55 protein-coding genes (1 of these 55 only partly in view) are annotated in these 57,671 nt (G+C 34.0%); 36 read left to right on the top strand and 19 right to left on the bottom strand.

Going from position 1 to position 57,671, the window contains the following annotated elements; translation table 11 throughout:
- The 15 genes from ABEG63_RS08595 to ABEG63_RS08525 form a co-directional block, all read left to right on the top strand.
- Positions 1 to 1,209, top strand: the 3' portion of a protein-coding gene (locus tag ABEG63_RS08595) for an amidohydrolase family protein (RefSeq protein ID WP_346584163.1). 168 nt of this gene lie to the left of the window's left edge; only the last 1,209 of its 1,377 coding nucleotides appear in the window; its start codon lies beyond the left edge, outside the window; its stop codon occupies positions 1,207 to 1,209.
- Between the two features lie 3 nt (positions 1,210 to 1,212).
- Positions 1,213 to 2,319 (top strand): L-dopachrome tautomerase-related protein, encoded by a 1,107-nt coding sequence (locus ABEG63_RS08590; protein WP_346584162.1) that lies wholly within the window; start codon positions 1,213 to 1,215, stop codon positions 2,317 to 2,319.
- A gap of 23 nt (positions 2,320 to 2,342) precedes the next feature.
- A complete protein-coding gene (locus tag ABEG63_RS08585; protein WP_346584161.1) occupies positions 2,343 to 3,329 on the top strand; it encodes an aldo/keto reductase in 987 nt (328 codons plus the stop codon).
- Positions 3,330 to 3,767: 438 nt separating this feature from the next.
- A complete protein-coding gene (locus ABEG63_RS08580) occupies positions 3,768 to 4,058 on the top strand; it encodes a DUF3861 domain-containing protein (RefSeq protein ID WP_312390104.1) in 291 nt (96 codons plus the stop codon).
- Between the two features lie 197 nt (positions 4,059 to 4,255).
- Positions 4,256 to 4,657 carry an aldo/keto reductase gene (locus tag ABEG63_RS08575; protein ID WP_346584160.1) on the top strand — a complete coding sequence of 134 codons (402 nt, stop codon included), beginning with the start codon at positions 4,256 to 4,258 and terminating at the stop codon, positions 4,655 to 4,657.
- A gap of 211 nt (positions 4,658 to 4,868) precedes the next feature.
- The gene (locus tag ABEG63_RS08570) at positions 4,869 to 5,714 is read left to right on the top strand and encodes an NAD(P)-dependent oxidoreductase (RefSeq protein ID WP_346584159.1); all 846 of its coding nucleotides are present in this window, start codon (positions 4,869 to 4,871) and stop codon (positions 5,712 to 5,714) included.
- Positions 5,715 to 5,962: 248 nt separating this feature from the next.
- On the top strand, positions 5,963 to 6,541 hold the full coding sequence (locus ABEG63_RS08565) for a Crp/Fnr family transcriptional regulator (RefSeq protein ID WP_346584158.1): 579 nt from the start codon (positions 5,963 to 5,965) through the stop codon (positions 6,539 to 6,541).
- An 88-nt stretch (positions 6,542 to 6,629) separates the two neighbouring features.
- Positions 6,630 to 7,703 carry an SDR family oxidoreductase gene (locus ABEG63_RS08560; protein WP_346584157.1) on the top strand — a complete coding sequence of 358 codons (1,074 nt, stop codon included), beginning with the start codon at positions 6,630 to 6,632 and terminating at the stop codon, positions 7,701 to 7,703.
- An 87-nt stretch (positions 7,704 to 7,790) separates the two neighbouring features.
- Positions 7,791 to 8,381, top strand: coding sequence for a TetR/AcrR family transcriptional regulator (locus tag ABEG63_RS08555; RefSeq protein ID WP_267403031.1), 591 nt, complete (start codon positions 7,791 to 7,793; stop codon positions 8,379 to 8,381).
- 69 nt (positions 8,382 to 8,450) lie between these two features.
- Complete coding sequence (locus tag ABEG63_RS08550; RefSeq protein ID WP_346584156.1) at positions 8,451 to 8,909, top strand: hypothetical protein; 459 nt, start codon at positions 8,451 to 8,453, stop codon at positions 8,907 to 8,909.
- A 2-nt stretch (positions 8,910 to 8,911) separates the two neighbouring features.
- The gene (locus ABEG63_RS08545; protein ID WP_267403028.1) at positions 8,912 to 9,214 is read left to right on the top strand and encodes a DUF3817 domain-containing protein; all 303 of its coding nucleotides are present in this window, start codon (positions 8,912 to 8,914) and stop codon (positions 9,212 to 9,214) included.
- Positions 9,211 to 9,567 carry a rhodanese-like domain-containing protein gene (locus tag ABEG63_RS08540; RefSeq protein ID WP_346584155.1) on the top strand — a complete coding sequence of 119 codons (357 nt, stop codon included), beginning with the start codon at positions 9,211 to 9,213 and terminating at the stop codon, positions 9,565 to 9,567. Before ABEG63_RS08545 ends, ABEG63_RS08540 begins: the two co-directional genes overlap by 4 nt.
- Before the next feature lie 94 nt (positions 9,568 to 9,661).
- Positions 9,662 to 10,672 carry a ligase-associated DNA damage response exonuclease gene (locus ABEG63_RS08535; protein WP_346584154.1) on the top strand — a complete coding sequence of 337 codons (1,011 nt, stop codon included), beginning with the start codon at positions 9,662 to 9,664 and terminating at the stop codon, positions 10,670 to 10,672.
- A gap of 220 nt (positions 10,673 to 10,892) precedes the next feature.
- Positions 10,893 to 12,473 (top strand): ATP-dependent DNA ligase, encoded by a 1,581-nt coding sequence (locus ABEG63_RS08530; RefSeq protein ID WP_346584153.1) that lies wholly within the window; start codon positions 10,893 to 10,895, stop codon positions 12,471 to 12,473.
- A 241-nt stretch (positions 12,474 to 12,714) separates the two neighbouring features.
- The gene (locus ABEG63_RS08525; protein WP_346584354.1) at positions 12,715 to 15,114 is read left to right on the top strand and encodes a ligase-associated DNA damage response DEXH box helicase; all 2,400 of its coding nucleotides are present in this window, start codon (positions 12,715 to 12,717) and stop codon (positions 15,112 to 15,114) included.
- 112 nt (positions 15,115 to 15,226) lie between these two features.
- Here the strand turns inward: ABEG63_RS08525 and ABEG63_RS08520 are convergent, their stop codons facing one another.
- Positions 15,227 to 16,297 (bottom strand): branched-chain amino acid aminotransferase, encoded by a 1,071-nt coding sequence (locus ABEG63_RS08520; protein WP_346584152.1) that lies wholly within the window; start codon positions 16,295 to 16,297, stop codon positions 15,227 to 15,229.
- 84 nt (positions 16,298 to 16,381) lie between these two features.
- Between ABEG63_RS08520 and mnmD the strand changes: the two genes are divergently transcribed.
- Positions 16,382 to 17,056 (top strand): tRNA (5-methylaminomethyl-2-thiouridine)(34)-methyltransferase MnmD, encoded by a 675-nt coding sequence (gene mnmD / locus ABEG63_RS08515; protein WP_346584151.1) that lies wholly within the window; start codon positions 16,382 to 16,384, stop codon positions 17,054 to 17,056.
- 111 nt (positions 17,057 to 17,167) lie between these two features.
- Positions 17,168 to 17,584 (top strand): NUDIX domain-containing protein, encoded by a 417-nt coding sequence (locus ABEG63_RS08510; RefSeq protein WP_312390130.1) that lies wholly within the window; start codon positions 17,168 to 17,170, stop codon positions 17,582 to 17,584.
- 35 nt (positions 17,585 to 17,619) lie between these two features.
- Here the strand turns inward: ABEG63_RS08510 and ABEG63_RS08505 are convergent, their stop codons facing one another.
- On the bottom strand, positions 17,620 to 18,324 hold the full coding sequence (locus ABEG63_RS08505) for a DUF4294 domain-containing protein (RefSeq protein ID WP_267403021.1): 705 nt from the start codon (positions 18,322 to 18,324) through the stop codon (positions 17,620 to 17,622).
- Between the two features lie 51 nt (positions 18,325 to 18,375).
- Between ABEG63_RS08505 and ABEG63_RS08500 the strand changes: the two genes are divergently transcribed.
- Together ABEG63_RS08500 and rpe are read left to right on the top strand one after the other, a co-directional pair.
- Positions 18,376 to 19,449 (top strand): M42 family peptidase, encoded by a 1,074-nt coding sequence (locus ABEG63_RS08500; protein ID WP_346584150.1) that lies wholly within the window; start codon positions 18,376 to 18,378, stop codon positions 19,447 to 19,449.
- A gap of 40 nt (positions 19,450 to 19,489) precedes the next feature.
- Complete coding sequence (gene rpe / locus ABEG63_RS08495; protein WP_346584149.1) at positions 19,490 to 20,140, top strand: ribulose-phosphate 3-epimerase; 651 nt, start codon at positions 19,490 to 19,492, stop codon at positions 20,138 to 20,140.
- 145 nt (positions 20,141 to 20,285) lie between these two features.
- On the opposite strand, the gene ABEG63_RS08490 is transcribed toward rpe, so the two are convergent.
- A complete protein-coding gene (locus ABEG63_RS08490) occupies positions 20,286 to 21,884 on the bottom strand; it encodes a 2-oxo acid dehydrogenase subunit E2 (protein ID WP_346584148.1) in 1,599 nt (532 codons plus the stop codon).
- A gap of 95 nt (positions 21,885 to 21,979) precedes the next feature.
- On the bottom strand, positions 21,980 to 22,984 hold the full coding sequence (gene pdhA, locus ABEG63_RS08485; RefSeq protein ID WP_346584147.1) for a pyruvate dehydrogenase (acetyl-transferring) E1 component subunit alpha: 1,005 nt from the start codon (positions 22,982 to 22,984) through the stop codon (positions 21,980 to 21,982).
- A 127-nt stretch (positions 22,985 to 23,111) separates the two neighbouring features.
- Between pdhA and ABEG63_RS08480 the strand changes: the two genes are divergently transcribed.
- Complete coding sequence (locus ABEG63_RS08480; protein WP_346584146.1) at positions 23,112 to 23,714, top strand: ABC transporter permease; 603 nt, start codon at positions 23,112 to 23,114, stop codon at positions 23,712 to 23,714.
- Positions 23,715 to 23,723: 9 nt separating this feature from the next.
- Entirely contained in the window at positions 23,724 to 24,212 is a 489-nt protein-coding gene (locus tag ABEG63_RS08475; protein ID WP_346584145.1) for a BlaI/MecI/CopY family transcriptional regulator, read from the top strand.
- Between the two features lie 40 nt (positions 24,213 to 24,252).
- Here ABEG63_RS08475 and ABEG63_RS08470 read toward each other — a convergent pair whose 3' ends face one another.
- A complete protein-coding gene (locus tag ABEG63_RS08470) occupies positions 24,253 to 25,011 on the bottom strand; it encodes a bulb-type lectin domain-containing protein (RefSeq protein ID WP_346584144.1) in 759 nt (252 codons plus the stop codon).
- 195 nt (positions 25,012 to 25,206) lie between these two features.
- Positions 25,207 to 25,578, bottom strand: a complete 372-nt coding sequence (locus ABEG63_RS08465) for an RNA-binding protein (RefSeq protein ID WP_346584143.1) — start codon at positions 25,576 to 25,578, stop codon at positions 25,207 to 25,209.
- Positions 25,579 to 26,011: 433 nt separating this feature from the next.
- Between ABEG63_RS08465 and ABEG63_RS08460 the strand changes: the two genes are divergently transcribed.
- From ABEG63_RS08460 to ABEG63_RS08450, 3 genes are all read left to right on the top strand, one after another.
- Positions 26,012 to 26,413, top strand: a complete 402-nt coding sequence (locus tag ABEG63_RS08460; RefSeq protein WP_267403011.1) for a hotdog domain-containing protein — start codon at positions 26,012 to 26,014, stop codon at positions 26,411 to 26,413.
- Complete coding sequence (locus ABEG63_RS08455; RefSeq protein ID WP_346584142.1) at positions 26,410 to 26,970, top strand: AraC family transcriptional regulator; 561 nt, start codon at positions 26,410 to 26,412, stop codon at positions 26,968 to 26,970. The genes ABEG63_RS08460 and ABEG63_RS08455 overlap by 4 nt, the downstream gene beginning before the upstream one ends.
- Positions 26,971 to 27,149: 179 nt before the next feature.
- Positions 27,150 to 29,996, top strand: a complete 2,847-nt coding sequence (locus ABEG63_RS08450; RefSeq protein ID WP_346584141.1) for a heavy metal translocating P-type ATPase — start codon at positions 27,150 to 27,152, stop codon at positions 29,994 to 29,996.
- 56 nt (positions 29,997 to 30,052) lie between these two features.
- On the opposite strand, the gene ABEG63_RS08445 is transcribed toward ABEG63_RS08450, so the two are convergent.
- The gene (locus ABEG63_RS08445; RefSeq protein ID WP_346584140.1) at positions 30,053 to 30,730 is read right to left on the bottom strand and encodes a type 1 glutamine amidotransferase domain-containing protein; all 678 of its coding nucleotides are present in this window, start codon (positions 30,728 to 30,730) and stop codon (positions 30,053 to 30,055) included.
- 88 nt (positions 30,731 to 30,818) lie between these two features.
- Entirely contained in the window at positions 30,819 to 31,388 is a 570-nt protein-coding gene (locus tag ABEG63_RS08440; protein ID WP_346584139.1) for a Crp/Fnr family transcriptional regulator, read from the bottom strand.
- 337 nt (positions 31,389 to 31,725) lie between these two features.
- On the opposite strand from ABEG63_RS08440, the gene ABEG63_RS08435 reads away from it, so the two are divergent.
- The 6 genes from ABEG63_RS08435 (at position 31,726) to ABEG63_RS08410 (ending at position 37,922) form a co-directional block, all read left to right on the top strand.
- Positions 31,726 to 32,592 (top strand): polysaccharide deacetylase family protein, encoded by an 867-nt coding sequence (locus ABEG63_RS08435; protein WP_346584138.1) that lies wholly within the window; start codon positions 31,726 to 31,728, stop codon positions 32,590 to 32,592.
- A 219-nt stretch (positions 32,593 to 32,811) separates the two neighbouring features.
- Entirely contained in the window at positions 32,812 to 33,471 is a 660-nt protein-coding gene (locus ABEG63_RS08430) for a YggS family pyridoxal phosphate-dependent enzyme (protein WP_346584137.1), read from the top strand.
- 57 nt (positions 33,472 to 33,528) lie between these two features.
- A complete protein-coding gene (locus ABEG63_RS08425) occupies positions 33,529 to 34,713 on the top strand; it encodes a sigma-54 dependent transcriptional regulator (protein WP_267403004.1) in 1,185 nt (394 codons plus the stop codon).
- 93 nt (positions 34,714 to 34,806) lie between these two features.
- Positions 34,807 to 36,168, top strand: a complete 1,362-nt coding sequence (locus ABEG63_RS08420; protein WP_346584136.1) for an MATE family efflux transporter — start codon at positions 34,807 to 34,809, stop codon at positions 36,166 to 36,168.
- A 237-nt stretch (positions 36,169 to 36,405) separates the two neighbouring features.
- Positions 36,406 to 37,272 (top strand): DMT family transporter, encoded by an 867-nt coding sequence (locus tag ABEG63_RS08415; protein ID WP_346584134.1) that lies wholly within the window; start codon positions 36,406 to 36,408, stop codon positions 37,270 to 37,272.
- Positions 37,273 to 37,367: 95 nt separating this feature from the next.
- Positions 37,368 to 37,922, top strand: coding sequence for a DUF4256 domain-containing protein (locus ABEG63_RS08410; RefSeq protein WP_346584133.1), 555 nt, complete (start codon positions 37,368 to 37,370; stop codon positions 37,920 to 37,922).
- 56 nt (positions 37,923 to 37,978) lie between these two features.
- Here the strand turns inward: ABEG63_RS08410 and ABEG63_RS08405 are convergent, their stop codons facing one another.
- A complete protein-coding gene (locus ABEG63_RS08405) occupies positions 37,979 to 38,941 on the bottom strand; it encodes a hypothetical protein (protein ID WP_346584132.1) in 963 nt (320 codons plus the stop codon).
- Positions 38,942 to 39,199: 258 nt separating this feature from the next.
- Between ABEG63_RS08405 and ABEG63_RS08400 the strand changes: the two genes are divergently transcribed.
- Positions 39,200 to 39,703: a hypothetical protein gene (locus ABEG63_RS08400; protein ID WP_346584131.1), complete on the top strand. Its 504-nt coding sequence runs from the start codon at positions 39,200 to 39,202 to the stop codon at positions 39,701 to 39,703.
- 205 nt (positions 39,704 to 39,908) lie between these two features.
- On the opposite strand, the gene ABEG63_RS08395 is transcribed toward ABEG63_RS08400, so the two are convergent.
- Entirely contained in the window at positions 39,909 to 40,940 is a 1,032-nt protein-coding gene (locus tag ABEG63_RS08395; protein WP_346584130.1) for an aminotransferase class V-fold PLP-dependent enzyme, read from the bottom strand.
- Positions 40,941 to 41,025: 85 nt separating this feature from the next.
- Between ABEG63_RS08395 and ABEG63_RS08390 the strand changes: the two genes are divergently transcribed.
- Positions 41,026 to 41,679 carry a metal-dependent transcriptional regulator gene (locus tag ABEG63_RS08390; RefSeq protein WP_346584129.1) on the top strand — a complete coding sequence of 218 codons (654 nt, stop codon included), beginning with the start codon at positions 41,026 to 41,028 and terminating at the stop codon, positions 41,677 to 41,679.
- Positions 41,680 to 41,775: 96 nt separating this feature from the next.
- On the opposite strand, the gene ABEG63_RS08385 is transcribed toward ABEG63_RS08390, so the two are convergent.
- From ABEG63_RS08385 to ABEG63_RS08370, 4 genes are all read right to left on the bottom strand, one after another.
- Positions 41,776 to 42,954, bottom strand: a complete 1,179-nt coding sequence (locus tag ABEG63_RS08385) for an aminotransferase class V-fold PLP-dependent enzyme (RefSeq protein ID WP_346584128.1) — start codon at positions 42,952 to 42,954, stop codon at positions 41,776 to 41,778.
- A gap of 186 nt (positions 42,955 to 43,140) precedes the next feature.
- Complete coding sequence (locus ABEG63_RS08380; RefSeq protein ID WP_267402994.1) at positions 43,141 to 44,280, bottom strand: hypothetical protein; 1,140 nt, start codon at positions 44,278 to 44,280, stop codon at positions 43,141 to 43,143.
- A 25-nt stretch (positions 44,281 to 44,305) separates the two neighbouring features.
- The gene (locus ABEG63_RS08375) at positions 44,306 to 45,205 is read right to left on the bottom strand and encodes a TssN family type VI secretion system protein (RefSeq protein WP_346584127.1); all 900 of its coding nucleotides are present in this window, start codon (positions 45,203 to 45,205) and stop codon (positions 44,306 to 44,308) included.
- 54 nt (positions 45,206 to 45,259) lie between these two features.
- On the bottom strand, positions 45,260 to 46,201 hold the full coding sequence (locus ABEG63_RS08370) for a type VI secretion system baseplate subunit TssG (RefSeq protein WP_346584126.1): 942 nt from the start codon (positions 46,199 to 46,201) through the stop codon (positions 45,260 to 45,262).
- A 294-nt stretch (positions 46,202 to 46,495) separates the two neighbouring features.
- On the opposite strand from ABEG63_RS08370, the gene ABEG63_RS08365 reads away from it, so the two are divergent.
- Complete coding sequence (locus tag ABEG63_RS08365) at positions 46,496 to 47,287, top strand: S1/P1 nuclease (protein ID WP_346584125.1); 792 nt, start codon at positions 46,496 to 46,498, stop codon at positions 47,285 to 47,287.
- Between the two features lie 215 nt (positions 47,288 to 47,502).
- On the opposite strand, the gene ABEG63_RS08360 is transcribed toward ABEG63_RS08365, so the two are convergent.
- The gene (locus ABEG63_RS08360; RefSeq protein ID WP_267402990.1) at positions 47,503 to 47,655 is read right to left on the bottom strand and encodes a hypothetical protein; all 153 of its coding nucleotides are present in this window, start codon (positions 47,653 to 47,655) and stop codon (positions 47,503 to 47,505) included.
- Between the two features lie 189 nt (positions 47,656 to 47,844).
- Between ABEG63_RS08360 and ABEG63_RS08355 the strand changes: the two genes are divergently transcribed.
- The 3 genes from ABEG63_RS08355 (at position 47,845) to ABEG63_RS08345 (ending at position 50,572) form a co-directional block, all read left to right on the top strand.
- On the top strand, positions 47,845 to 48,711 hold the full coding sequence (locus ABEG63_RS08355) for an RNA polymerase sigma factor RpoD/SigA (protein ID WP_027385416.1): 867 nt from the start codon (positions 47,845 to 47,847) through the stop codon (positions 48,709 to 48,711).
- A 152-nt stretch (positions 48,712 to 48,863) separates the two neighbouring features.
- Positions 48,864 to 49,454, top strand: a complete 591-nt coding sequence (locus tag ABEG63_RS08350; RefSeq protein WP_346584124.1) for a hypothetical protein — start codon at positions 48,864 to 48,866, stop codon at positions 49,452 to 49,454.
- Positions 49,454 to 50,572, top strand: a complete 1,119-nt coding sequence (locus ABEG63_RS08345; protein ID WP_346584123.1) for an FAD-dependent monooxygenase — start codon at positions 49,454 to 49,456, stop codon at positions 50,570 to 50,572. Before ABEG63_RS08350 ends, ABEG63_RS08345 begins: the two co-directional genes overlap by 1 nt.
- A gap of 67 nt (positions 50,573 to 50,639) precedes the next feature.
- On the opposite strand, the gene ABEG63_RS08340 is transcribed toward ABEG63_RS08345, so the two are convergent.
- From ABEG63_RS08340 to ABEG63_RS08325, 4 genes are all read right to left on the bottom strand, one after another.
- Positions 50,640 to 53,435, bottom strand: a complete 2,796-nt coding sequence (locus ABEG63_RS08340) for a multicopper oxidase domain-containing protein (protein WP_346584122.1) — start codon at positions 53,433 to 53,435, stop codon at positions 50,640 to 50,642.
- Positions 53,436 to 53,953: 518 nt separating this feature from the next.
- Entirely contained in the window at positions 53,954 to 54,427 is a 474-nt protein-coding gene (locus ABEG63_RS08335; protein ID WP_346584121.1) for a DUF3347 domain-containing protein, read from the bottom strand.
- A gap of 264 nt (positions 54,428 to 54,691) precedes the next feature.
- Positions 54,692 to 55,069 carry a hypothetical protein gene (locus tag ABEG63_RS08330; RefSeq protein WP_346584120.1) on the bottom strand — a complete coding sequence of 126 codons (378 nt, stop codon included), beginning with the start codon at positions 55,067 to 55,069 and terminating at the stop codon, positions 54,692 to 54,694.
- A gap of 199 nt (positions 55,070 to 55,268) precedes the next feature.
- Entirely contained in the window at positions 55,269 to 57,491 is a 2,223-nt protein-coding gene (locus ABEG63_RS08325; RefSeq protein ID WP_346584119.1) for a TonB-dependent receptor, read from the bottom strand.
- Positions 57,492 to 57,671: the final 180 nt, after the last annotated feature.

Here is a 57,671-nt window from a genome sequence, read left to right as displayed (position 1 = left end):
TTGGTTAAAGATGGTAAAATTGTTCAAATTGGAAATAATATTTCCGATAAAGATGCAAAAAGTATTGATTTAAAAGGAAAAACAATCATTCCCGCACTTATTTCTGCACATTCACATGTGGGAACCTTAAAAGGAACTACCACTAAACCCGAAAATTATACTGAAGAAAATATTCTTTCACAACTCAAAAAATATCAGGATTATGGGGTATTGAATGTCATGTCAATGGGTACAGATCGTCCTTTTCTGTTTGAAAGTGGTTTAAGAGATCGATCAGCTAAAGGAGAAATTGATGGCGCAAGAATTCATTCTGCAGGATATGGTTTTGGGGCTCCCAATGGTGCTCCGCCACTCGATTTTGCGATGGATAAAGTATATAGACCCACTTCTGTGAAAGAAATTCCGGCAGAGCTCGACAGTCTCAAAAAAATAAATGCCGAATTGGTGAAAATTTGGGTGGATGATTTTAACGGAAAATTTAAAGCAAAAGTAAGTCCTGAAATTTATAAAGCAATTATTTCTGAGGCGCACAAAAGAAATATGAGAGTCGCCGCTCACGTGTATTATCTTTCAGATTTGAAAAAACTACTCGCCGATGGAATTGATGTAATTGGTCACAGCATCAGAAGTGAAGTGATTGATGATGCTACATTGGCGCAAATGAAAGCAAAAGGCATTGTTTATATTCCTACCCTTTCTTTGGACGAGTATGCTTTTGTATATGCAAAAAAACCTGAATGGATTAATGATCAGTTCTTCAAAAAATCTTTGGAACCTGGCGTTTATGAAATGATTACTTCTGAAAAATATCAAAATGATCTTAAAAATGCTCCGAACTTCAAATTAAATATGAAAGCCTTTGAAGTTGCCAAACAAAATCTTAAAAAAGTATATGATGCAGGTATTCTGGTAGCTATGGGAACAGATAGCGGCGCGATGCCTCTTCGTGCACAGGGCTTTTCGGAACATTTAGAATTACAATTAATGGCGGAAGCAGGATTGACTCCTTTACAGGCATTAACCGTCGCTACAAAAAATTCAGCAAAAGCATTAAAAATCGATCAAAATTTCGGAACTATTGAAGCAGGAAAAACGGCAGATTTTATTATTGTTGATGGAAATCCGGCGAAAAACATTCAGGATACCCGAAAAATAGTTTCAGTGTATAAAGCCGGAAAAGAAGTTTCTAAAGGAGTTTTAAATAAGTAAATAATGAAGAGATTTTTTGTTAGGTTAGCTTTTATTACCAACTTTATAATCGTAAATGCACAGTCAAATGTTGAAGTCATTTCGAAAATATATCCACCCAATCCGGATCCTTCCGGAATCGCAGTAAGTTCTAAAGACAGGGTTTTCTTAGGATTTCCCCGTCACGCCGATAATCATAAGGAATTTGCTTTGGCAGAATTAGTTAATGGAAAATTAATCCCTTTTCCCAATAAAGATTTTGTGTATCCAAGTACGAAGCCTTATCAGGACTGGCTGGTTTCTCCGCATGGAATTTATATGGATAAAAATGATGTTTTATGGGTGTTAGATGATGGTAAAAGATCAGGTATCAAGGAGATTCCTTTAGGAGCCGCAAAAGTAGTGGGAATTGATATTCATTCTAAAAAAATTCTGCATTCAATTGTTATTCCAAAGACTGTTTTGTCTGATGATTCACATTATAACGATCTTCGGGTTGATCTTTCTCATGGTGAAAAAGGGACAATATATATAGCCAATTCAGGCTTTGGAGAATACTATTCTTTGGTTGTTTTGGATGTCGCAACGGGAAAAGCAAGAGAGGTTTTATTAAATCATAATTCCACTTCACCCGAACTCGGATTTATGGGATTTCTTGAAGGGAAGCCTCTCGTTTATGATTTTAATAAACAAACTTTTCCCAGTGGCGGAGCAGATGGCATTGCATTAAGTCCAGATCAGAAAAAATTATACTGGACTGCCATTACAGGAAGAAAATTATACAGTATTTCTACTGATCTTATCAGTAATTTTAATACTTCTGAACAAACAATTGAAAAAGCTGTACAATTAGAAGGCGAAAGACCAGCTTGTGACGGATTGGCTGAAGATGAAAAAGGAAATATCTATTTCGGAGCCTTTGAGCAACAATCTATTGTTAAAAGAAAACCGGATGGAGAATATCAATTGATTTCTCATGATAAAGAAAATTACGTTTGGCCAGATGGTTTGGCCTATCGAAACGGATACGTTTATGTTACGTTAGGTCAGTGGAATCGTTTGCCCGGATTTAATAACGGAAAAGATCTAAGAAAGCCGCCCTATTTGGTGGTGAAAATTAAAAGTGAATAAAAAGTAATATTTAAATTATAAAAATGGAATACAGAAAATTAGGAAATAGTGAATTAGAAGTTTCAGCAATAACTTTTGGAGCTTGGGCTGCCGGAGGTTGGATGTGGGGAAGCACAGACAGAAATGAAGCTATTGAAGCCATCAAAGCATCGTATGATGTTGGCGTAACTTCTATCGACACGGCTCCGATTTACGGACAAGGAACCAGTGAGGAAATTGTTGGGGAAGCGATTAAAGGAATTTCCCGTGATAAAGTTCAGATTCTTACGAAGTTTGGTATGCGTTGGGATTTGGCAAAAGGAGATTTTGCGATGCACAGCAAAGACAACAGCGGAAATGCTATCGACGTTTATAAATTTGCCGGAAAAGACAGCATTATCTATGAATGCGAGCAAAGTTTGAAAAGATTGGGAACAGATTATATCGATTTGTACCAAATTCACTGGCCGGATTCTACCACACCCATAGATGAAACTTTTGAGGCCGTTTCAAGGTTAATTGAGCAGGGAAAAGTTCGTCATGCGGGAGTTTGCAACTATAACGTTCAGCAAATGGCAGAAGCTGAAAAAACATTGAATTTAGTATCCAACCAAATTCCGTTTAGTATGGTCAATCGCGGAATTGAAGAAGAAACCGTGCCTTACTGTATTGAAAATAACAAATCAATTTTAGCGTATAGCCCTTTGGAAAGAGGTTTACTTACAGGTAAAATTCATAACGGTTACCAATTTCAGGAAGGTGATCACAGGGCAGGTCATAAACATTTTCAACCAGATTTTATTGAAAAAACCAATCAGCTTTTAGATAAAATTAAACCCATTGCAGATCAACATAATGCAAGTTTAGGGCAATTGGTTCTTCGCTGGACGATTGAAAGAGCCGGAATTACCATCGCGTTGGCCGGAGCCAGAAATGCAGAACAGGCCGTTCAAAATGCAAAAGCAATTGAGATTAATTTAAGCAAAGAAGAATTAACCACAATTGATGATTTGGTTAATCAGTTTAATTAACAAATCTGTTTAAACTTTTATATTTTATTACCCGTTGTGCATTTTGCAAAATTTTGGTATTAGATTTGTCGGTTCGAGTATTTTTTCGTAACAAAGTGGAGAAAAAATGTATCGAGAACAGATTCATCTTCAAAATTGCAAACTTCTCGATACGATTTTTTTTCAAAAATCTATTCGAAGTGACGAAAACAAATCAAAATGCACAATAGATATTTTATTAATTATTTCAAAGTTTGTCATTCTGCAAGAATCTAAGCAATTTTAAACGTATAATGTTGAGGTGCTTTCAGCATGACAAGCTTTAAACTAAGGACAAATTTCCTAGCCCCGATTGCAACGGCATCCTTTTGCGTAGTGAAACGTAGCAAAAGATACAGTGGAAAGCGGAAAAAAGCTCCTTAAAAAGTCAATAAGCTTACAAAAAATTCATTATAAACAATGGAAAAAAGAAACAACATCTATCAACTTACCCTTAAAGAATTAACCTTAAAAGATGGTTCTGAAGGTGAAAAAACACTGGCACTTGATTTCGACAATCATGATAATCTATTTCATATTTTCGATGTCATACAATCAAAAAATATATTTGACAATGAACAAACAGCGCAAGAGTTTGCATTAGGATTAAAACTTTTCACCGAAGTCATGATTAAAAATAAACAACATCCTCTGTTTGAAGAATTAAGACCGGCAATTATGGAATTCATGAAAAAACTAAAGAGCCAATAAATTATAAAACTCTCGAGCAAATTTTGCTGATTTAATAGATATAGTATGTTAAAATCTGCTGAATCTGAAAGATCTGCGAGAGAAATATTTTTATGATTTCAGTAAAATTGAAAATAGGTATAATCAATTCAGAAAATTAACAATGGAATATAGATTTTTAGGAAAATCAGGACTTAAAGTACCTTTCTTCAGGACGTTTGAGCGGGAAATATGGCAGAAATAAACCCGCGCCTCAAGAAGGTAGAATTGCTCAGGGAGGAAGTCCGGTTCCCGAAACTGTAGTTCAGCAAGAAATTTTTTATAACACGATTGATGCATTAGAAGAAGTTGCTGCTGAAGTGGGGAAAAATGTAGCTCAGGTTGCTTTAAACTGGTTGTTGCAGCGTCCTACGGTTTCCAGCATCATTATCGGAGCCAGAAACGAAGAGCAGTTAAAGCAAAATCTTGAAGCCGTCGGTTGGAATCTTACTCGCGAACAAGTTGAAAAACTTGATAAAGCAAGTGAAGTACCTCCCCATTTATCCGTATTGGCATCAGTGGCAGAACAAAAGTTTAAATCCTACACCGGATTTTTACAGTCATTTAAAATAATATTCTAACCGCAAAAGAGGCGAAATATTTGTTTTTTTTGTGGTTAATACGTTTTAAGGCACAAGGATTTTATCAATGATAAAATAGATCATCAACATTGTAAAAGAAAATCTTTAATTTTCCCTTTGTGTCTTAAAAAACAGACAATTTGTATTTAACCTTGCGCCTTTGTGTTTTTCCAATAGACGTAAGCATTCTTAATGAATTAAATAGAAAACAATGAGTACAGAAAAAATAGGATTCATCGGTCTCGGCAATATGGGACATCCGATGGCAAAAAATTTAGAAAAAGCCGGATTTCAATTATCCGTTTACAATAGAACGATTGAAAAAGCTGAAGAATTTCAAGAAAAATCTACGGTTTACAAAACAGTTTCGGAGCTTGTCACCAATAGTGACATCATTTTTACAATGCTGACAAACGATACAGCCGTGAAAGCAGTCTACGAAGAAGTTTTAACCCAGAATATCACCGGAAAATTATTCATAGACATGAGTACGATTTCTCCTGAAAAAAGCAACGAAATTTCTTCCGCCGTAAAAATAAAAGAAGGCTCATTCATTGATGCGCCCGTTGCCGGAAGTACAAAACCCGCTGCAGAAGGCACATTGATTATCATGGTTGGTGGTGAAGAAAAAGATGTTCAGCGTGCTGAACCTTTTCTGCAAAAACTAGGAAAAAACATCAAACATTTAGGTGAAAACGGAAAAGGAATCGCCGCCAAATTATCCGTTAACTATTTTCTATCCACTATTTATCAGGGTTTGGCAGAAACCATTTTATTTTCGGATAAATTAGGCATTGATCGTCAGGATATGCTTGAGATTATTAACGAAAGTGCCAGCGGAAGCGGTGCCACAAAAGTAAAAACACCATTATTAACGGAAAATAATTATGAGCCTGCATTTGCCTTAGATCTTATGCTAAAAGATATCCTGCTGGCAAAAAATGCGGGTGCAGACTTTCCTTTATCTAAAACATTAATTGAAACTTATCAGTCGGCTCACAGTGAAGGGTTTGGAAAAGACGATGTTATCGGAATTATTAACTATTTAAACAAATAAAAAATGTTACACGTAATCGCGAAAAGTATCGCAAAACAAGATAAAATTGAAGAAACTAAAAAAGCGTTAACTGCTTTGGTCATTTATTGGATGCCAAAATACGCGGTGCGGCCGAGTTTATTTTCTATCCATTAAACACCAAAGTGATCAAAGTAAAAAATGAAGATATTGGTCTGAATTTTTATGATTTTGAAAAGCAATAATATTTTAAGGATATTTGTATTTTAAATTCATAAAATATTTTTCTGATGTTTGATGTTTTGCTTTCGCATATTGAAGATAAGGTTGATTTAACTGAAAAGGATAAAAGTGAACTCCAGCAGTTTTTCACCTATAAAAAAATCCGTAAAAAACAATATCTGCTTCAGGAAGGAGACGTTTGCAAAAATCTTTCTTTCGTAAGTAAAGGGTTGCTTAAATCCTATATGCTGGATGAAAAAGGAAGCGAACACATCAGCATGTTCGCTTTTGAAGGTTGGTGGATTTCGGATTTCAACAGTTTCATCAATCAGGAAAAAGCTCTCTTAAATATTGATGCCATAGAAGAAACAGAGCTCTTGACGATTACCCGTGAAGAATATGAAAATATGATGGTAAAAATTCCTATTATGGATCGTTATTTTAGAATTTTATACCAAAACAGTCTGGTGACCAAAGATTACCGCCTCATGGTGTTCAACTCATTTACGGCCGAAGAAAAATATACACAGTTTGCAGAGAAAAATCCAGATATTATTCAGAGAGTTCCTCACAATCTTATTGCTTCCTATCTCGGTTTGGCTCCGGAGACGGTAAGCAGAATCCGTAAGAAGATTTCCTTTAAATAACACTTGATCTGGATCAATAAAAATCGCTGATCCATATCAATTTTTTTAATCTTAGTGCTCCATAATTTTGTAACATAATTTTAGAATTATGGAAAACAAAAAATTTGCACTGGTTGTAGGTGCTACAGGAATTACAGGCAGTAATCTCGCACAAGAGCTTATTGCTAAGGGTTGGACAACTTACGGATTATCAAGAAATCCTAACCATTCTATTGAAGATTTGATTCCTATACAAGCCGATCTTCTGACTATTGAAAGTCTGGAAAAAGCGTTGGAAAATATCGCTCCCACTCATGTTTATTTCACCACTTGGATGCGAAACGATACAGAAGAGGAAAATATTCGCATAAACAGTGCGTTGGTGAGAAATTTATTAAATGTTCTGTCTCCTAAAAAATCAATACAGCATGTGGCTTTGGTTACGGGTTTAAAACATTATTTAGGACCGTTTGAAGCCTACGCAAAAGAAGGTACTTTACCCGAAACTCCTGTGAGAGAGGAGCATCCTCGTTTGCCGCTTCCCAATTTTTATTATGCTCAGGAAGATGAAGTGTATAAAGCTTCAGAAAGAGACGGATTTACATGGAGCATCCACAGACCGCACACCGTAATCGGTTATGCAGTTGGCAATCTGATGAATATGGGAACCACTTTGGCGGTATACGCAAGTATTTGTAAAGAAACAGGGCGTAAATTTATCTGGCCAGGCTCTTTGGAGCAATGGAACGGAATTTCAGACGTGACGGATGCCCGAATTTTAGCGAAGCAACTGGTTTGGGCTTCATCAACAGAAGCAGCAAAAAATCAAGCTTTTAATATTACAAATGGTGATATATTCCGTTGGAAATGGCTTTGGAAGAGATTGGCAGAGTGGTTCGGAATTGAAGCGGTAGGATTTGAAAACTCCATTAAACCATTAGAAAAAGAAATGGAAAATTATACAGAAATCTGGAAAGAAATAGCTCAAAAATATGGTTTAAAAGAAGAAAACCTTAATAAATTATCTTCTGCCTGGCATACCGACCTTGATTTGGGAAGACCTTTGGAAGTAATGACCGATATGTCAACCAGCAGAAAATTTGGCTTTACAGAATATCAAAATACAGAGCAATCATTCATTGATTTATTTGAAAAATTGAAAGCAGAAAAGCTGATTCCGTAAATTTCATTTCATAAAGGAGTTGCTTTTGCGACTCCTTTTCTTTTTTATTTTAAATGTCGTTTCTTTGTAAAATATCATTCGTTTTTTATGAAAAAGTCCGAAGCTACACGATTAAATATTCTTCAGAAAGCATTTGAACTGATTTATACCAAAGGTTATCAGACAACTAGTGTCGATGAAATTATTGCGACCACTCAGGTGACAAAAGGGGCTTTCTATTATCATTTCAAAACAAAAGACGAAATGGGTTTGGCAATTATTAATGAATTAATGATTCCAAACTTTAAGAATAATTTTATCCAACCATTACGAAATGATGAAAATCCTTTAGATAATATTTACAATATGATGTATCATTTGTTGATCAATAATGAATTTTTGAAGGTTGAATACGGTTGTCCTGCTTCTAATTTTACTCAGGAAATGGCTCCGTGGAATATTGAGTTTACAAAAGCATTAAACGAATTATCTAAGCAATGGGAAAATACAATGATTTTTTCTCTTGAAAAAGGGATGGAAAATGGTACAATAAAGACCGGTTTAAATGCAAAAGGAATTGCCATTTTTGTACTTTCCGGATATTGGGGAATACGAAATTTGGGAAAACTAGAGAACAATAAATCGATATATATATCTTATTTACAACAACTTAAATTGTATTTTAATACGTTAAAATAATTTTTTATCAAAAAACATACTAATTAGTATGTTTTTATTTTAACTTTGTCAAATCTTAAAAATTTGATAATGTATCAAACGTTAACATTTCTGCATTCTACTTTTCGCTGGCTGGTTTTGTTGAGTCTTTTGTATGCAATTTTTTGCGCCTACAAAGGATACTTTTCAGATAAAGAATTTTCAAAAACAGATAATACCGTAAGACATTGGACGGCAACAATAGCCCACATTCAATTAATTTTGGGAATTATATTCTATTCTCAAAGCCCGATCATCAAATACTTTTGGAAGAATTTTAGTGATGCAAAACAATCTTTAGATCTTTTATTTTTTGGATTAATACATATTTCTTTAATGCTTCTTGCTATAGTTTTAATTACTATTGGCTCTGCCGTTTCAAAAAGAAAACTAACTGATAAAGAGAAGTTTAAAACAATGCTGATCTATTTTTTCATTGCTTTACTTATTATTTTTATTGCCATCCCATGGCCATTTTCACCACTTGCTAACAGACCTTATTTCAGATAATTATGATCAATTTATTTAAAACAAAAGTTGGAAGATTAAGAATTATTGCCATTCTTGAAGGGATTTCACTCTTAACATTAGTATTCATCGCTGTTCCGTTAAAATATGGACTTGATAATCCTTCATTGGTTAAAATGATGGGCCCTATTCACGGATCATTATTTCTTCTTTTTTTATTCAATACATTAAGTGTTGGTGTTGAGCAACAGTGGAAATTTAAAGAAATAACCTGGAAAGTGCTTTTGGCGTGTATTATTCCATTTGGAACATTTTATATTGACAGAAAAATTTTAAGCAAACTATGAAAAATATATTAATTTTTTGCGGAGTCATTCTGACCATTTATATTGCTTACAGAATATACAAATACCAAACACTTGATAATGGTTTGGATACTTTAATAAAAAACGGAGCCATTATTCTCGATGTAAGAACTGAAAAAGAATATGAAATGGGGCATATTTCCGGATCTGTAAATATTTCTTTAGGAACAATCAGAGAAAGATATACAGAACTGAATCCAAATAAAACCTATATTACCGTTTGTTCCCACGGTCTTCGAAGTACAAAAGTTGAGAATATTTTAAAGGAAAAAGGGTTTAATCATGTTTATAATGGAGGCGCATGGAGCGATTTGCAGAAAAGTATTTCAAAATAATATAAAAGTTCTCTAAAAACAATTCTTTTTCAATACAAAAATTAATTTGGTCGGCTTTTTGGTTAGTAAATTTAAACCAAATTACGCCACTCCATTGAAGTTAATCACATTTACAAATAAAGGAATTTACTGTCCGCAGGGAAAATTTTATATCGATCCTTGGCGACCTGTTGATCTGGCTGTCATTACCCATGGTCATGCTGATCACGCACGTTGGGGAATGAAAAAATATCTCTGTCATCATTTTACAAAGCCTATTTTACATAAAAGGATCAGTGAAGATATTGAATGTCAGAGTGTAGAATATGGCGAAGTTCTCAATATCAATGGGGTAAAATTATCATTGCATCCGGCTGGTCATATTATTGGTTCTGCCCAGATCCAGTTAGAATATAAAGGATATGTAAGCGTAATTTCTGGGGATTACAAAGTTCAGGATGACGGTTTGAGCACTCCTTTTGAAGTCGTAAAGTGTAATGAATTCGTTACTGAAAGTACTTTCGGACTTCCAATCTACAACTGGCTGGAAGTAGAAGATCTCAATAAAAAAATGCAAAATTGGGTGTTACGAAATAAAGAAAATCAAAAAACATCCGTTTTTATAGGATATTCCTTAGGCAAAGCACAAAGAATTATGAAAGCCGTTGAAGGTCTGGGGAAAATTCACGTTCACTACTCTATTGGAAAATTAAACGAAGCATTTGAAACGGTCGGTATTGATCTTCCTGACTATGAAATTCCTGATTTTAGAGAAAATGTAAAACATTTGCAGAATGAAATCGTAATTGTTCCACCGGCTTTGCTCGATAGTAATATTATCAAAAAAATTCCTAATGCGGCAACTGCTATTTGCTCAGGCTGGATGCAGGTTCGCGGTGCCAGAAGATGGCGAAGTGCAGATGCAGGATTTCCCATGAGTGATCATGCCGATTGGAAAGGATTATTACAAGCTATAAAAGCTACAGAAGCAGAAATTGTTCATGTAACACACGGACAAACAGAAGTTTTTTCAAAATATTTAAATGAAATCGGAATAAAATCGGACGTAGTAGAAACCTTGTATGGAGATGATGACGAGGAAGAAAAGGAACCCATTGAAGAATAAACAGTTTAATTTTTAAAATTTTAAAGATTTTTTAGTTCAAAAAGCTCCGTAGGAGTTTACTGCTAATAGAAAAGAAGTAAGGATGAAGCGAAGCTCCGTAGGAGCGACCTGTTAATAATTAAAATGTCGAATGGCACACAGCCCAGCTTGAACGGAGCCCTTCGACAGGCTCAAGATAAATTCAAACGGTAAAAGCTGCCCAAAACAGAAAAATAAATTAATGAAACATTTTGCTGAACTGATCAACGCTTTGGAAAGCACCAATAAAACCAATGCCAAAATTGATGCGATTATTGACTATCTGGAACGAGCTCCCGATGAGGATAAATTATGGTTTATTGCTTTATTTACAGGCAAAAGACCGAAGCGAAATGTGAATACAAACTATATGAAAGAATGGGCGTTGGAAATCACAAAATTACCATTTTGGCTCTTTCAGGAAAGCTATTCTTCAGTGGGAGATCTTGGTGAAACACTTTCATTGATTTTACCACCTCCAAACGAAAAAATTGAAAAGTCATTATCCGAATGGATGAATGATATTATTGATCTAAAAAATAAAACAGATGCTGAAAAAAAAGAATACGTATTGAATTCGTGGAATGGTTTAGATTACACAGAACGATTGATTTTCAACAAATTACTTGGTGGAAGTTTCAGAATTGGAGTTTCAGATAAAACACTAATTAACGCATTAACCAAATTTTCAGGACAGGAATCCAGTGCTCTGACGCATAGTCTAATGGGGAAATGGCAACCTGACGAAATTTCATTTAAAGAATTGATTTCAGCGGAAAAAATTAATCCAGACAATTCAAAACCGTATCCTTTTTGTTTGGCTTATCCTTTAGAAAAAGAATTAAACGAACTGGGAACTCCTGAAGAATGGCAAATCGAATACAAATGGGATGGCATTCGCGGGCAGATTATTCGCAGAAACGACGAAGTTTTTATCTGGTCAAGAGGCGAAGAATTGATCACAGAGCAATTTCCTGAAATCAAAGAAACGGTTCAGAACATGAAAGGTAATTTTGTTGTAGATGGAGAAATACTTGCGGTAAAGGATGGTAAGGTTTTAAATTTTAATGAATTACAAAAGAGATTAAACAGAAAAACTTTAACTAAAAAAATGCTTTTCGAAATTCCGATTGAAGTTTTCACTTATGATCTTTTGGAACTTGAAAACAATGATCTTCGTGAGAAACCCATAGCTTCAAGACGGGCAATGTTGGAAGAATTATTGTTAAATGAAAATCCCGTAAACATAAAAATTTCTCCGGTTATCGAGTTTGAAAACTGGGAAGATTTAAATCAAATCAGAGAAAATTCGAGAGAAATTAACAGCGAAGGTTTAATGTTAAAACAAAAAAATTCACCATACCATTCTGGCAGGAAAAAAGGCGATTGGTGGAAATGGAAAATCAATCCTTTAACCATTGATGCGGTGCTTATTTATGCTCAAAAAGGAAGCGGACGAAGAAGTGCCTACTATACAGATTATACTTTTGCGGTGAAAAAAGATGACAAACTGGTAACCATCGCAAAAGCCTATTCCGGACTTACAGACAAAGAAATTATGGAAGTCAGCAAGTTTGTTAACAAAAATGCAATTGAAAAATTTGGACCTGTCCGAACTGTAAAAGCGGAACTTGTTTTTGAAATTGCCTTTGAAGGCATTGGTTTTAGCAACCGTCATAAAAGTGGTGTCGCATTGCGGTTTCCCAGAATTGTACGTTGGCGAAAAGATAAAACGGTAGACGAAATTGATGATATTGAAGAAATTAAAAAATTAATACAATAAATTATATAAACGCTAAGTTCTCAGAGGTTTATTTTAACACTTTGAAATTATTTTTCGATCGCAAAGACACTTCGTTCAGCAAATGATAACAATAAGCCTTGGCTGAATGGAACGCCTTTGCGGTTAGAATATACAGAGAATATGTTAAAAATATCCTTGTGAACTTAACGTTAAAAATCAAAAACAAAATAATTTGGCGACTTTTGAAAATACCAACGGATTCACAGTCATTCAACAATGGATGGCCGATAAAGGTATTTCCCCTTTTAAATTTCAAATTGATACCTGGCAGAAATTTGAAAACGGTTATAGCGGAATGGTGGTAGCTCCAACGGGTTTTGGAAAAACATTTTCCGTATTTCTAGCTTTACTGACGAATTTTTTAAACCATCCCGAAAATTATAAAAAGGGATTACAAATGATCTGGATCACTCCGCTTCGTTCCCTTTCAAAAGATATTGCCAAAGCAATGCAGGAAGCGATTGACGAAATAGGCTTAGATTGGGTGGTTGGTGTACGAAATGGAGATACAGACCCTAAAATTCGTCAGCAGCAGGTGAGAAATATGCCTGAAATTCTTGTAGTTACACCTGAAAGTTTGCATTTGCTTTTAGCACAGAAAAATCACGAAAGATTTTTTAAAGAATTAAAAACAATTGTCGTTGATGAATGGCATGAATTATTAGGTTCAAAACGTGGCGTCATGGTAGAATTAGGCATTTCTCAACTGACAAAATATGTTCCTAAAATAAAAATTTGGGGAATTACGGCAACCATTGGAAACCTTGATGAAGCCATGGAAGTTTTGATTCCTTATGACATCAAAAAAACAAAAATTACCGCAAAAGAACAGAAAAAGATAGAAATTCTTCCGGTTTTCCCTGATGAAGTTGAAATTTTACCGTGGGCTGGACATCTTGGACAAAAACTGGCTGACAAAGTAGTTCCGATCATTTTAGAGTCAAAATCTACGATTGTTTTTACAAATACCCGAAGTCAGAGCGAAATGTGGTATCAATTATTATTGAATGCTTATCCAGATTTTGCAGGGCAAATCGCTATTCATCACAGTTCTATTGATGCTCATTTACGAATTTGGATCGAAGAAAACCTAAGTTCTGGAAAATTAAAAGCAGTGGTTTCTACTTCGTCTCTTGATTTGGGAATTGATTTTAAACCTGTTGATACTGTCATACAAATTGGTTCAGCCAAAGGAGTTGCAAGATTTTTACAACGTGCAGGAAGAAGCGGCCACTCGCCTTTTGAAACATCAAAAATTTATTGTGTTCCCACCCATTCTCTGGAACTTATTGAAGTTGCAGCTTTGAAAGAAGCAGTAAAACAGAAAGTCATTGAACCTCGTGAGCCACAGGTTTTATGCTTTGATGTTTTGGTTCAGTTTTTAATGACGTTAGCTATTGGTGACGGATTTTATCCTGACGAATTGTATGAAAGGATTAAAAAAGTATATGCCTTTCAAGAAATGACCGATGATGAATGGAAAAATATTCTCGATTTTCTCACTATTGGTGGAAGTGTTTTAAAAAGCTATGAGGAATTCCATAAAATTGTCATTATGGAAGATGGATTATATAAAGTCACTTCACGAAAAATTGCAATGCTTCACCGAATGAATATGGGCGTTATCGTCAGCGATGCAATGTTGAAAGTGAAATTTATTTCAGGAGGCTATATCGGAATGGTAGAGGAATATTTTATTTCAAAACTGAAAAAGGAAGAAAAATTTATATTAGCCGGAAGAGTTTTAGAAGTCGCTATGATCAAAGATATGACCGTTTTTGTGCGGGCTTCAAAAGGAAAAGCATTTGCACCGAGTTATCTAGGCGGAAGGTTACCATTGAGCTCTAATTTAGGGCATTTTTTACGTGAAAAGTTATCCGGAGCTTTAAATCCTAAATCATCTGAAAAGGAACTGAAATTTTTACATCCATTATTAATTAATCAGGAAGAACGTTCACATATTCCAAAAGAAGATGAATTTTTGGTTGAACTGATTAAAAACCGAGAAGGTTACCATTTATTTATGTACCCGTTTGAAGGTCGCCTAGTGCATGAAGTAATGGCAGCTTTAATTGCTTACCGTATTTCAAAGCTCGCTCCTATTTCCTTTTCTATGGCGATGAATGATTATGGCTTTGAATTGTTTAGTGATAAAGAAATTCCGTTAAATGAAGAAAATTTACATAAAATTTTAACCCGCGAAAGTCTGATGATTGATGTTATTTCAAGTATTAATGCTGCTGAAATGGCACGAAGAAAATTTAGGGATATTGCTGTAATTTCCGGAATGGTGATTCAAAACTATGCCGGAAAACAACGTTCTAATAAATCTTTACAAAGTTCTGCCGGATTGATTTTTAAAGTGTTGGAAGATTATGATCCTAATCATTTTTTGGTACGGCAGGCGTATACAGAGGTTTTTAATGCTCAATTACAGGAACAAAGACTAGTTGAAGCGTTTAAACGAATTGAAAAATCAAAAATTATTTTGAAATTTGCCAATACGTTTACTCCATTGAGCTTTCCTATAAAAGTGGACAGTTTAAGACAAACGCTTTCCAGCGAAGGATTGGATGCGAGAATCCAGAAATTGATACAGCAAGCAAAGAAAAACAAGTAATAAATATTACATCACGTAATACTATTTTGTATCAAAGTATTTTTAGATGGAAACCTAAATCAAAAAAGCCGGAAAAAATTTCCGACTTTCTATAGTATTTTTAAGTTTAAAATTAAACTGTTTCCAAAACGTGGTCTACCAAAACTCTCCATCCGAATGAATCTTCAGAAAGGTTAGTTTGAAGATCAACCAAATCATTTTTAAGGATTACCGCATAGCTTTCTTCGTCGGAAAGTTTAGGCAATTCTAATTTTTCACCATTGTAACCCAAAGCTTGGAATACTGTTGTTACCACAGCAGTTCCAACTCCCCAAACTTCTTTTAAAGTTCCGTTTTTCTGAGCTTCAACTACATCAGCAACTTTTATTGGTTCAACTTTTACTTCAATTCCTCTTTTCTTAGCCAATTGAATAAAGCTGTCTCTTGTAACACCGTCAAGAATTTTCTCAGAAGTTGGAGGCGTGAAAATCGTATCGTTGATTCTTACAAATACGTTCATCGTTCCACTTTCCTCGAAATATTCGTGAGTCGCATCATCTGTCCAGATAATTTGCTCATACCCTTCTTCAATCGCCAACTGAGTTGGGTAGAAAGATGCCGCATAGTTACCTGCAGCTTTTGCAGAACCTACACCACCGCTTGCTGCTCTTGAATAATGATCAGAAATTTTTACAGAAACAGGCTCTGTATAATACATTTTTGCAGGTGTTGCTACGATAGCAAACATATATTTATTAGAAACTCTAGCTTTCAAAGCTTCTTCTGTAGCGAAGATCAAAGGTCTGATGTATAAAGACATCCCTTCTCCTTGAGGAATCCAGTCTCTGTCTATGTCTACCAATGCTTTTAATCCTTCCAAAAACATTTCTTCCGTTACCTCAGGCGTTGCAAGACGTTTTGCAGACTTATTGATACGTTCAAAATTCTTTTCAGGCCTGAAAAGGAAAACCTGCCCGTCTTTGTCTTTATAGGCTTTCATACCTTCAAAACAAGCTTGTCCGTAATTTACTCCCATCATGGCAGGTGTAAAAGGAATAGGACCGTAAGGAACTAATTTCACATCACCCCACTTTCCATCTTCGTACTCACAAATGATCATGTGATCAATAAAAGTATTTCCGAATGAAAAATTGTTTGGGTCGAATGTAGAAATTCTGGAGTTTTCAGTTTTTTGAATTATCATTTCTAAAATTTTTTATGATGTTCTACAAATTTAACATAATTTTCTAAATATAAAAATTTTGAAGTAAATTTGTAAAAAAATAGCTTGAAAAGAGAAATTAAAACCACAAACGATGGAAGTAAAACATTGTTTATCAATGATTTAAATGAAAACTATCATTCGCATCATGGTGCCCTTCAGGAAGCAGAACATGTGTTTATCAAAAATGGACTAAATTTAATAAATGATTACGAAATCAACATTTTAGAGCTCGGTTTTGGAACAGGTTTAAACGTTTTGGTGACAATTAATGAACATTTAAAAACTGACAAAAATCATGTCATCAACTATTTTACGCTCGAAAAATATCCGATAAATGAATCGGAAATGAACGATTTGGCATATTTTGAACTTTTTGATAACCCGGAATTTAAAAATATTTATCAAAAAATTCATCTGGCAGAGTGGGAAAAGTCAGTAGAAATTGTTAGTAATTTTAATCTTAAAAAGATAAAATGTGACTTTTTCGACCTGAATACGATAGATTTACCTAAAATTAACCTTGTTTATTTTGATTGCTTCGGAGCGAGAGTACAGCCCGATCTTTGGGAAAAGCCTTTATTTGAGCTAGTTTCCGACAAAATGGCAGTTAATGGATTATTAACAACCTACTCTTCTAAAGGGAGTGTAAGAAGAATTCTTCAGGAGCTCGATTTTAAAGTAGAAAAGAAACAGGGACCTCCCGGAAAAAGAGAGATGATTAATGCGGTGAAGTTATAGGTTGTAGGCTGGAAGCTGGAGGATAGGTGCTGGAAGTTTTATAAAACTTCCAGCATCCAGCTTCCTTCATCCAGCAAATTTTCCCTACATTAGCTTTACAAATTATTATATATGATAGATAAGATAAACATTAGGGTTTATGCATGCGCTGTAAAGGATAAAAGAGTTTTAACGTTATTTGAAGAGTATGCTGGTGAAGCTTTAATGAAATTTCCCGGCGGCGGACTTGAATATGGAGAAGGACTGTTAGAATGCTTACATCGGGAGTTTGATGAGGAACTGAATGTGAAAGTAGATATCGTGGAACATTTTTATACTCAGGAAGATTTTCTGGTATCGCGTTTCAAAGAGAATGAACAGTTGCTTACTATATATTATATTGTAAATATTGTGAATGAAGAAGATTTCCTGATTTTGGATCCTTGTATCGAAAGAACAGAATGGATAGAAATCGACAGACCTGATAATCCTTTTGTACTTCCTATAGACAAAATTGTTTTTGATAAATTAAAAGAAAAATTCCTGTAAAATATACAGGAATTTCTTTTTTATATGATAGATCATTATCTCGATACTCTAAATTGATTGGCTCCGGGATAAGGTTGAAGATAACCGGAATTCCAGTTGGATTGAAGCAATGATTCTAAGAATTCATCGGTTCTGTTTTTATGCGGATTATATTCGTCCTTCAAATTAATATCCGCCATTTTACCTTTTAAATTCCACCAAAATGCACTGAATCCGCCTCTTAACTCTTTTATAATTTCATATACGTTTTTTCCTGTAGCTCTGTTCATTAGCTTAGCAAAAACCTGTCCTTCTGTTGTCGTAAGGTCTCTCAATTGCTTTTCATATTGCTCAGCCAACATATTCTGTCTTTCGCGAACGTATTTTCTTTTTGCCTTACTGTCGAGATCATTCATGTCTTTCTGTATATCCCGATATTGTTGCAAAGCAGTTACAAAGAGAGGATACACTCTGTATAATTTTTTATTCAGGAAATAATAATAGTTTCTATCCAACTGATTGTTAAACTTTGGCCTGTTCACCAAAACCAACTCATCCATTACAACTACAGTCTCCCCATTAATATCATACACCCTCATCTTCTGCCTTTCGTCGTAATAATATTTTTTCCCAAATTCATCTACTTTTAGAAGCTCAGGAGGATATTGGCTCAACGGTTTGGCAATAACCGAATCTGTCTGACCAAAAATACTGACTCCAAAAAAGAAGAGAAAAAGACAAATAATCTTACTAAAATTCATTATTTTTACGCGTATTAGAACAAAAATTAAACGCAAAAATCATTCCTTTTTATGAAATTTGAAAAGAAATCTTTAAAATTTTTAGAAAAATATCTAAATACATCTTCACCGACTGGTTATGAGCATAAAGGGCAGGAAGTCTGGATGGATTATATCAGACCGTATGTTGATAAAATCGAAATAGATCACTATGGAACCTGCTATGGAATCATCAATCCTGAAGCGGAATTTAAAGTGGTTATTGAAGCACACGCCGATGAAATTTCATGGTATGTGAATTATATCACCGATGACGGTTTAATCTATGTTATCAGAAACGGAGGTTCAGACCAAACAATCGCTCCATCGAAAGTGGTTCACATTCATGGTGAGAACGGAATTGTAAAAGGAGTTTTCGGATGGCCAGCTATTCACACAAGAGGAAATCAAAACGAACCGACTCCCAAGATTGAAAATATTTTTATCGATTGTGGAGCAACCTCAAAAAAAGAAGTAGAAGAACTGGGAATTTATGTAGGATGTATGATAACTTATCCTGATGAATTCTTTGAAATGAATGACAGATACTTCGTTTGCAGAGCTTTAGATAACAGAATCGGAGGATTTATGATCGCTGAAGTAGCAAGATTGTTAAAAGAGAACAAAAAAACGCTTCCGTTCGGATTGTATATTACAAATTCCGTTCAGGAAGAAGTTGGTTTGTATGGAGCAGATATGATTGCAGATACGATTAAACCAAATATTGCCATCGTTACAGACGTTACCCACGACACCACAACGCCGATGATCGAAAAGAAAAAAGAAGGAGACCAAAAATGTGGTGACGGACCTGTGGTTTTCTTTGCACCAAGTATTCATCATACTATTCGTGAGCTAATCATCGATACAGCCAAAAAGAAAGAAATTCCTTTCCAGAGAGCAGCGGCAAGCAGAGCCACAGGAACCGACACGGATGCTTTTGCACATTCTAACGGTGGAGTTCCGAGTGCATTAATCTCACTTCCATTACGTTATATGCATACAACGGTAGAAATGGTTTCTAAAGAAGATGTAGGAAATGTAATTAAATTAATCTACGAAACACTTCTGAAGATAAAGCCGGAAATGAAACTAAAGTATCATTAATAAAGTAAAAAGAGACAAATTAAAAGTATAAAAAGTAAAAATGAAAACGAAGCTTATTGCTCCTTCCCTTTTATCCGCAGACTTTGGGAACCTGCAAAGAGATATCGAGATGCTGAATAATTCTCAGGCTGACTGGTTTCATGTGGATGTGATGGACGGAAGATTTGTCCCTAACATTTCATTTGGATTTCCTGTTATGAAAACGGTGCAGCAACATGCTAAAAAGTTTGTTGATGTTCACTTAATGATTGTTGAGCCGGAAAAATATGTTGAAGAGTTTATCGATCATGGTGCAGACTTGGTTTCTGTTCATTATGAAGCTTGCGCTCACCTTCACAGAACGATTCATCTCATTCAGAGCAAAGGGGCAAAAGCCGGCGTTGTTTTGAATCCTTCTACTCCCGTTCTGATGTTGGAAGATATTATTGCAGATGTAGATTTGGTACTATTAATGAGTGTAAATCCAGGTTTTGGAGGCCAGAAATTTATTGAGAATACGTACAAGAAAATTGCTGAAACCAAAGATTTAATCTTGAGCAATAATTCAACGGCATTAATTGAAGTAGATGGTGGCGTAAATATCGACAATGCCGGAAAACTATTCGATGCCGGAGCTGATGTTTTAGTAGCCGGAAATGCTGTTTTCTCCTCTGAAATCCCTGAAAGAACGATAGAGCTTCTGAAAATTTAGTTATAATTAAATATGAACTTAATAAACCTCTATGAAATATCATTTTTATAGAGGTTTTAATTTTTAGGCAAATCAGCAACTACTATACAAGAAAAAACGCTCCTCAAAAAGAGAAGCGTTTTACTATTATTTAAAACTTTAGAAATTACAGTAACAAAGTTAAAGGGCTTTCTAAATATGTTTTTAAAGTTTGTAAGAACTGAGCACCAGTAGCACCGTCTACCACTCTGTGGTCACAAGCTAATGAAAGCTTCATGATGTTTCCAACTACGATTTGTCCGTTTTTCACAACAGGCTTCTCGATAATTGCTCCTACTGAAAGGATAGCAGCATTCGGTTGGTTGATGATACTTGTGAAAGTTTCAATTCCGAACATACCCAAGTTTGAGATTGAGAATGTAGAACCTTCCATTTCGTTAGCTTTAAGACCTTTGTTCTTCGCTCTTCCAGCCATATCTTTTACAGCAGCTGAAATCTGAGTATAAGTCATCTGGTCTGTATTCTTAAGAACCGGAACTACTAATCCATCAGGAATTGCAACTGCTACACCGATGTTGATATTTCCTCTGTGAATGATCTTATCACCTGCCCAGCTTGAATTTACCTGCGGGTGTTTTCTTAAAGCAACAGCAGTCGCTTTAATAATCATATCGTTGAAAGAAATTTTAGTATCCGGTAAAGAGTTGATCTCTTTTCTAGCCTCAATCGCTTTATCCATGTTGATTTCAACCATCAGATAATAGTGAGGTGCAGAGAATTTACTTTCAGAAAGACGCTTAGCGATAATATTTCTTACTTGTGAATTTTGAGATTCTGTATCTTCACCCTGAACGAAGCTTACGGCAACCTGAGCAGCAGCACTTGCCGCCGGAGCTGAAGCCGCTGTTTTCGCAGATGGCTGATAATTTTCAATATCTTTTTTAACGATTCTTCCGTTTTCACCAGAACCTTGTACAGAATTAATGTCAACACCTTTATCCTGAGCCATTTTCTTCGCTAATGGAGAAATTGCAACTCTGTCTGAAAATGAAGCACTTGCAGCTGGAGCCGCTTTTTCTTCTGCTTTAGCTTCCGTTTTTTGTTCAGCTGGTTTTTCTGATGAAGCAGCAGCCGGTTTTGCAGCCCCTACACCAGAAACATCTGTTCCTGCAGGGCCGATAATTGCCAATACTGAATCTACAGGAGCAGCTCCTCCTTCTTCAACACCTTGCTTCAATAATACTCCATTGAATTCAGATTCGAAATCCTGAACCGCTTTATCTGTTTCGATCTCAGCAAGAAGATCACCTTCTTTTACTGTATCGCCAACGTTTTTGTGCCATTTAGCCACTTTACCTTCTGTCATTGTATCAGAAAGTCTTGGCATTGTAATAACTTCTACTCCTGAAGGAACTTCAGCCGAAGCTTCCGGAGCAGCTGCAGCAGTTTCTGCTTGAGGCTCTTCTTTTTTATCTTCAGAAGCACTGGGAGCAGCAGCACTACCTGTTAATCCTGAAATATCTTCTCCTTCTTTACCGATAATCGCTAAAACTGAATCTACAACAGCCGCGTTACCTTCTTCTACACCAACGTATAAAAGAGTTCCTTCAACTTCAGATTCGAAATCCTGAACTGCTTTATCCGTTTCAATTTCAGCTAAAATATCTCCTTCCTTTACCTTGTCTCCTACTTTTTTATGCCATTTAGCCACTTTTCCTTCCGTCATTGTATCGGAAAGACGTGGCATTGTAATTACTTCTGCCATAATTTAATATGTATTAATTTGTTAATGTGGATGATGTGATGATAAGAAAAGTGAAAGATTGTTGTAACCTATCATATCATCGTATCAGCAAATTATTATTGATTTTCAAATTTATCTAAGAATGGATAATCTTCCTGAGCGTATACATATTCATATACTTTCTCTGCATCCGGGTAAGGAGAATTTTCCATAAATTCTACACACTCTTCAACAAAATCTCTGGATTTATTTTCTGTAGCATCCAATTCTTCTTCAGTAGCCCAGCCGTTTGATAAAATTCTTTGTTTAATCAATTCGATTGGGTCATCATTTTTATGAACAGCTACTTCTTCTTTAGATCTGTAAGGTTCTGCATCAGACATTGAATGACCTCTGTAACGGTAAGTTCTAGCCTCGATGAAAGTTGGTCCGTCTCCTCTTCTCGCTCTTTCGATAGCTTCGTAAGCAGCTTCCGCAACTTTTTCAGGATCCATAGCATCTACAGCAAGACAAGGCATTTCGTATCCTAATCCTAATTTGTAGATATCTTCGTGGTTAGCCGTTCTTTTTACAGAAGTTCCCATTGCATATTGGTTGTTTTCTACAACGAAGATTACCGGAAGCTTCCAGTTCATCGCCATGTTAAACGTTTCATGTAATGATCCCTGTCTAGCAGCTCCGTCTCCGAAGAAACAGATGTTTACCGCTTTTCTGTCATAATATTTATCTGCGAAAGCAATCCCTGCTCCCAAAGGAATCTGACCTCCTACAATACCATGACCTCCGTAAAAACGGTGCTCCTTGCTGAAAATGTGCATAGATCCACCCATACCTCCTGACGTACCTGTAGCCTTGCCACAAAGTTCTGCCATGATTCTTTTAGGATCTACTCCCATTGCCATCGGGTGAATGTGGCATCTGTAAGCAGTGATCATACTGTCTTTAGTTAAATCCATTGCATGCGCGAAACCAGCAGGGATAGCCTCCTGACCGTTATACAAATGTAAAAAACCTCTGATTTTTTGCTTTAGATAAAGAGAACGGCATTTGTCTTCAAACCTTCTCCACATTGTCATATCTTCATACCACTTCAGGTATACCTCTTTAGAAAATTCTTTCATGTGTTGAGCTCTTGCTTATTTATTATGAAATAGTAGAGCAAAATTATAAAAAAAACTTTGTTTTTATTGTATACATACCAATTGTTTTTTTGCTTATAGTGTTATATTTACATCATCAAACTTAAATATGGAAGAAAAACAGCCTTCAGCAGTACATAAAATTTCAAAAATTATTTCAGATTTTTTCAATCCTTTGGTTTCATTGTTTATATTTTTCTTGTATTCGAGCCTTAGAAATTCATCATTTCACAATTCTCTCACCTATTTTCTTCCAATTTTACTGATGATTATTGTTCCGGTAATTGTTTGGTTGGTGTGGAATGTAAAAACAGGAAGATACACGAATATGGATGTTTCTAATCGGGTTCAGAGAAAGACTCTGTATATTTTTATAGGAATTTGTGTAATCGCTTACATTGGCTTTAATTATTTTAAAAACGGGCTCATTGATCTTGTAATGTTATTTATTTTAATACTTCTTTTAGCATTACAGATCAGTAATTATTTCATCAAAAGCTCCATGCATACAGCTTTTAATATATTTGTTGCGGCTTTATTTTTTTCCTTAAATACAACATTTGGAATTGCCTGGTTGGGAATTGCTGCTTTGGTTGGCATTACACGAATTATTTTAAAAAGACACACTCCGAAAGAAGTATTTATGGGCGCTGCAATTGCTTTTATGGTATCTTTTCTTTACCTTTATTGCAATATACAGTTTCAACATTAAGAATTTAACATGAAAATAAATCATCTAACAGCGGCGGAAGAAAACTTAATGAAATTGCTTTGGAAGTTGGATTCCTTTTATTTAAAGGACGTTATGGAACAGCATCCAGAGCCGAAACCGCATCAAAATACCGTTTCTACTTATGTGAAAATATTGGTTGAAAAGGGATATTTATCAACTGAAAAACAAGGAAGAATCTTCAAATATTCTGTGGTTGTACCTTTAGAAGAGTATAAAAAATTCTTAATTAAAGAACTTTCCCTGAATTTCTTTAATGATTCAGGAAAAGAGATCTTGGAATTTTTATTTAATGAAAAAATGATTTCTCAGGAAGATCTTAAAGGTTATTTTGATCTTAAAATAGAGATAAAACCTGTAAAAGTTAAAGCAAAAGAACCTGAATTTGAATTCGCCAACGAAATCTTAAACCCTAAAAAAGATAAAAAGAAGGAAAAAGATAAGGACAAAAAGAAAAAGAAGAAAAAAGATTTAAAATAGAAAAACGCATTACAAAAAGTAATGCGTTTTGTATATTAACTTATCTACCGGTTCCTGAGCTCCAAATTGGAGAAGAATTTTGATAAATAACTAAATTTCCATCATTCTGAATATCTAATCTAGTTGCACCTCGTCTTGATGAATTGGAGCTCCAAACGGCTTTATTATAAGAATCATACACTACAAGATTTCCATCATCTTGAAATTCTGCTTTGCTTGCCTTATTCGTTGTCTGTGTAGACCAAATCGCTTGTCCGTTATTTCTTGACAATACCAAATTCCCATCATTCTGGAATACCAAATAAAAATTACGATTAGAAGAATATACTTTATTATTTCTTCTGAACTCATATCCCGGATTTACACTTCCACTTTCTCCCCTAAAACCCCATTTATTACCATTTCCATTACTATTTTTATTGGTATTAGAAGCCCATAAAGGGTTATTTCTATTATAAATTACAAGATTACCATCATCTTGTATCGCTAATCGATCTGCATTTCTTCCTCCAGTATTCGATGAGAATGCCACACCATTTCGATTCGTATAAACTACTAAGTTTCCATCATCCTGGAATACAGCTTTAGCACCTCTGTTCGTCGTTTTAGAATCCCAGATTGCTTTTCCAACTCTATTATAAAAAACTAAATTTCCATCATTTTGAAAAATTAGGTAAGATCTCTTATCATCAGCCCAATATTTTCTATTTTGATCAATATTTTGTCCTCTGTGAATACTTTGTGCATTAAGAAAAAACCCTAAAGACATAAAGAATGTCGTAAATATATATTTTCTCATTTTATAAATTTTTTATAAATCAAAAGTTTTCTAAAAGTATGCCAAAAATAATAACGTATCAAGAATTAATTATTAATTAAATGATTATTAGTAGAATTAAATTTTTTCATTTTTGAATTATACAAAAAAGAAGCTGCAGAAACCTACAACTTCTTAATAATTAAAAAAGCGGTCTTTTAAGATCGCTTCTATTTTTTACCAACGTTTTCCTCCGCCGTTGTTTCCGCCACCACGGTTTCCACCGCCATAGCTTCCACCTCCGTTTCCGCCTCTGTTGTTTCCATAACCACCACCTCTGTTGTTATCGAAACTTCTTCTTGGCTTCTCTTCTCTTGGTTTAGCCTCAGATACGTTAAGTGTTTTTCCGTTAAATTCTTTCTGGTTAAGAGCTTCAATAGCTTGTGCTCCTTCTTCATCACCCATTTCAACAAAACCAAATCCTCTTGAGCGACCAGTTTCTCTGTCTAATACAATTTTAGCTGATGCTACATCGCCAAATTCTGCAAATAAATCGTGCAACTCGTATTCTTTTGTTGCGTAATTGATGTTTGAAACAAAAATGTTCATTTTAAAAAAAAATTAAATAATTAATAATAATTTGGTATATAAAAGAAAAACAACATAAATTAATGAACAAATATTGATTCCAAATATAAACAGCTGCAAGATACAATTATTAATTTCAAATCAAAACATTTTTAAAAATAATTTCAATATAATTTTCAGCTTATTTTTTATTTTGTTAAATAGTATTAATTTATCAATAAATATTTATGAATATTCGTTAAAAAATCAATAATCAGCATATAATTATAATAATTCTATCCTATATTTATTTAAATAAAAATCCTTTTTACCTAGTTTTCATGGTATTTTAGTTCAGGTTTTAGTTAAAATAAAACTCATTGAGAAAATAAATCACTTTCTTTTAATAACTAAATACAAATCCTTTGATAAAGCCAGTTTTTAAAGCTAAATTTGCAGCAGAAAAATTCAAATTATGAACTATCACACTAGAAAATGGGTAAAACCAGAAGATTTAAACCCAAACCAATCACTTTTTGGAGGAAGATTATTACAATGGATCGATGAAGAAGCAGCTTTATATGCTGTGATTCAGCTTGAAAATAAAAAAGTGGTAACAAAATTTATTTCGGAAATCAACTTTGTAAGTTCAGCAAAACAAGGCGATATTATCGAAATCGGAATTGAAGTGACAAAATTCGGTTCCACATCGCTTACTTTGGCTTGTGAAGTACGAAATAAAATGACACACCAGACTATTATCACGGTCGACAGAATTGTAATGGTAAATCTTGATCAGGATGGAAATCCGGCACCACATGGAAAAACACAAGTAGAATTTGTGAAAGACCGACTAAGCAACAAAGATTCTATATGAAAATCTTTATAAAAAATATGGTCTGCGGCAGATGTATTTCTGCTGTTGAAAGTATTTTTAATGATAATAATATTAAGGTTAAAAATATTAATCTTGGTGAAGTTGAAACAGAGTCAGAAATTTCAGAAACGAACTTGCTAGTGTTAGAAAAATGCTTACAGAAAACCGGTTTTGAAAGAATAAAAGACTCTGCTCATCAACTTATCGAAAAAATTAAAAACCTGATTATTGTAAAAATCAGCGAATTGGATATTGATGAAAATTTTCTTTTATCCGAGTTTTTAAGTTCAAAACTTCACAAAGATTACAGTTCGCTTTCCAAAACATTTTCACAAAACGAAAATATCACTTTAGAGCAGTTTTTTATTCTTCAAAAAATTGAAAAGGTAAAAGAGTTGCTTCTTTATAATGAATTCACTTTAACAGAAATCGCAGGAAAATTGGGTTATAAAAGCGTTCAGCACTTATCTTCTCAATTCCGAAATAGCACAGGCTTCACTCCTACTGAGTTTAAAAAACTTAAAGTACACAATAGAAAACCACTTGACCAAGTCTGATTGAGTTTGAGGGTTATAGTGTCTTAGCGTTGTAGAGTTGTAGAAATTCACTCTAATACTCTCAAACCCTACCACTCTACGACTCTAAAACTTCAACAAAATTCTGTAAACTTATTCCTTATATTTATAACACGTTTCCATTTGCATGTTGGAAATTTGTAGTATAAATTAAAAGGATCATGAACAAACAATATAAAATCCTCGGAATGACCTGTTCCGGTTGTCAGAAAAAGATTTCTGAAAAACTAAACAGCATCGAAGGTATAAAAGCGGATGTTAATTTAGAAAACAACACCGTAACCATTTCTTCCGAGAAAGAATTTGAATTAAATACTTTAAATAAAGCGTTAGAAGAAATCGGAAATTACAAATTAGAAGATCCAAATAATCCTGATAAAGCTTTCATCAAGCCACAAGACAGGGTTTCACCTTCTTCGGTTTATTATTGTCCGATGGAATGTGAAGGCGATAAAGTGTATTTTCAACAAGGAAAAAGATGTCCGACCTGTAATATGTTTTTGGTTCCGATTGAGGAAAAATTAGCCAAAGACCCCAATTTTAAACCTACCTATTCTAAAACAAATCTTCCCGAAAATTTTAAAGATAATATCGGAAAATATTACTGCCCGATGTTCTGCGAAAGTGATAAGGTTTATGACAGCAATGTAAGCTGCCCCGTTTGTCATATGCATTTAGAGGAAATAACCGAAAATTTGGTTAAAAATGCAGGAACTCATTCACACAATCATTCTCATGATCACAGTCACCATCATCACGAAGCACCAAAAGTAACGGATGAAATGGCAGGAAAATATTATTGTCCGATGTATTGCGAAGGAGACAAAGTGTACGACAGCAATGTTGGATGCCCTGTTTGCGGAATGGATTTGGTGAAATATCCGGAGAAAAAAGTCGCAAAATACACCTGCCCCATGCATCCGGAAATTATTCAGTATGAACCTGGCAATTGTCCGATTTGTGGGATGGATTTGGTAAGAATGCCTGACAAGGACGATGAAGAGGACGAAACGTACAATATTTTAAAGAAAAAATTTTTCATTTCTTTAGGTTTCACCATTCCAGTTTTCATTCTTTCAATGGGTGGAATGTTTATTAATTTTCCTTTTTCACATCAAATTCAGGGATTTTTTGAATTGATTTTAACACTTCCTGTTTTATTTTATTCAGGTTGGTTTTTGATGAAAAGAGGCTGGGTTTCCTTCAAAACTTGGAACTTAAATATGTTCAGTTTAATTGTTTTGGGAGTTGCCGCCGCGTTCATTTTCAGCATTGTTGCTTTGGCTGTTCCAGATATTATTCCGCATGAAATTCGCGGTCATAATCATGAAATTCCTTTGTATTTTGAAGCTGTTTGTGTGATTTTAACATTGGTGATTTTAGGTCAGTTGATGGAAGCTGCTGCGCATAAGAAAACAGGGAATGCCATTCGTGAACTGATGAATTTATCTCCCGATGAAGCTAATCTTATCATTAATGGAGAAGAAAAAAAAGTATTGCTTTCTCAGGTTAAAATCGGTGATTTATTAAAAGTAAAACCCGGTGAAAAAATTCCTGTTGACGGAAAAATTACAGAAGGAAATTCTTATGTTGACGAAAGCATGATCACGGGCGAACCGATTCCTGTTGAGAAAAGTATTGACGATAAAGTTTCTTCCGGAACGATCAACGGAAATCAGGTTTTTATTATGAAAGCTGAAAAAGTAGGTGATGAAACTTTACTTTCACAAATCATAAAAATGGTAAACGAAGCCAGCCGAAGCAAAGCGCCGATTCAGAAACTGACAGATAAAGTGGCAAAAGTTTTTGTCCCCACTGTTATTTTAATTGCTATTCTGACCTTTATTTTATGGCAATTTTTCGGTCCCGAAGGTCAAAAAACATTATTTGCATTTATTAATGCCGTGGCTGTTTTAATTGTGGCTTGTCCGTGTGCTTTAGGTTTGGCAACGCCGATGTCTTTGATGGTCGGAATTGGTAAAGGCGCAAAAAATGGTATTTTAATTAAAAATGCCGAAGCTCTCGAACAAATGAATAAAGTGAATGTTCTGATTACCGATAAAACAGGAACTTTAACGGAAGGAAAACCTTCTGTAGAACATATTGAAACGATTAATAATGATCAGAATTCAATCTTAAAATTAGCCTATTCTTTAAATCAAAATTCAGAACATCCGTTGTCAAATGCGGTGATTAAAAAGGCTCAAGACGAAAATATTTTAGCTGAAAAAGTTGAGCAATTTGAAAATATTTCTGGAAAAGGCGTAAAAGGAAATATTCATGGAAAAACTGTTTATCTTGGAAACGAAAGTTTATTGACTTCCCATCAAATTACAATTCCCGAAAATTTAAAGCAAAAGGCAATTAAAGTTCAAGAAAAAGCACATACAATTTCTTATGTTGCTAAGGAAAATGAAGTGTTAGGATTCATTAGTTTTACTGATAAAATCAAAGGAAGTTCTAAAAAAGCGGTTCAGCAACTATTAAGCGAAGGAATCGATGTAATCATGATGACCGGAGATAATGAACATACCGCGAAAGCTGTGGCAGACGAGTTGGGAATCAAACATTTTAAAGCCAATTGTCATCCCGAAGATAAATTAAATGAAGTTAAAAAACTGCAACACCAAGGAAAAATCGTCGCAATGATCGGCGATGGAATTAATGACTCTCCTGCCCTTGCTCAAGCCAATATCGGGATTGCGATGGGAACAGGAACCGATGTTGCCATTGAAAGTGCCGAAATTACTTTATTAAAAGGCGATATTTTAGGTGTTGCCAAAGCAAAGTTACTAAGCGAAAAGCTTCTCAAAAATATAAAGGAAAATCTGTTTTTTGCTTTTATTTATAATGTATTAGGTGTTCCGATTGCGGCAGGATTATTATATCCTTTCTTCGGAATTCTTTTATCACCAATGATTGCCGCGGCGGCGATGAGTTGCAGTTCTCTATCTGTGATTTTAAATTCTTTACGACTGAATTCTGTAGATTTAAATGTGAAAAATTAAATACAAAAATTCCCCGAAAGATAATTTTCGGGGAATTTTTTAATATGTTCTTGCTATTACAAAAGCTTTAATAATTCTTCTGCAACCTTCTCTGAAGAAGCAGGATTTTGCCCTGTCACCAATATTCCGTCTACTACAGCATAAGGGTTCCAGTCTTCAATTTTGCTATAATTTCCACCATTTTTTTTAAGCATATCTTCTACCAAAAATGGAACAATATCCGTTAATTGAACAGCATCTTCTTCTGTATTGGTAAATCCGGTTACATTTTTACCTTTCACCAAATATTCTCCATTGATTTTCACATCTTTCAGAACACCTGGAGCATGACATACAAAACCAACAGGTTTATTGCTTGTATAAAAATTCACAATCAGCTGTTGAGAAAACTGATCTTCAGCCAAATCCCATAACGGCCCGTGACCTCCGGGATAAAATACAGCATCATAATCTTTACTGTCAACGCTGGAAAGCACAAGCGTGTTTTCTAATTTATTCTTCAAAACGGCATCATTATCCATTCTTCGCGTAGCATCTGTCTGAGAGGCAGGATCTTCACTTTTAGGATCGATAGGCGGCAGACCTCCTTTTGGAGAAGCAATCGTAAGTTCTACGCCTTTGTCTGATAAAGCATAATAAGGTGCGGCAAGTTCTTCCGTCCAAAATCCTGTTTTTAATCCTGTATTTCCTAATTCGTCGTGGCTCGTAAGCACAAATAAAACTTTTTTGTTCATTTTACTATTTTATTAATTAATAGTACAAAGTTGGTGCTATTCGTGAATTTAAAACAGGATAAAAGTCACATATTTTCTGTGATGAATGTCACAATTTATTTGAAATTCTACTTAAAGTTTCCCTTGAAATACCCAAATAAGAAGCAATAATCGTTTTAGAAATTCTTTGAAGAAGCTGCGGATACTGAAGAGAAAACTGCTCAAAACGTTCTTTAGCATTAGTGGTAAGCAATGATAAAATTCTCTGCTGCAACGCGACATAACCAAAACTATTTTTTAGCCTGAAGAAATGCTCTATCTTATGATTTTCAGCACATATTTTCTCTAAATTTTCTTTTGAAATATAAACCAATTCCACATCTTCCAGACAATCAATCGTCATTACAGATGGCATATTATTATAAAATGAATTAAAATCTGAAACCCACCAATCCTCCATCGCAAACTGAGCAATATGCTCTTTGCCTTCCTGATCGATGAAAGAAGCTTTCAAAAGACCTTTGATGACAAAATAAATATGAGTTACCTGTTCATTTTCCTGTATTAAAAATTGATGTTTTTTAAGCTTTTTATGCTTGAAAAAAGAATTTACATATTCAAATTCTTCATCGGTAAGAGGTACTATTTCATCAAAATGTTTTCGCAGTTCTGGACTCATCAGGATCTGAATATTTTCTAATGACTCAAATATACGAATCAAACTCCTTTAGATAAAGTAAAAAAATTAAAATTTTAAAATAAAACTCTTTACAAATCAATTATCATAAACTGGTATTTTGATTTTTTTTAACTTTTTATTAAAGATCTTTTTATCAATTTTTAATCATAAAATGTTTATATAAAATCATAATCATTTTTCAGGTAAAAACCACTCAAAATAAAGTTATTAAAATATCCTTAAAAAGTGAAAATTAATGAAAATATGGCATATAATTTGATCAAAATTCAGCAGGAAATTTAACATATTTTAACATCACAAATTCCTTTCAAATTTTATGAGAAAAACTTTTGCGGAAAAGTCTAGAAACAAGACTTTTCTTGGGATGATTGCATTGATGAGTGCAACTTCAATTATACTTAACGGTTGTAACCGACAAATCGACAAAAAAGATTCAGAAAGCCTGATTTCAAATAATTATCCCGACGCAAAAATTGTCCCCAAAGCTGATGATGAAAGTGTAGTTACCGATAAAAGAGTGATTTATCTTACATTTGATGACGGCCCAAATCAGGGAACAGAAAACCTTCTCAAAATTCTTAATAAAAGAAATGTTGTTGCCACTGCCTTTGTAGTCGGGCAGCATGCTTATGGCAGTAAAAAGCAAAAAGACGATATGGAGCTTTTAAAGAAAGATCCGTTGATCGAATTGGCTAATCACAGCTTTACACACGCACACAACAAATACAGCGATTTTTATAAAAATTATGAAGCCGTTGTCAGAGATTTCGATGCAGCAAGAGACAGCTTAAAACTATATGATAAAATTGCAAGAACGCCCGGAAGAAATATCTGGAGGCTGAAAAATATTAACATTACCGATATTAAAAGTTCAACACAGGCAGCCAACAGGTTAAAACAAGCCGGCTACAAAGTCGTGGGTTGGGATTTGGAATGGAAACCTACCAATAAAATGGCTTTAAAAGGTAGTCATGAAGCCATGCTAAAAAAGGTCGACAGTATATTTTTCAATGATCTGGAAAAAACATCAAGACATCTTGTTTTTCTTACCCACGATCAATATTTAACCGATGCTGATTCTATTAATGAATTAGACCTATTTATTGAAAAGTTGCAGAAAACCAACCGATTTGTCTTTAGAAAAATTTCAAAATATCCTGAGATTAATGAAATTTTAAATTAATTTCTTGATTTAAAATACAGATGCTTCGACTTTGCTCAGCATGACATTTCTAATACTATCCGTTATATTTTAGCGGAAAATTTAGAGCAATGTCTTACTGGCTTTATCGAAGCATTTTTTTTAGTGAAATCCTATAATCAAACAACTAAGAACCATAAACCATCAACTAAATTCACATTTCATTCGTTTTTTGCTTTTAAAATTCAGAAATTTGCAATTATGAGTATTCAGGAAAATTACAACGATATAAAAAGCCAACTCCCTTCCGATGTTCAGTTGGTTGCGGTTTCAAAAACACATCCGGTTTCGGCGATTCAGGAAGTCTATGATCTTGGACAAAGAGTTTTTGGTGAAAATAAAGTTCAGGAAGTTGTGGAAAAATATCCGCTTCTTCCCAAAGACATTCAGTGGCATCTGATTGGGCATTTACAAACGAATAAAGTGAAATATATTGCGGAGTTTGTAGATACTATCCAAAGTGTAGATTCTGAGAAATTGCTGTTGGAAATTAATAAAGAAGCCGTAAAACATAGCCGAACGATTAAAGTATTGCTTCAGGTAAAAATTGCTGAAGAAGATACAAAATTCGGTTTGGAGATTGAAGAGGCGAAAAATTTGTTTCAAAAATACATCAACGGACAATTTTCAAATGTGGAAATCACAGGTTTAATGGGAATGGCAACCTTTACAGACGATAAAAACCAGGTTAAAAAGGAATTTTTAACGCTGAAAAGAATTTTTGATGAATTAAATCAACTAAAATCTTTAGAAACATTATCAATGGGAATGAGTGATGATTTCCCGATTGCCATTGAAGCGGGCGCTAATTCCGTTCGTGTAGGTTCGGCAATTTTTGGTAGAAGAGATTATTCAAAATAAAAGATTTAGGTATAGTTTTTGCTAATAATTCAATCAAAAAAATCTAAATTTGCACCTATGCAAAAAATCCTTATTGTAGAAGACGAAAAAGCAATCTCGGGAGTACTTCACAGTATTCTTTCAGACGAACTGAGTGATTATGAATTTGTAATCGCCGAAGACGGGCTGGAAGGCTACAAACATATTGAAAAAGAAGACTTCGCGTTGGTAATTTCTGATATTAAAATGCCTAAACTTTCGGGTACCGAACTTTTAAAGCAAAGCATGGCTTTAAAACCTGAAACTACTTTTATTATGATTTCAGGGCACGCAGATATTGACTCTGCCGTTTCTTGCTTGAAAGAAGGCGCTTATGATTTCATTTCCAAGCCTATTGACATCAACCGTTTGATTACAAGCGTAAAAAATGCTTTGGCAAAGGAAACTTTGAAGAAAGAAAACAAAAATCTTCAGACTGAAAACAAAACATTAAAGAAAAAAGTCAATAAAAAATACCAGATGATCGGTCAGTCTTCTGAATTACAGAAAATTCAGGATATGATTGAAAAAGTAGCTGCTTCCGATGCCAGAGTTTTAATCACAGGTCCTAACGGAGCCGGAAAAGAACTTGTAGCACACGCAATTCACAATCAGAGTGAAAGAGCAAGAGGCCCAATGGTAGAGGTTAACTGTGCTGCTATTCCGTCTGAACTTATTGAGTCTGAACTTTTCGGTCACGTAAAAGGATCTTTTACGGGAGCTATTAAAGATAAGCAGGGAAAATTTGAGCAGGCTAACGGAGGTACTATTTTCTTAGATGAGATCGGAGATATGAGCTTAATCGCTCAGGCAAAGGTTTTGAGAGCATTACAGGAAAGCAAAGTTTCTCCTGTGGGAAGTGATAAGGAAATAAAAGTTGATGTAAGAGTGCTTGCAGCAACCAACAAGAATATGCAGAAAGAAATTGAAGCAGGGAGATTCAGAGAAGACCTTTATCACAGACTTTCTGTAATCGAGATCTACGTTCCGCCATTGGATGACAGAAAAGAAGACATTCAGTTATTGGTAGAGCATTTCTCAGGAATGATCGCTGACGAGCATGGTAATGCATCGAAAAAATTTGACGATAAGGCTATTGATGCATTAAAAGCATTGTCGTGGACTGGAAATATCAGGGAATTGAGAAACGTTGTAGAAAGGTTAATTATTTTAGGAGGAAGCACTGTATCCGCCGAAGACGTTGCAAGTTTTGTAAGGAAATAATTTAATTATTATTTAAAATAAATTATAAAAATTTGCAGTAACATTACTGCAAATTTTTTTTTGATCTAAACTACTATATATGAATAAACTATTATGAACTTTTTAAATAAAAAATATACAAAAGAATGCCTTACTTTGGCTCTTCCTGTGATGTTAACACAGGTGGGGCAAGTCTCGGTGAATTTATTCGACAATATTATTGTCGGACAATTATTAGGTGCAGATGCGCTGGCGTCTGTTTCGTTGGGGAACGCGGTGTTTTTCTCCGTGTTTGTATTGGCATTGGGATTCTCTTTTGCCATTCCGCCATTGGTTTCTCAGGCGCACTCTCAGAATGATCATAAAACGATCAACTCTGTTTTCAGTCACGGATTCATCATCAATATGTCGGTTGGGATTTTACTGATGGGGTTATTGCTACTGGCAATGCCACTACTCTATCATTCCGGGCAGCCGGCAAAGATCATCCCGGATACAGTAGATTTCCTAACTATTATGTTGATTAGCATAGTGCCTTTCATGGCATTTCAGACGTTGCGAGAAGTTTCCGAAGGATTATCGTATACGATTGGGGTTACAAAAGCAACCATTATTGCGAATGTCATCAACATTGTTTTAAACTATGTGTTTATCAAAGGACTTTGGATCTTCCCTGAAATGGGTGTAAAAGGTTCTGCCTTGGCGAGTTTGATTTCTAGAGTTTTCATGGTAATATTCCTGTATTTTGTTTTATTAAATGAAAAAAAAACAAAGCAGTACATCAAAGATTTTTCTCTAAAAATGGAAGTTTTTTCAAAAAAAATGTTTGATAAAATGCTGAGATTGGGATTACCAACTGCTTTACAGATGTTCTTTGAAGTAACCGCATTTGCAGGAGCCGCTTTCATCTGTGGTTTAATTTCCGCGCACGATATTGCTTCTCACCAGATCGCGTTGAGTATGGCTTCATTCACCTTTAATTTATGTATTGGTTTCAGTGTGGCATCAACTGTAATGATCGGAAGAAAACTAGGCGAACAAAACTTCATCGAACTAAGACAAATAGGAATCAACAACTTGAAAATTGCATTCATTTTCATGTGTATTTGTGGTATCATATTTATTTTAGGAAGAAATATCCTTCCGACTTTCTTTACTAAAAAAGAGGAAGTAGAAGTAATTACATTAGCTTCAAAATTAATGATTATCGCTGCTTTATTCCAGCTTTCAGACGGAATTCAGGTAACAGCCTTGGGAATGCTGAGAGGTTTGCAGGATGTAAAAATCCCTTCTATTTATACCTTTATCGCGTATTGGATAATCACAATTCCATTAGGTTATTTCCTTTGTGTAACCTTGAAAATGGGAGCTTTCGGAATGTGGATTGCGCTAGGATTAGGATTAACAGTTTCTGCAGTGATGCTCGTCAAACGATTTTTAAATATGTCTGCAAAAAGAATAAAGCAGAATGCATAAAGAAAATGCCGCCTCAATAGTTGAGGCGGTATTTTTTATTTTAATTTTTCATACTTTTGTCATATTCAAAAAATAAATATGAATAGTATAAGCTGTTTGCCTCCTCCAGTGATCTAATATTTTCAAGTTCAATTTGAAGTATTTTTGTTGATAGAATAATTCTAGTCAATAGATATTTTACGCTTCAAATTAGTCTAAAATATTAATTATTCACTTTTACAAACAGTTCATTTTCTAATGAAAAAATCATATTTATTATTGCATCTGGCCGTAATCTTGGCCGGATTTACAGGTGTATTCGGAAAACTGATTTCTCTTAATGAAGGTCTTTTGGTTTGGTACCGACTTTTATTTTCTTCAATTATTTTATTTGTTATTTTGAAATTATTGAAAATTTCAGTCAAAATTTCAACTCAAAAAAAATTACAAATTTCGAAGGTTGGATTATTAATTACCTTACATTGGATCTTTTTTTACGCAAGCATCAAATATTCAAATATTTCCATCGGGGTAGTTTGCTATTGCCTGACCAGTTTTTTTACCGCAATATTTAAACCTTTAATTGATAAAGAAAAATTTAAAATTTCAGAATTATTTCTTAGTGCACTGACCCTTTTAGGAATCAGTTTGATTTTTCATTTTGATGCTTTTTATCAATTAGGAATCGGTTTAGGAGTTATTTCATCGGCGTTGGGGGCATTGTACACAATTTATAACAACCGTTTGGTTCAACATTTCGATTCTAAAGTAATCAATTATTATCAAATGATTGCCGGAACAATTGTTCTTGGGCTTTTCATGCCTGTTTACCTTTACTTCTTCCCTGTCCAAACTGTTATTCCGAGTACAAAAGATATTGGCTACTTAATTTTTCTGGCATCGTTTTGCACGGTTGGTCTTTATGTTATATTCGCTGAAGTACTAAAAAAAATTCCGGCATTTACTGTCAATCTTACTTTTAATCTGGAACCGATTTATGCGATCATTATGGCATTTTTATTCTTTAATGAAAGTAAAGAAGTAAATATTTCATTTTATATAGGACTCTCATTTATAGTAGCTTCTGTAATTTTGCAAACTTTGATTTCTATTAAAAGAAAATAAAAAATTCCACAGGTTTATACAGATTTTAAATCTGTGGAAACTTTTATATGTTGAAAATTATTAAATTTACTTCCAAGCATTCTGCAAAATTCATTATGAAAAAGAAACTAACTTCAGAGCAAACAGAAGAACTTTTAAAAATTTTAAAAGCTCGTTTTGAAAAAAATATAAATCGTCATAAAGACTTAGATTGGAAAAAAATTCAATCAAAATTAGAAAACAATCCGGAAAAACTTTGGTCATTATTTCAAATGGAAGAAACCGAAGGCGAACCTGATATTGTAGCCCATGATAAAAAAACAGATGAATATTTGTTCTTCGACTGTTCTCCAGAAAGTCCGAAACGTAGAAGTTTATGTTACGATTATCCCGCATGGGAAGCCAGAAAGGCAAATAAACCGGAAAGTAATGCCATCGACAAAGCATCTGAAATGGGCATTGAAATTTTAAATGAAGAACAATACCGCCAACTTCAGAAATTAGGAAAGTTTGATTTAAAAACATCAAGTTGGATAAAAACTCCAGAAAATATCCGAGAATTAGGTGGGGCAATTTTCTGTGATCGTCGTTACAATACCGTTTTCACTTATCACAATGGCGCTGATTCTTATTATGCAGCACGCGGTTTTCGTGGATGTTTGAAAGTGTAAAAAGTTATAAACTATAAATGTGGAGTTACGAAAAAAACTCGTAACTCACTTTTCTTCTATTTAGTATTTTTCAACCAGGGAGATTCTACACTCCAAAATATGATGTTAACTCCAAGATAGTTTTCAGCATAATTCACAAATTCTTCTTTTGTGAAAGGCTTTTTCGTTTTCGGGTTTTTATAAGTTAAAGTCGGTTCCTGAACGGCCATTGCTACCAAAGATAATTTTCCTTTATATTTATTAAAAAACGGATAAGAGTTTTTCATTTGTGCATTTTTATTTGGAACAATATCGGGCCCTCCTAATCCAACGTTATTTTTATTCGCAAAATCAAATAATCTCGACATATATTGATGGTCATTTTCCCATTCACATGGAAAAAAATTCACATACTGTAAAACATAAGATTTTTTAAAAGCACTTCTTGCAAACTTCAAATTATCAAGTTCAGCCTGAAAATATTTATCACAGCTAAAATCTGTCTTGTCTCGCTTCATGTCAATATCAATTGCAGTTTCTGGTAAATTAATTCCCTGAATTTTCCCGTCAAACTTTTTTGCCAACTCTCCTATTAATTTTTGATATCTTTGTCGAACAGCAGAATTCCATTGTATTGTTACCCAGCCATTTCCGATTGGTTTATTTTCTCCCGGATTATCATATTGAGCTACCAACCCTCCTCCATACTCTTTGTCATTTAATATATAATCAGGAACATATCTCGCTTTTGGTTCAAAAAAACGATCTTGTAGTTGAATGAATAATTTTCTATTAAGCTTAGTTAAATATTCCAAATCTTTTTCAATTCTTGAAAAATCATAAATATCTTTCGCGGTTTCCAATGAACGCCAATTGTAAACAATTTGTACTCCGCCAATATCTTTTCTTGTGATCATCTTTTCAATTTTTTGTAAATCTCCGGATGAAGTGTAAATGTAATTTTGTGGAGTTTGCGCTTTCGAAAAATTTAATCCTAAAATTAGAAGGATGAAAACACTAACTTTCAATATTCTTTTCATAATTGCTCTTTTACTACTTACCATCATTTTTCATGCCCATTTTATTTTTCCGCTGTACTGGAAAATATTCGGGAAGAAATTTTTTAAGCGATTCTCATCGATTAGAAAATTTTATTAAAAAACAAACTTTTTCTTTAAAATTTAAAGTCACAATTTATTTTATTTTAAAAATTATTTTTATTTACATTAATTTATCTTCATATATAAATACATTCATTATTTTAGCAATTGAAATATGATTTAACATAACAATTAGATATGAAAAAATTGATCTTATTAAGTTCTTTTTCTGTATTATTGCTTAACTGCAACAAAAAACCGGAAGCCCCAGTGGCTGAAACGCCATCAACAGATACCAGCGAAACCACTGAAAAAGTGGTTGATACATTAGGTGCAAAATCTTTCTGCTATATGGGAATAACCGGAAAAGACACTGTTTTTGTAAGTATTGATGATAATCTAGGAACTATTACAGGAAAAATGGCAACAAAAAATAGTGAAAAAGATAGTAACAAAGGTGACTTATCAGGATTTAAATCTGGCGATACGCTCAAGTTGACTTACGAATTCGCAGCAGAAGGAACAACAGGAAATAAAAATGACATCTATTTTCTTCAGACAAGAGACGGTTTGGTTGAAGGAATCGGACAAAGAGATACTGAAACAGGAACGAAATATGTGAGCGAGAAAAATATAAGATATGCCGGAGGAAATAATTTAAAATCAACTGATTGCAAAATAGTTGCAAAAGCATTAAAATAAAATTTAAATTATTCTCTAAATATAGATATAATTTGTAAGATATTTGTTGCAATAGGTTTCCACACTTATCAATAACAAATATTATTAAGAACTATGCAAACTTTAAATTTTAAACCATTTGATTGAAGGAATTAAGAAAATTCTTCAGGAAAATTAAAATATTCAAAAAGAAAAACAGCCTATTTTTAGGCTGTTTTTTAATTTATTATAATTCATTTTTAATAATTTCAATAAAATCATTAATAGGTTCATCACCTGTATTCCAGGAAGTTATTAAACGAATAGCTGAAAATTCTGAATCTATTTTTTTCCAAATATAAAATTCAAATTTTTCGGATAATTTTTGAATTAAATCATTACTTAAAATCGGAAAAATCTGGTTGGTATACGTATCGGAAAGAAACTGAATTCCTTTTTCCCTCATTGCATTTTTAATTTTCATGGCCTGCTGATTCGCCTGTTTCGCTAGATCAAAATAAAGATCATTTTTCATCAATTCTAAAAATTGAATTCCTAGTAATCTTCCTTTTGCCAAAAGCGCTCCCTTTTGTTTGATATTAAAAGCAAAATCCTGCTGAAGTTCCTGATTATTAATGATAATTGCTTCTCCGATCAATGCTCCGTTTTTGGTTCCGCCTAAATAGAAAACATCCGTAAGTTCTGCTACTTTTTCTAAGGTAAGATCGCTGATTTCTGCCTTTAAACCATGTCCCAATCTCGCGCCATCCATAAATAAATACAACTTATTTTCTTTACAAAAAGCCGAAAGTTCTTCTAATTCTTTCAATGTGTAAATCGTTCCCAACTCCGTAGAATTAGAAATATAAACCAGTTTAGGCATTACCTGATGAGGAACATTTCGATGACTTTCCAAAACAGGAATAATATCTGCAGGAGTTAGTTTTCCGTCTTCTTTTTCTATCCCTAAAATTTTATGTCCGGTTGCTTCAATAGCTCCGGTCTCATTATTCAAAATATGTCCTGTTGTCGCAGAAGCTACACATTGGTAAGGTCTTAAGATAGAATAAATTACAATTAAATTAGCCTGAGTTCCGCCTGAAACAAAATAAATTTCAGAATGAGGACTTTTCATTTTTTCTTTGATCAAATCTTTAGCCTTTAGAGAATATTCATCTTCTCCGTAACCTGCCTGCTGATCAAGATTATGCTGTAAAAGTGCCTGTAAAATAGTAGGATGACAACCTTCTGAATAGTCGTTTTTGAATGAAAATTTCATACTGTAAAATTAAAAAAACTTAAAATAACAAGAGTAGATTATTCATATTATTTTGTTAGATTTGTAATGAAAATCATCTAACATTTTGAAAACAACATTAACAGAAGAAAACTATCTTAAGGCTCTGTTTCATTTGGTAGACAATGAAAGTAAGGTAACAATTAACGAACTCAGTAAATTTTTATCCGTAAAAATGCCGAGCGTTAATAATATGATGAAGAAATTTGCAGACAAAGGCTGGGTGGTTTACGAAACCTATAAACCTCTGATCGTTACTGAAAAAGGAAGACGAGAAGCTGCTTTGGTTGTAAGAAAGCACCGATTAACCGAAATGTTTTTGGTGAAAAAAATGAATTTCGGTTGGGAAAATGTACATGAAATTGCGGAACAACTGGAACACGTACACTCTACTATTTTCTTTGATAAGATGGATGAAATTCTTGATCATCCGAAATTTGACCCTCATGGCGAACCTATTCCCGATAAAGACGGAAATATTATTGCCCAGGATCTTCAAAAATTGAGTTCCTGTGAACTGAACGAAACCGTTGTATTCGCTTCTGTCACGCTTTCTGATGATGCTTTTTTAAATTATTTAACGGAAAGAAATTTACTGCTGAATAAGAAAATTAAGATCGTTAAAATAGAAAACTTTGACAAATCCATTACGGTGGAAGTTGATGGAAAACAGGAAGTTTTAAGCAAAAAAGCAACAGAAAAGATATTGGTAAAAAAATGAATTTTTAACCATTAAGATTTAATTTTAGAAATTAAAAATATTAAGTTGGAATCATAGCCTTAATCTCTTAATCAAATCTTAATGGTTTAATCTAAATTATTTTAAACTATTCTTCAAAATTTCGGAAACTTTTTCAATCTCGTCTATCGTATTAAAATAATGTGGAGACAATCGTACAATTCCATTAATATTTTTATTGGTAAAATCAATTAATGCTGAATTTTTATAAGTTACCGAAAAGAATATATTATTTTCTTTCAACACTTTTTGGATGTTTTCTAAATTTCCGTCGGGTCCAGAAAAAGTAATAATACTGCTTAAATGATTTCCCAGATCCCAAATCTGGAAACCACTTTCTTTAAGGTTATTTCTTAATATTCCGGATAGATTTTTATTATAATTTTCAATTTGATCTAAACCAATTTGATTTGCATACTTTATTGCTTGTGTAAAACCAAACAGGGAAGCGTAAGATATTTCCCAATGCTCAAATCTTTTTGCAGTTTTAAACAATTCATAATCATCAAATTCTGACCAATGAGCACCTCTCATATCCAATAATAAAGGGGCATAATTTTGCTCCAAAACTTTGTCTGAAACATATAAAAATCCCGTTCCTCTAGGACCTCTCATAAATTTTCGGCCAGTTGCTGTAAGGAAATCACAACCTATTTTTTCGACATCAACCTCCATTTGACCAACAGATTGGCAGGCATCAACCAAATATAAAACATCATATTGCTTACAAATTTTTCCGACCGCCTCCACATCCTGAATCAATCCGGAATTGGTGGGAATATGAGTAACAGCAACTAACTTCGGTTGATGTTTTTTAATTAAATTTTCAAGATCTTCCAAATCCAGTTCATTATCTGAAAGATTTTTCGTTCTGACGATTTTTACATTTAATTTTTTCTGAAGCGAAATGAATACAATCTGATTAGAAATATAATCATCAACGGTTGTAATAATAACATCTCCTTCTTTAAAAATGATACTCGACAAAGCCTTTGCATAAGCATCCGTAGCGCTTGTTGCAAAAGCAATATTAGAAGATTTAGTATTAATCAGTTTAGCTGTTTCTTCATAAAATTCTTCTAAAAAAGCTTCATTTTTTGCCGCAACAATATATCCTCCGGTTTGCTCTTCCTGCTGTAAATAATCAATCATTGAATCGACAACAACTTTAGGCATTAATGAAGAACCCGCATTGTTTAGAAATATTTTCCTGTCTTCCAAACCTCTGATGCCTTGTCTTATTTTATCTAAGTTCATTTTTTATGATTTTTTATGATTTTTTTCTCTCGTGGATTTTGCAAATTAAGCATATCTTTTTAGTTATTTTATGAAAATCAATCTAATATAAAATCTACAAAAGCTGCGAGCTATATTTTAAAACAATTTTATACAAAAAATCCCGAATATTGCGTATCGGGATTTATATTTTTCAAAAATTATTTTTTAGTCTAAAACACTCCAACCTCTCTTAGGATTGTTATTGTTTGAAACTTCCTGTTCATTAACGATGATATTTTCTTTTCGCTGACCGATATAATCCAATTCGCTCAGTTTAGAGAAAATTATTTCTAAACTTCGTAACATTTGCTGAATGTATAAAAGTGGTTCGCCACAATTATGATGATCGTAATTGGTTTCAGCGACAATTGATAGTTGATTTAATAAAGTATGAGGCGCAATTTCACTCCATTCCAAGCTATAATTCAACATTTCTTCCAATTCTGCAGGAACCAAAACTTGAGTAGAATTGTATAAACGAAGTGCCAGTTTGGCAAAAGATTCTATCAAAAATACTGGCGGTTGGTAAGGCGTAATATTTCTGAACTGGAAATACATATCTCCAAAAGTCGTCACCAATGTATTACACAAAAACTTAACGTTTTGTGCCAAAGCCGTATTCTGATTCTTATGCGAAGCCTTCTGAATAATTTTAAATGCATATTGCTGCAAATTTCCAATCGATTTAGCAAAATTATTGTAATAATCAAGCAATGCCGGATGGCTCTGAATCGAAGTACATGGCGGAATAAAATTTGAATCTACCTGAGCAATATTACCTTTTAAATCTACCTTTCCGATAATCAAATAATTACCTCCGGAATAACTGCTGTTCAAAGAAGTTACAGGAAGTAATTCGATATGATGATTGGGCTGAGCATTCGGATGACGTGGCGGAATTTCCTCAGGATCGATATCTCCGAAAGGCACTTTATCAAAGGGATTGACCGAAATTAAAATATAATAATCTCCGTCGGCCTGCTCTTCATGCATCGATTTAGCCAAAGACTTTACACTCACTCTCCTATCGTTCAGTTCAATTCTGTAGCCTGCCAGAGTAACTGCGCTGCAATGCTTTATAACGAGCTGAACATCATTGGTTGCAGTATTATGAACATCAAATATCGTTCGGTCTGTAAACTCTTGCGAAATAGGTAAAAGTCCGTAATTGTATGTGGTAATTCCTAATGAATTAGAATCTCTGATGGTATCAATTAAAAAATTATCCTGATCGTTCAGGTGTCGCTGGGAAACCTTCATCCCGTCTACCCAATTGATGGCAAAATGTTTAATGGGCTGTATCATAGTAAATATCTTTTGTTGTGTGATTTTATGGTTTTCTTACTCCTTCTTCTTCATGCTGGATCACTCTTTTACAAATCACCACTTCATTTTCTGAAATGCCGTTTGTTGAAATATCCTGGTCGAAATCTATATATTTTCTAAAGCTGAAAAATGATTTTTTGGTATAAAAAATCCAGTAATAAGGTTCCCTTTCTTGATCCGAAAGATGAATCACCGAATTGGGGTTTTTATGATTATAATCGTCTACCACTCTGTAAAACCAATCGCCGAAAGTAACGCCTGTCGGTAATGTTTTGGCTTTAATTCTGAATCGGTTTGCATCTTCAAGGTTTTTGCTTAATTCAACATTCAAAACCATTAAACGGTCGAAATCTGCCCCTTCAAAATCGGGCAATTTCTGATCCGGAGAATATCTCCAAGTTTTGTAAATATCAAACGGAATGCTGATAAACTGAATATAGCAATAGTAAAAAAACATCGGAACCAGAAAAATAAGCATGCTTGTTGCTGCCATGATCGGATAGCCCATTCCTCTGCTCATCCATTCAAAAATAAGATAGAAAAGATAGCCTCCGAAAGCAATACAGGTTATGGAAAGGATGGATTCAAACAAAATACTCATTCCCAGAGAATCAATATGTTTTCTGAAAAATCGATGCAATAAATTAACATGAATAATCCCCAAAATAAGGTAAATGATCTGCGAAATTAGATACCAATAAGGATTAAAGAGATTACCGGCAAACCCAAAAATTCCGGGAATAGCCAAACATAAACTGCAAAGCAGAACATAGATAATGATGGTTTTAATTTTAATGGCAGGCTTATTTCTTCTGATAATTCCTAAAATTACCATCATGATTACTGCAAATAAAGGCATTAAAATATACCTAAAAAAGATTCCTTTTACTGAAGAAATTTCCATTTGTTTCTTTTCAAATTAATATTTTGTTGGTGATTGTAAATATACTAAAATATTTTACAGAAATGTAGAGTATCCAAGGCGGTTGGCGTTTCTTTCATCATCTTCTAATGCAAATGAATATTCTTGCTTTTCGGTGATGAAATTTTCCTCCACATCTACACTTACTGGTAAAAAATAATCATATAAAGTTTGTAAAACCTTTCTGAATGGGTTTCCGTGAATGTATTTTTTCATTTCATGATACGGAATCGGCCCTATATTCACGACCCAATTTCTTTGTCCATCCATATGTCTTCCACTTGGAATATAAGTTACTCCCAATCTTGAATTTCCCAATAACATAGAATCGTCTTCCTCTTCAATATTATCAATCACATTCGGAGCGAAAGTAACTTCTACCGGAACCTGTAAAAAAGCGCTCATACATCTTTCAAACCATCTTTTATCACCTCTTATCTGATGAAAAAAAGGTAAAATATGGATAAAAATATAGGCATTCTGTTTATCCAGCATATCAACCAAAGGCCAAAGTTCACTTACAGTTTCCAGTAAAGCATCGGTATCGCTGGCAATATCAAAATCAAATTCTTTAATCAAAGCGCTGATTTCGGTGAAAAATATTTCTAGTTCAAACGGCTTGAAAAACTTTCTTGCATCTTCTTCTACTTTTTTCTGTTTACGGATTTCGCGGACAACCGTTTCTACATTTTTCCGCGATGTTCCTAAAGAAGGTGGATGGAAAAGCCCTTCCGGAAGGTAATCGTAAATACCTTCTCGATACGTTTCTAGCGTAAAAACTTCTTCATCAAAACCTAGATAATTACTGGAAATACTTTTGATATCCTTTAAATAAGCACGATCGTTGATGCCAATTCTTTCAATGAATATATTGCTTACCGCACGATGGTACTTTAAAAGGTTTACGGCTACAGCTTCAGCTTTGAAGTCTGTCTGCAGCTTATTGTAATGCATGTCTACAATATTATTCTCATACATAGTGTTTGCTGTGATTTTGGGCTTGTAAAAATAATATATCTCAAATGATTGAAAAAAATATTTTTTCAATTAATTTTATTCTAAAAATACTAATTTATCAGCATTAAAAAGAATAATTTTCATCAATATCCGTAAAAATACGGAAATCTAGGTATGAACTTCGGCTTAAAACTCATGAAATGATATATTTAAATCTAATTTTAAGATTTAGTTAAATTTATAAATCCTTATCTTTATATTAATCTAAACCTTAAATTAACTGTATCTTTGCATCCAGAAAATGTTATTTTTATCATGAAAAGTATTTATTCTAAAGTGCTGGTTTTAGCATTCATGGCATCTTCACTTTATTCTTATGCGTGGGGATTAACGGGGCACAGAGTTATTGCAGAGATTGCAGAAAACCACCTTTCCGGAAAGGCAAGAAGAGAGATCAAGAAAATTATGGGGAAAGAGCGTCTTGCTTATTGGGCAAATTGGCCGGATTTTATCAAATCGGACACTACAGGCGTTTGGAAGCAAGCTTCGGCCTGGCATTATGTAAATATCGATCCTCAAACTGATTTTAAAGCTTTTGAGAAAAATCTTGAAGCTCAGGCTGGTCCGAGTTTGTATACGCAGGTTAAAACTTTATCGAGCCAGATTAAAGATGAAAAAACTTCTGAAAAAGACAGAAAAATTGCTTTAATTTTCCTTATTCATATTATGGGAGATTTGGCGCAACCTTTACATGTAGGAAGATCTGAAGATTTAGGTGGAAACAAAATTAACGTTACTTATTTTGGAGATAAAACAAATTTACACTCAGTTTGGGATGGGAAATTGGTAGATTCTCAAAAATACAGCTATACAGAGTATGCTAAATTATTGGATATTAAATCGGATAATGAAGTAAAACAAATTCAGACAGGAACAGTTGAAGATTGGTTATATGATTCTCATAAAATCGCAAATAAAATCTATGCACAAACTCCTGACGGTTCTAAATTGTCTTACGATTATCAGTACAAATTCAACGATACCATGGAAAGACAGCTTCTTTACGGAGGGTTGAGACTGGCGAAATTGTTGAATGATTTGTTTTAATTTGGTTAATGGTTGACGGTTTTTAGTTGATCGTTAATCACATCTTACTATAATATAAGCGGAGCCTTTGGGTTTCGCTTTTTTGTTTTTTGAAATGAGTTATAATTTTCTTTGCATTTTGTCATGCTGAAAGCATCTAAACTCAAAGATTTATATAATTATTTCTAATTCTACATTTAAATCTTTGACTGGATGAAAAACTTTGCGGATTTTTTCTAAATGTTTAAAGGGATAACTTCCACCATAGCCCCGATTGGAACGACATCCTTTTGGGTTGCGGCGGAGCGAAGCGGAGCCGTAACCCAAAAGATACAGTGGAAAGCGGGATTAAGCTCCTGAGAAAATATTACAGATAAAATTCGTCTCAATACGATTTTTTCAAAAACTAATTTAAGCTGATAAAATTTAAAAATCACTGTTGTGTGGCGTGAGAGCCATAATTTACAACTATTTTTTCAGATTTAATTTAAATAAATAAAAAATAATTGCACTAAGTGTAACCTTTTTACTTTCTCAAACGTATAATATATACAAACTCTTTTTTGAGGAAAAAATAGATGAGACAATTAAAAATCACTAAGCAGGTAACCAACAGGGAAACTGCTTCATTAGACAAGTATTTGCAGGAAATTGGTAAAGTAGAACTAATTACAGCAGACGAGGAAGTAGATTTGGCACAGAGAATACGTGCGGGCGACAGAGCAGCACTTGAGAAATTAATTAAAGCCAACCTTCGTTTTGTAGTTTCAGTATCTAAACAGTACCAAAATCAAGGTCTTTCTTTACCCGATTTGATTAATGAAGGGAATTTAGGACTGATGAAAGCGGCAAAAAGGTATGATGAGACGAGAGGTTTCAAATTCATCTCTTACGCGGTGTGGTGGATTCGTCAATCAATTTTACAGGCTTTGGCTGAACAGTCGAGAATTGTAAGATTACCATTGAATAAAATCGGTTCCATCAACAAAATCAACAAAGCTTACGCTCACCTTGAGCAGGAAAATGAAAGACCACCTTCTCCAGAAGAATTGGCTGAAGTTCTTGACATGAGCGAGGAAGATATTAAGGAATCGATGAAAAATTCCGGTAGACACTTGTCTATGGATGCGCCTTTGGTAGAAGGTGAAGATTCTAATCTTTATGACGTATTGCGTTCCGGAGAATCTCCAAGCCCTGATAAAGATTTGATGCTTGAATCTCTACAAATCGAGATCGAAAGAGCATTAAATACTTTGACTCCAAGAGAGGCTGATTTGGTAAGATTATACTTCGGATTGAACGGAAAACATCCGATGACTCTTGAAGAAATCGGTGAAACTTTCGATCTTACGAGAGAGAGAGTTCGTCAGATCAAAGAAAAAGCGATCAAGAGATTGAAGCACAACACCAGAAGTAAGATTTTGAAATCTTATTTGGGTAAATAATTTTAACGAAACAAATTATAGGCGGAGCTTGATTTTCAGGTTCCGCTTTTTTTGTAACTAATTTTGAATTATCTTCAACTCATTAAAACGAATTGACTGTTATATTTGACATCTAAAAAAAGTAAAGGATTTCCACAATAATAAAATAAACCATGAAAAAAATACTTCTCTCTTCTGCTCTATTTTTATTGATAATTTCATGTAAAGAAAATAACAACACGGATAGAAATATTGTAGAAAAAGCAGCTGAAAATACTGAGTCTAGCTTCCCAATAAAGAGATTAAGCAAATCTCAATCAATTATTGATGGAATTTATTCTGAAAAAATTAAGGATGATTCCAAACTTTTAGAATTAGATAAAAGATTTCAGGCAATTCAAAATGACAGCAGAATTATGAAAGATCTTTATGATAATGTAACAAAATCATCTGAAGATTATTATGCTGATGCGGAAAGAAGGGCGAAAAATATTATGGATTCGACATTACAAAAAGAAGTTCTGGATCTTTTAAAGAACAGTTCCGAGAAATATAATGTTAAACTTAATAAATTGAATGAGTTGAAAGTACAGATTAACCTTAATTTTGTACAGCTTTCTTCATTTTATGACGCATATAAAATCAAAAAAACCCTTCCTGAAATTGAAAATTATCAGGATTCTCATCCATTGGACACAGATAGTTTAGAAAATTTTATCAAAAAGCAAAATCAGTTATTGAACGAGCTGAAAAATTTAAAATAATGAATTCAATTTCAATCATCGGAGCAGGAATCGGAGGTTTAACATTGGGAAATATTTTAAAGCAAAATAATCTTGATTTTACAATTTACGAATCTGCACCTGAAATAAAACCCGTAGGTTCAGGAATTATGATGGCCATTAATGCGATGCAGATTTTTGATAAATTGGGATTAAAAGAAAAAATAGAAAAGGCAGGAAATAAAATTCATGGAATCTCAATTACTGATGAAAATCTTAAACTTATCTCTAAAACAAACGTTCTTGAACTCGAAAAGAAATATAATTCCTGTAATATAGCCATTCACAGAGCAGATTTGCAAAGAATTCTAGCTGAAAATATTGGTTTTGAAAATATTAAATTGAATCATTCTTTAAAAGAAATTCAGAAACAGGAAAATTATCTTTTAAATTTTGAAAATGAAACCAAAATTGAAAGCAAAATTATTTTCGGAGGAGACGGAATTCATTCAAAAATTAGAAATCAGATTTTTAAAACTGGAACAATTCGTAATACACAACAAATGTGTTGGCGTGGATTGGTAGATTTTGATTTACATGAAGAATTTCATCGGGAAGCAATAGAAACTTGGGGAAAAGGAAAACGTTTTGGTTTCGTAAGAATGACTGATAGAAAAATATATTGGTATGCGGTCATTAATAAAGGAAAACATAAACGCTATCATAGTTTATCTGAAAATTTCTACGGTTTTCATCCATTAATTATTGAAATTATTGATTCCACACTACAGGAAAATATTATTCTTAATGATATCATGGACTTAGATCCTATTCCCAAATGGCATGCTGAAAATCTTTGTTTAATCGGCGATGCAGCACATGCAACCACTCCCAATTTGGGACAAGGAGCTTGTCAGGCAATTGAAGATGCTTACGTTATCGGGAAATTACTAGAAAAAAATAAAGATTTTAATGTGATTTTCGAACAATTCCAGCAAATTAGAAGGAAAAAAGTTAATCATGTTGTGAATACAAGCTGGAAACTAGGAAAATTTTCTCAATGGGAAAAAGGAACTCGTTTGCGAAATTTAATGATGAGATTAGTTCCTGAAAGTGTAAATCAGAAAATGGTTGAAAGAGTTATACAATTGGAAATGTGATTTTTATATAAAAAATCCTTCAAGGTTTTTGAAGCCTTGAAGGATTAATTATTTAAATATTATTTTATTAGTACATCAAAGTAATTCCGGCTCCCCATCCCATTTCATTATCATAATTTCCGGAAACCGATAGCCATTTTTGTAAAATATAGCGTAATCCGGTATTAAATTCTCCATCAGAATTAACAGTAAAATTTCCTCTTAATCTTCTCGAAAGCGGAATATCTTCCCTACTTAATTCCAATAAAACTTTTCCATTTTGGTCTACACTTGCATCCGCTATAATCAACATTGGCAAAACATATTGCATCCCAACAATGAAGGCAGCCTTTGTTTTTGATGCTTTTTGCTGTCCGAACCAGGTTTTCTTTCCGAGAAAATCCATTCCCATATCTTCTGCCATTTTTCGTTCCATTATTTCATGATTTTGTTGAATTCTAAAACCTGCATAAGGCAATGCCCACTGGAATTTTCCTAAAAATCTTCCGACTTTAAAATTTCCATCAAAATGATTAAAATCCCAATTAGAATGAAACTCATTCAGATTTGCCCATCTCGGCCCGAACATCGTCATTGTTTCTGCATGTAATTTATTAGACTGAATATCAAGCATCGCCATCGAACTTATCATTCTGTTATCTTTCATAAAATCTTTCCAAGCTAATTTTCTGTCCGGGAGCTGAGGATTCGGTTTTGAATCTTCATAACTAAAAATCCTTCCCATTCCTGCCATCATGTGATACAGAATATGGCAGTGGAAAAACCAGTCACCCTCTTGGTTTGCAGCAAATTCAATTGTATTGGTTTCCATTGGCATGATATCAACCACGTTTTTCATGGGAGAATATTCCCCTTTGGAATTAATCAACCTAAAATCATGGCCATGAAGGTGCATTGGATGGCGCATCATCGAATTGTTATACATCGTAATTCTTAGAATTTCACCTTTTTTCACTAAAATCTTATCAGTTTCAGTAACCGTTTTATTATCCAACGTCCACAGATAATGGTTCATGTTGCCTTCTAGTCTAAAGTTTAACTCACGAACATTTTCTGTCGGAAGAATCGTTTTCTCTGGAGACTTCAATAGATTGTAAGATAGCCTTTTAATCGATTTTTCTTCCTGCATATTCATTTCTGAATGATTGGAATGATCTTCGTTTTCCTTCGTCTTAGTTCCCATCATTTCGTTTATATGTTTCATCGTCATTTTTCGCTGACTTTCAGAAAGTTCAGGATACATCACTTCATTCATATCCATCATTTGATTGCTCATCGTCATGTTCATAGGTTTCATATTTCCGCTCATTTCCATCATTCCGTTCATCATTTTCATGCCTTCGAAAAGCTTGAGCCTTGGTAAATTCGGAGCTTCTACTTTCTCACCCGAACCTAACCAAAGCGAAGCATGACCAATCCTGTCTTCCGAAGTGGCACGGAATTCAAAGCTTTTATTTTCAGGAATCGTAACTTCAATATCGTAGGTTTCTGAAACTCCAACAATCAGACGATCAACTTCCACAGGAACGACATCGTTTCCGTCATTTCCAACCACTTTTATTTTTCCGCCTCCGAAATTCAGCCAAAAATACGTGGATGAACCTCCGTTGGCAACTCTTAATCGAACTTTATCTCCCGCTTTTAATTGAGAATATTCAGAACTTGGCTGTCCATTGATGAGGAATTTATCATAATACACATCACTTACGTCCATTGCTTCCATTCTTTTCCATTCATTCAGCGCCTTTGTTCCGAAATTTCCAGATTTTATAGCTTCCCAATAACTTTGAACCGCATTTTTCTTAATCGCATACCAATCTGTATTTGCCATGTGAAGCCGTCTTGCAATCTGCATCGGATCTTCATCACTCCAATCTCCTAACAATACAGGAATTTCTTTGGTATAATTCACTTTTGGTTCACCTTCTCTTTTGTTGAAAACCAGAATTCCGTTCATTCCGATCTGCTCCTGCAAACCTTCGTGAGAATGATACCAATAGGTTCCATTTTGGGAAACTTTAAACTTGTATAAATGCGTTTCGCCAGGTTTTACAGGTTTTGTCGTTAAATATGGAACTCCGTCATGTTCGTTTGGCAAAATCACGCCATGCCAGTGAAAACCTGTGTTTTCTTTCAGCATATTGTGAAGATAAATTTCCGCTGTATCGCCTTCTGTAAAATATAAAGTTGGAGCCTGTAGTTTTCCGTTTACAGCGATCGCACGACGGTTTTTTCCTGTAAAATTGACGATCGTATCTTTTACATATAAATCATAACGAACCGTTTTTCCTCCAAAACTTACTTTCCCATTTTCTGAATTTCTTTTTAAAACAGAATTTTGAGACTCTTGTCCAGCTTCAGCTTGATGTGAAGAATTATTTTCAATTTCTACTAAATCCATTCCACATTTTGGGCATTTTCCGGGATTATCGGAAATTACTTCCGGATGCATTGGACAAGTATATTTTTGAGATTGGAAATGATCTTGAGATTGAGGTTTAGGTTGAGATTTTGATTGCGCTAAATTTTTATTTTTAGAGTTTAAAACAGGCTTAGTAATATTTACATTCTTCACCTTTTTTACATCATTCTTTTTCTCAATCTCAATTTTATCCTTAACCTTATTCTTAATTTCTGTTGATTTTATCTCTGTTTTCGGTACAGACTTTACTTCCGGTTTTGCAACAACTTTAGGTTTTATGATAACTGATTTTTTCCTTAAAGTCATTCCGCATTTCGGGCAGTCGCCCGGTTTTGAGGAAACTACTTCAGGATCCATCGGACAGGTAAAATAGGTCTTTGTTGTTTGTGAAAAACTGAAAACGGAAAATAGAAGCATCAGAAATAGTATGAGTTTTTTCATAATATTTCGAAGTTTTTTGAAGTTGTATAGCTTGAATTTTAATACTTTAAATATTGGACCGGCTTAAACTTTTTTAAAGCTACTTCCCGCTTGGAATTTATGCTGAGCGAAGTCGAAGCACTATACCTTTTGTTTCGCTTCGCTGCACAAAAGGATGCCGTTGCAATCGGGGCTAGGTTTTTGTCATTCACTAAAACACTTGAAAAATATCCACAAAATTTGTCATTCCGGTAGGAATCTACGGCACGAATATTTAGAATTTATTTCGAGCATGTTTAGATCCTTTCAGGATGACAAACTTTGAAAACAATTGTTTAACTGATTTACCTAATACTTCTGAGTTTTTAACGCAAAGGTCGCAAAGATTTTCTTTAGATTATTGAGAATATTTTTAAGTTAGCAAAGGCGTTTCACTTAAATAAGATCTCAAAGTTTGTGAAGAATCTGTTGAACAATTTATATAAAGTAAATTTTAATTTAAGCTATACAACTCATTATTTTAAAATAAGATACAATTATTATTTAATTGTAGATTTTACGTTTCCACAAGAAAGCATGGATTTTCCGTAGTAAGGATTTATGATTTTAGATTCATCGCTCAACCAGCTTCCGTCTGCCATTGGACAATACTGAACGTAAACAGGATTTTCAGAAACTTTAAATTCTTTAGCCAAAGCAATCATATTATCCGAGAGATTCATGAAAGTTTCTCTCTGAGTGCTGATATTTCTTGCATCGGAAATTGCTGTTGCATCTTTTCTGAGAATATTCAAATTACCTTCTGAAACTTGTTTAACATCGATAGCAGAAGCAGTCTTAATGAACTCTGTCGCCGCTTTTGATGTTTTGTCCGCATCATCTGAAGCTAAAGCGGATTTTATTGCGATATAGTTTTGGTATAATTTGGTAACCTGTGCATCTTTTTTAGATTGTGCCGCAATAGAAATGATTGAAAATAAAGAGAATACTGCTGTAATGATATATTTTTTCATTGTTTTAAATTTTAGAATTAATTTTTATTGATTGTAAATTGCCTTTCATATTGTTTATTTTTAACACAAAGTTCGCAATGATTTTTTTACTAATAACTGTTGTTAAAGGTTCGCAAAGGCGTTTCACTTAGCCAAGAAGATTATTTTCTTTTTGTAGCTGGGTTTTAGGACAGTCAAATTTTAGATAGGATTATTAAATGTTTCGCATTATGCGACAAATCGTGTCGTTCGTAATGATTTTAAAAATCAAACGACTGACGAATTCTAAATTCTGAAATTACAATGGTGAATAAAGATTGGAACCGACCAAATTTCCGGCGGCGCATTGATTTGAATTTGAGTAAATTTTGTAGCTGAAAAAGATTGATCTACAAAGAAAAATTCATTTTGTGGAAGCTCTGAAATTTGTTGTAAGAAATCAATTTTAAGAAAATCTGATTTTTGAGAATCATCAACTTTTAATAATTTAATTTCTGTTTTACAACAGTCTTTCTTTGTTTTAACCCCGCATTTGCTGCAAATATCGTCAACTTTCTGATTGACAGAAGCCAATTCATTCATGCAATAATGAACGCTGAAAACTGCCCCGGAAGAGAATCCAAAGTAGAAAACAGAGAATAATATGGCAAGAATCTTTTTCATTACAGAGCAAAGGTAAAAATATCTTTGAGATTGATGTTATAAAATTATGTATTGTTGTTATAAAATTTGGTAAAAACAAAACCTCCTGAAATTTTCAGAAGGTTTTGTTCTATTTTTATTTCCCGCAGATTTTTCAGATGATTGAGAATATTTTTAAACTATAATCCTTCATCCTGCTCCTGCTACCTGCAATCTACTCTTATTTAATCTTAAACTCAAGCTTTACATTAAAGAAACGTCCTGTTAAACGTACAGGAACCGGATATGCCATATTTGTCGCTGAATCTGAGATCCATTGATTAGCCACAGTATTTCTAATGTTAAAGGCATTAAAGACTTGAACTCCCAACGTTAATTCTTCAAAATTTCCCCAAAATCCATACGCTGATTTCTTTTCTTTAGGCTCTATGAAAGCATAAGAAAGTCCTAAATCCACTCTTTTATAGGCTGGCAACGTTTTCTGATAGCTGTAAGGATCTGTAAAAACAGGTGCTCCTGTGGGTAATCCCATGGCGTAAGTCAATGTCAGATTCACCTTCATTTTCGGAAACTGAGGCATATAATCCTGATAGAACATGGCAAACCTGAATCTTTGATCGGTTGGTCTCGGAATATCTCCTCTTCCGTCTATATTTTCATAAACCCTCGCATAACTTGCAGATAACCAAGAATCTACTCCAGGAACAAATTCTCCATATAAGCGGGTATCAATACCATAAGCATAACCCGTTGCATTGTTTTGCCCCGAATAACGAATCCTCACATTATCCATATAATAAGGAATCAGGTTATTCATTTTCTTATAATATGCTTCCGTTGTTAGTTTAAACGGTCTGTCATACATATAAAATTCATAATCATTCGCGAAAATTGCCTGGATTGAACGTTGAGATTTGATATTGCTGTTAAAATTCCCATCTAAATCCTTGATTTCCTTATAAAAAGGCGACTGATAATAAATACCTCCGGAAAGTTTAAACAACATATCAGAATCCCAATCGGGTTTGATGGCAAACTGAACTCTTGGTGAGAAAATAGTTTCTTTATTGAAGCTCCAGTTGGAAACTCTAGCCCCGGCATTGATGAAAACTTTGCTTGCTCCCCAGAAAAATTTCTGAGAATACTGTGCGTAAGCAGACATTCTTGTTGGTTCGATATGATTATTTCCTGCAATTCTATAAGCCAATTCCAGATCAGAATAATCACCAATTCTAGGATCATCCATAGGTCTAGGCATGCTGTATCCCGCAGAATCTATCAATTTCCATTCATTGGTTAAATCTTTAAGGTTTTCTTTTTCATATTTAAATCCAACCTCAAAATCTGTATTCACATTGGGTGAAAAACGAGCCCTGAACTGTGTACCGTAAGTTCTTACAAATAAATCATTTCGGGCATGCTCGATTTGTCCGCCCGCATCATATGAGGTGATCGGATCGCCCGTCACAGGATCGAATGTCTGTAAAATATAAGAAGAACCGATAGAATAATACTCTCTTTCTCTGTTTTGATAAGAAAATGCATCTAAAGTAAACTTCCATTTATCGGATGGTTTATAGTTCGCAGAAACCGTTCCCATCATATTTTTATACTTGTCGTCCTCTTTACCATTGTAGAAAACGGTAAGATTTAGTGGTCGCTGTAAACTTCCGAAATCTACACTCCTTTCTCTTGGGATCATTTCATAATCATTCTTAGAATAATATCCGATAAATGACAATGATAATTTTGGAGTGATATGGTAATTCATATACGTCTGAAAATCCATATAGACAGGATTGAAATCTGTATCTTCTTTTAACGTATTAAGAATAAGATTCATATTCCTGTATCTTCCTGAAAATAAAGCAGTAAATTTTTTATTTCCGTCTTCATCTTTTTTTCCTGAAGCAAAACCAGCCGTTAATCTTCCGCCCATTAAACTTCCTTCTCCGGAAAGTTCAAATTTTTGAGGTTCTCTGTAATAAATATTCAGCGCAGAAGACATTTTATCACCATATCTGGCTTCAAAACCTCCGGCAGAGAAGTTAACGGTAGAAACCATGTCGGGATTAATCATGCTTAAACCTTCCTGCTGAGAATTTCTAATCAGGAAAGGTCTGTAGATTTCAATATCGTTAATATAGATCAGGTTTTCGTCATAGTTTCCACCACGAACCATATATTGTGAAGAAAGTTCGGTATTGGAGTTAACAGAAGGTAACGTTTTGATAATCCCTTCGATACCTCCGGAAATGCTGGCTACATTTTTGGCATCTTTCGCGGAAATTTTCACATTGGTAATGTCTTTCGTACTTCCTGCTACTTTTTTCTGGAAAACGACTTCCTCAATATCTGTGGTTTTCATCGTATCCTTCTTCTTGGTTTGAGAGAATACTAATACAGGAACCATAAGGCTCAGCGGTAAAACTAGTTTTTTCAAAAGAAATGTTTTAAAATTTCAAACGTGAATATATACAATTTATTTTAACTTATTTAAACTTTCTTTAACATTTATTAAAATGATGCCTTCCCTAGCCCCGATTGAAGCTTTGTTTGAGCTCATTTTTCAGTTTTGGGTTTTTGGGGGGGGGGGGGGGGGGGGGGGGGGGGGGGGGGGGGG

Source organism: Chryseobacterium sp. C39-AII1, assembly GCF_039672645.1.
Lineage (GTDB): Bacteria > Bacteroidota > Bacteroidia > Flavobacteriales > Weeksellaceae > Chryseobacterium.
The sequence above is the reverse complement of the archived record's forward strand: the minus strand, read 5'-3'. Positions and strand labels throughout refer to the sequence as shown.

What these genes read in the sequence shown, in the direction of transcription:
- ABEG63_RS08445 (WP_346584140.1), bottom strand. Translation starts at nt 30,730, where the DNA reads ATGAACAAAAAAGTTTTATTTGTGCTTACGAGCCACGACGAATTAGGA.
- ABEG63_RS08450 (WP_346584141.1), top strand. Translation starts at nt 27,150, where the DNA reads ATGAACAAACAATATAAAATCCTCGGAATGACCTGTTCCGGTTGTCAG.
- ABEG63_RS08550 (WP_346584156.1), top strand. Translation starts at nt 8,451, where the DNA reads ATGTATCAAACGTTAACATTTCTGCATTCTACTTTTCGCTGGCTGGTT.
- ABEG63_RS08475 (WP_346584145.1), top strand. Translation starts at nt 23,724, where the DNA reads ATGAAAATAAATCATCTAACAGCGGCGGAAGAAAACTTAATGAAATTG.
- ABEG63_RS08590 (WP_346584162.1), top strand. Translation starts at nt 1,213, where the DNA reads ATGAAGAGATTTTTTGTTAGGTTAGCTTTTATTACCAACTTTATAATC.
- ABEG63_RS08410 (WP_346584133.1), top strand. Translation starts at nt 37,368, where the DNA reads ATGAAAAAGAAACTAACTTCAGAGCAAACAGAAGAACTTTTAAAAATT.
- ABEG63_RS08425 (WP_267403004.1), top strand. Translation starts at nt 33,529, where the DNA reads ATGCAAAAAATCCTTATTGTAGAAGACGAAAAAGCAATCTCGGGAGTA.
- ABEG63_RS08365 (WP_346584125.1), top strand. Translation starts at nt 46,496, where the DNA reads ATGAAAAGTATTTATTCTAAAGTGCTGGTTTTAGCATTCATGGCATCT.
- ABEG63_RS08395 (WP_346584130.1), bottom strand. Translation starts at nt 40,940, where the DNA reads ATGAAATTTTCATTCAAAAACGACTATTCAGAAGGTTGTCATCCTACT.
- ABEG63_RS08435 (WP_346584138.1), top strand. Translation starts at nt 31,726, where the DNA reads ATGAGAAAAACTTTTGCGGAAAAGTCTAGAAACAAGACTTTTCTTGGG.
- ABEG63_RS08385 (WP_346584128.1), bottom strand. Translation starts at nt 42,954, where the DNA reads ATGAACTTAGATAAAATAAGACAAGGCATCAGAGGTTTGGAAGACAGG.
- ABEG63_RS08420 (WP_346584136.1), top strand. Translation starts at nt 34,807, where the DNA reads ATGAACTTTTTAAATAAAAAATATACAAAAGAATGCCTTACTTTGGCT.
- ABEG63_RS08555 (WP_267403031.1), top strand. Translation starts at nt 7,791, where the DNA reads ATGAAAAAGTCCGAAGCTACACGATTAAATATTCTTCAGAAAGCATTT.
- ABEG63_RS08335 (WP_346584121.1), bottom strand. Translation starts at nt 54,427, where the DNA reads ATGAAAAAATATATCATTACAGCAGTATTCTCTTTATTTTCAATCATT.
- ABEG63_RS08490 (WP_346584148.1), bottom strand. Translation starts at nt 21,884, where the DNA reads ATGGCAGAAGTAATTACAATGCCACGTCTTTCCGATACAATGACGGAA.
- ABEG63_RS08380 (WP_267402994.1), bottom strand. Translation starts at nt 44,280, where the DNA reads ATGATACAGCCCATTAAACATTTTGCCATCAATTGGGTAGACGGGATG.
- ABEG63_RS08540 (WP_346584155.1), top strand. Translation starts at nt 9,211, where the DNA reads ATGAAAAATATATTAATTTTTTGCGGAGTCATTCTGACCATTTATATT.
- ABEG63_RS08465 (WP_346584143.1), bottom strand. Translation starts at nt 25,578, where the DNA reads ATGAACATTTTTGTTTCAAACATCAATTACGCAACAAAAGAATACGAG.
- ABEG63_RS08330 (WP_346584120.1), bottom strand. Translation starts at nt 55,069, where the DNA reads ATGAAAAAGATTCTTGCCATATTATTCTCTGTTTTCTACTTTGGATTC.
- ABEG63_RS08375 (WP_346584127.1), bottom strand. Translation starts at nt 45,205, where the DNA reads ATGGAAATTTCTTCAGTAAAAGGAATCTTTTTTAGGTATATTTTAATG.
- ABEG63_RS08415 (WP_346584134.1), top strand. Translation starts at nt 36,406, where the DNA reads ATGAAAAAATCATATTTATTATTGCATCTGGCCGTAATCTTGGCCGGA.
- ABEG63_RS08585 (WP_346584161.1), top strand. Translation starts at nt 2,343, where the DNA reads ATGGAATACAGAAAATTAGGAAATAGTGAATTAGAAGTTTCAGCAATA.
- ABEG63_RS08505 (WP_267403021.1), bottom strand. Translation starts at nt 18,324, where the DNA reads ATGAATTTTAGTAAGATTATTTGTCTTTTTCTCTTCTTTTTTGGAGTC.
- ABEG63_RS08525 (WP_346584354.1), top strand. Translation starts at nt 12,715, where the DNA reads ATGGCCGATAAAGGTATTTCCCCTTTTAAATTTCAAATTGATACCTGG.
- ABEG63_RS08545 (WP_267403028.1), top strand. Translation starts at nt 8,912, where the DNA reads ATGATCAATTTATTTAAAACAAAAGTTGGAAGATTAAGAATTATTGCC.
- ABEG63_RS08355 (WP_027385416.1), top strand. Translation starts at nt 47,845, where the DNA reads ATGAGACAATTAAAAATCACTAAGCAGGTAACCAACAGGGAAACTGCT.
- ABEG63_RS08580 (WP_312390104.1), top strand. Translation starts at nt 3,768, where the DNA reads ATGGAAAAAAGAAACAACATCTATCAACTTACCCTTAAAGAATTAACC.
- ABEG63_RS08530 (WP_346584153.1), top strand. Translation starts at nt 10,893, where the DNA reads ATGAAACATTTTGCTGAACTGATCAACGCTTTGGAAAGCACCAATAAA.
- ABEG63_RS08400 (WP_346584131.1), top strand. Translation starts at nt 39,200, where the DNA reads ATGAAAAAATTGATCTTATTAAGTTCTTTTTCTGTATTATTGCTTAAC.
- ABEG63_RS08470 (WP_346584144.1), bottom strand. Translation starts at nt 25,011, where the DNA reads ATGAGAAAATATATATTTACGACATTCTTTATGTCTTTAGGGTTTTTT.
- rpe (WP_346584149.1), top strand. Translation starts at nt 19,490, where the DNA reads ATGAAAACGAAGCTTATTGCTCCTTCCCTTTTATCCGCAGACTTTGGG.
- ABEG63_RS08460 (WP_267403011.1), top strand. Translation starts at nt 26,012, where the DNA reads ATGAACTATCACACTAGAAAATGGGTAAAACCAGAAGATTTAAACCCA.
- ABEG63_RS08570 (WP_346584159.1), top strand. Translation starts at nt 4,869, where the DNA reads ATGAGTACAGAAAAAATAGGATTCATCGGTCTCGGCAATATGGGACAT.
- ABEG63_RS08560 (WP_346584157.1), top strand. Translation starts at nt 6,630, where the DNA reads ATGGAAAACAAAAAATTTGCACTGGTTGTAGGTGCTACAGGAATTACA.
- ABEG63_RS08405 (WP_346584132.1), bottom strand. Translation starts at nt 38,941, where the DNA reads ATGAAAAGAATATTGAAAGTTAGTGTTTTCATCCTTCTAATTTTAGGA.
- ABEG63_RS08510 (WP_312390130.1), top strand. Translation starts at nt 17,168, where the DNA reads ATGATAGATAAGATAAACATTAGGGTTTATGCATGCGCTGTAAAGGAT.
- ABEG63_RS08500 (WP_346584150.1), top strand. Translation starts at nt 18,376, where the DNA reads ATGAAATTTGAAAAGAAATCTTTAAAATTTTTAGAAAAATATCTAAAT.
- ABEG63_RS08455 (WP_346584142.1), top strand. Translation starts at nt 26,410, where the DNA reads ATGAAAATCTTTATAAAAAATATGGTCTGCGGCAGATGTATTTCTGCT.
- ABEG63_RS08440 (WP_346584139.1), bottom strand. Translation starts at nt 31,388, where the DNA reads ATGAGTCCAGAACTGCGAAAACATTTTGATGAAATAGTACCTCTTACC.
- ABEG63_RS08480 (WP_346584146.1), top strand. Translation starts at nt 23,112, where the DNA reads ATGGAAGAAAAACAGCCTTCAGCAGTACATAAAATTTCAAAAATTATT.
- ABEG63_RS08430 (WP_346584137.1), top strand. Translation starts at nt 32,812, where the DNA reads ATGAGTATTCAGGAAAATTACAACGATATAAAAAGCCAACTCCCTTCC.
- ABEG63_RS08340 (WP_346584122.1), bottom strand. Translation starts at nt 53,435, where the DNA reads ATGAAAAAACTCATACTATTTCTGATGCTTCTATTTTCCGTTTTCAGT.
- ABEG63_RS08370 (WP_346584126.1), bottom strand. Translation starts at nt 46,201, where the DNA reads ATGTATGAGAATAATATTGTAGACATGCATTACAATAAGCTGCAGACA.
- ABEG63_RS08565 (WP_346584158.1), top strand. Translation starts at nt 5,963, where the DNA reads ATGTTTGATGTTTTGCTTTCGCATATTGAAGATAAGGTTGATTTAACT.
- ABEG63_RS08520 (WP_346584152.1), bottom strand. Translation starts at nt 16,297, where the DNA reads ATGATAATTCAAAAAACTGAAAACTCCAGAATTTCTACATTCGACCCA.
- ABEG63_RS08345 (WP_346584123.1), top strand. Translation starts at nt 49,454, where the DNA reads ATGAATTCAATTTCAATCATCGGAGCAGGAATCGGAGGTTTAACATTG.
- pdhA (WP_346584147.1), bottom strand. Translation starts at nt 22,984, where the DNA reads ATGAAAGAATTTTCTAAAGAGGTATACCTGAAGTGGTATGAAGATATG.
- ABEG63_RS08350 (WP_346584124.1), top strand. Translation starts at nt 48,864, where the DNA reads ATGAAAAAAATACTTCTCTCTTCTGCTCTATTTTTATTGATAATTTCA.